General features: G+C 72.7%; 14 protein-coding genes and 1 pseudogene (2 of these 15 cut by a window edge). 12 read left to right on the top strand and 3 right to left on the bottom strand.

Translation table 11 applies throughout. From position 1 onward, the window contains the following. From NQU55_RS15560 to NQU55_RS15550, 3 genes and pseudogenes are all read right to left on the bottom strand, one after another. A pseudogene (locus NQU55_RS15560) lies at positions 1 to 389 on the bottom strand (type I polyketide synthase); its annotated part reaches 5,176 nt to the left of the window's first position; the annotation flags it as partial. Between the two features lie 32 nt (positions 390 to 421). Further along, on the bottom strand, positions 422 to 11,293 hold the full coding sequence (locus NQU55_RS15555; RefSeq protein ID WP_256790731.1) for a type I polyketide synthase: 10,872 nt from the start codon (positions 11,291 to 11,293) through the stop codon (positions 422 to 424). A 77-nt stretch (positions 11,294 to 11,370) separates the two neighbouring features. Beyond that, positions 11,371 to 34,800: a type I polyketide synthase gene (locus NQU55_RS15550; protein ID WP_256790730.1), complete on the bottom strand. Its 23,430-nt coding sequence runs from the start codon at positions 34,798 to 34,800 to the stop codon at positions 11,371 to 11,373. 351 nt (positions 34,801 to 35,151) lie between these two features. Between NQU55_RS15550 and NQU55_RS15545 the strand changes: the two genes are divergently transcribed. The 12 genes from NQU55_RS15545 to NQU55_RS15490 all read left to right on the top strand — a co-directional run. Then, positions 35,152 to 36,339: a cytochrome P450 gene (locus NQU55_RS15545; RefSeq protein ID WP_256790729.1), complete on the top strand. Its 1,188-nt coding sequence runs from the start codon at positions 35,152 to 35,154 to the stop codon at positions 36,337 to 36,339. Between the two features lie 13 nt (positions 36,340 to 36,352). Next, positions 36,353 to 36,544: a ferredoxin gene (locus NQU55_RS15540; protein ID WP_168097162.1), complete on the top strand. Its 192-nt coding sequence runs from the start codon at positions 36,353 to 36,355 to the stop codon at positions 36,542 to 36,544. A 339-nt stretch (positions 36,545 to 36,883) separates the two neighbouring features. Continuing rightward, positions 36,884 to 38,176: an MFS transporter gene (locus NQU55_RS15535; RefSeq protein ID WP_256790728.1), complete on the top strand. Its 1,293-nt coding sequence runs from the start codon at positions 36,884 to 36,886 to the stop codon at positions 38,174 to 38,176. 143 nt (positions 38,177 to 38,319) lie between these two features. Continuing rightward, positions 38,320 to 39,357 (top strand): TauD/TfdA family dioxygenase, encoded by a 1,038-nt coding sequence (locus tag NQU55_RS15530; protein WP_168095516.1) that lies wholly within the window; start codon positions 38,320 to 38,322, stop codon positions 39,355 to 39,357. Then, complete coding sequence (locus tag NQU55_RS15525) at positions 39,354 to 41,141, top strand: non-ribosomal peptide synthetase (RefSeq protein WP_168095517.1); 1,788 nt, start codon at positions 39,354 to 39,356, stop codon at positions 41,139 to 41,141. Before NQU55_RS15530 ends, NQU55_RS15525 begins: the two co-directional genes overlap by 4 nt. 106 nt (positions 41,142 to 41,247) lie before the next feature. Beyond that, positions 41,248 to 42,021, top strand: a complete 774-nt coding sequence (locus tag NQU55_RS15520; protein WP_168095518.1) for a thioesterase II family protein — start codon at positions 41,248 to 41,250, stop codon at positions 42,019 to 42,021. Continuing rightward, complete coding sequence (locus NQU55_RS15515; RefSeq protein WP_206329929.1) at positions 42,018 to 42,527, top strand: response regulator; 510 nt, start codon at positions 42,018 to 42,020, stop codon at positions 42,525 to 42,527. The genes NQU55_RS15520 and NQU55_RS15515 overlap by 4 nt, the downstream gene beginning before the upstream one ends. An 11-nt stretch (positions 42,528 to 42,538) precedes the next feature. Beyond that, on the top strand, positions 42,539 to 43,879 hold the full coding sequence (locus NQU55_RS15510) for a methylaspartate mutase (protein WP_256790727.1): 1,341 nt from the start codon (positions 42,539 to 42,541) through the stop codon (positions 43,877 to 43,879). 18 nt (positions 43,880 to 43,897) lie between these two features. Then, positions 43,898 to 44,896, top strand: a complete 999-nt coding sequence (locus NQU55_RS15505) for an asparagine synthetase A (protein WP_240976958.1) — start codon at positions 43,898 to 43,900, stop codon at positions 44,894 to 44,896. Next, complete coding sequence (locus tag NQU55_RS15500; protein WP_256790726.1) at positions 44,893 to 46,206, top strand: glutamate synthase-related protein; 1,314 nt, start codon at positions 44,893 to 44,895, stop codon at positions 46,204 to 46,206. Before NQU55_RS15505 ends, NQU55_RS15500 begins: the two co-directional genes overlap by 4 nt. Positions 46,207 to 46,270: 64 nt before the next feature. Next, positions 46,271 to 46,471, top strand: coding sequence for an MbtH family protein (locus NQU55_RS15495; protein WP_168096164.1), 201 nt, complete (start codon positions 46,271 to 46,273; stop codon positions 46,469 to 46,471). Positions 46,472 to 46,588: 117 nt separating this feature from the next. After that, positions 46,589 to 57,671 carry the 5' portion of a non-ribosomal peptide synthase/polyketide synthase gene (locus NQU55_RS15490; RefSeq protein WP_256790725.1) on the top strand. 7,871 nt of this gene lie beyond the right edge of the window, so the window shows 11,083 of its 18,954 coding nt (coding positions 1-11,083); the start codon lies at positions 46,589 to 46,591; its stop codon lies off the right edge, out of view.

Genomic DNA, 57,671 nt, shown 5'->3' with positions numbered 1-57,671 from the left:
GTCTCCAGCAGCAGCCGCTGCTGCGGGTCCATCGCGAGCGCCTCGCGCGGCGAGATCCCGAAGAAGTCCGCGTCGAAGTCCGCCGCGTCCTGGAGGAATCCGCCCTGCCGGGTGTAGACCTTGCCCGGCTGCTCGGGGTCGGGGTCGTAGAGGGAGTCGACGTCCCAGCCCCGGTCCTCGGGGAAGTGGGAGATCGCGTCGCCGCCTTCGGCCAGCAGCCGCCACAGCGCCTCGGGCGAGTCGACGCCGCCGGGGAACCGGCAGCTCATGCCCACGACGGCGATCGGCTCCTGGTCGCGGGACTCCAGCTCGCGCACGCGCCGCCGGGCCTGGCGCAGGTCGGTGGTGGCCCGCTTGAGGTAGTCCCGGAGCTTGTCTTCGTTCATCATCGGTGTTGCCCGCCCCTTTTGGCCTGCGCAGTTCAGGAGATGCCGAGTTCGTCGTCGAGGAGCTCGTACAGCTCCTCGTCGCTCGCCGAGCTGAGGTCGTCTTCGTCCTCGGCTCCGCCGGCGCCTCCCGGATCGGCCGGCTCGTTCCCGTTCCAGCGGGCGAGCAGTGCCTGGAGACGCATGTTGATCTTGGTTCGGGTGACGTTGTCGACGCCGTCCGCTCCGGCGCCGTCGAGGGCCGCGGCGAGGCGGTCGATCTCGTCGAGCACCGACATGCTCCCGCCCGTGCCACCGGGCAGGTCCTTCAGGACCCGCTGGGCGAGCACCGCCGGCGTCGGGTAGTCGAAGACCAGCGTCGCGGGCAGTCGCAGCCCGGTGGCCTTGTTCATCCGGTTGCGGAGCTCCACGGCGGTCAGCGAGTCGAAGCCCAGGTCGCCGAAGGCCTGGTCGGGCTGGACGGCCTTGGCCGAGCCGTGTCCGAGGACGGCGGCGACCTCGGACCTGACCAGGTCCAGCACCAGCTCTTCGCGCTCGCTCTCGGGCAGGTCCGCGACGCGCTGCGCCAGCGGTACGGCGGCTGCCCGGTCCGTACGCCGCGGCCTGCCGCCGACGAGCGTCCTGAGCAGCGGCGGCACCGGGGCGGCCGCGTTCCGCAGGGCGGCGAGGTCCAGCCGTGCCGCCACCACCAGGGGCTCGTCCAGGGCGAGCGCGGCGTCGAGGAGTTCCAGGCCGTCCTCGTCGGACAGCGGCAGCACGCCGCCGCGGGCGAGCCGGGTCCGGTCGGCGCCGCCGAGGTCCTCGGTCATGGCGCCGGTCCGCTGCCACAGGCCCCACGGCAGCGACACCGCGGGGAGTCCCTGCGCCCGGCGGCGCCTTGCGAAGGCGTCCAGGAAGGCGTTGGCGGCGGCGTAGTTCGCCTGGCCGGGGGTGCCGAGCGTGCCCGCGAGCGAGGAGAAGAGGACGAACGCCGACACGTCGCCCGCCAGTTCGTGCAGGTTCAGCACCGCGTCGGCCTTGGGGCGCAGCACCGCGTCCAGGCGCTCCGGGGTGAGCGAGCCGATGACGCCGTCGTCGAGGACACCGGCCGTGTGCACCACGGCCGTCACCGGCGTCCTTGCCAGTACCCCGGCAAGGGCGTCCCGGTCGGCCACGTCGCAGGCGGCCCAGTGCACCTCGGCGCCCGAGGCGGTGAGGTCCGCCTGGAGCTCCGCCGCGCCGTCGGCGTCCGCGCCGCGCCGGCTCATCAGCAGCAGGCTGCGCACGCCGTGGGCGGCGACCAGGTGCCGGGCGACGAGTCCGCCCAGGGCGCCGGACGCGCCGGTCAGGAGCACCGTCCCGGTTCCGAAGTCCGGGTTCCCGGACTTCGGGGCGTCGGCGCCGGCCCTGGCGAGCCGGGGCAGCAGGAGCGCGTCGCCGCGCAGCGCCGCCTGGGGCTCCTCGGAGGCGACGAGCCGGGGGACGGCCGTCGCCGCAGTCTGCTGCCAGTCGCCGTCCTGGCCGGTGTCGAGGAGGACGATGCGGTCCGGGTTCTCGGACTGGGCCGACCGCACCAGGCCCCAGGCAGCTGCCTGTACCGGATCGTTCTGAGCCGGATCCTTCTGAGCCGAGTCGGCCTGTGCCGCGTCGTCACCGGCGGCGACCGCGCCCCGGGTCACGAGGACGAGGCGGGTGGTCCGCTCCTCGGCCAGCCACCACTGCACCAGCCCGAGCACCTCGGCCAGGACCTCCCGGACCCGCTCGGCGTCGGTGCCCGAACCGGCCGGGCAGGGGACGACGACGGCATCCGCATCCACCTCCGCCCCGGCCCCGGTCTCCGCCTCGATGGCGGAGCGGAGGGCGGCGATGTCGTCGTAGGCGCGTACGGCCGGGACGTTCGCCTCGGAGGGTGCGGCGAGCGGTGCCCACTCCACGGTGAACAGGGAGTCCCGGGAGTTCGTACGGAGCTGGTCGGCCGACACCGGGCGCAGCGTCAGCGATTCCACCGAGACGACGGGCCGGCCGGTGCCGTCGGCGGCCTCCAGCCGTACCGCGTCCCCGCCTGCCTGCGAGAGCCGTACCCGCAGGGCGGCCGCTCCGGTTCCGTGCACCGTGACGCGGGACCAGGCGAAGGGCAGCAGGGGCCCGTCGGCGGCCGGTACGAGCCCGCCCGCGCCCAGTGCGTGCAGGGCGGAGTCGAGCAGGGCCGGGTGCACGCCGAACGCGTCCACCTCGGCGTGCGCTTCGTCGGGGACGGCCAGTTCGGCGTAGACGGCGTCGTTGGCGCGCCAGGCGGCGCGCAGCCCCTGGAAGAGCGGGCCGTAGCTCAGGCCGAGGTCCGCCAGGCGGTCGTAGAAGCCGTCGAGGTCCACGGGCTGCGCGTCGGCCGGGGGCCAGCTGCTCAGGTCGGTGGCGGAGGGGGCTCCGCCGGTGGCGAGGGCGCCGGTGGCGTTGCGGATCCAGGGGCCTTCCCCGGCGCGCGAGTGCACGCTCAGCGGGCGGCGGCCGGATTCGTCCTGCGCGCCCACGAGGACCTGGATCGCGACGCCGCCGTGCTCGGGCAGCACCAGCGGTGCCTGCAGGGTCAGCTCCTCGACCTGGTCGCAGCCGGTCTCGGCCGCGGCGTGGGCGGCCAGTTCCACGAAGGCCGTGCCCGGCAGGATCACCGTGCCCAGCACCGCGTGGTCGGCCAGCCAGGGCTGGGCCTGCAGCGACAGCAGCCCGGTCAGCAGGTGGCCGCCGGCGTCGGGGAGTTCGACGGCCGCGCCCAGGAACGGGTGGTGGGCGGAGTCCAGCCCGGCCGCCCGTACGTCACCGGTCGGCGCGCCCGCTTCCAGCCAGTACCGCTCGTGCTGGAACGCGTACGTTGGCAGGTCGACGCGGCGGGCTCCCGGCAGGACGGCGTCCCAGTCGACGGCGACGCCGTGCACGTGGGCCTGTGCCAGGGACAGCAGCAGCCGGTGCCGTCCGCCGTCGCCGCGGCGCAGCGTCGGTACGACCACGGCTTCGGCCTCGGCGGCCTCGATGGCGTCCTGGATGCCGGCCAGCTGCACGGGGTGCGGACTGACCTCGACGAACACGTCGTGCCCGTCGGCCAGGGCGGACCGGATCGCGTCGTGGAACCGCACCGTCCGCCGCATGTTGCGGTACCAGTAGCCGGAGCCGAGCTCGCCCGCGTCCAGCTTCCCGCCCGTCACCGTGGAGTAGAAGGGCACGGTGCCCGGGAGGGTGCTGATGCCGGCGAATCCCTCGGCGGCCTGCTCCTCGACCCGTTCGATCTGCGGCGAGTGCGCGGCGTAGTCGACGGCGACCTTGCGGGCCTGGATCCCCTCCGTCGCGCAGTGCGCGAGGAGTTCGTCCAGGGCGTCGGTGTCTCCGGAGACCACGACGGTCCCGGGCCCGTTCACGGCGCCGATGCCCAGGCGCCCGGCCCAGCGGCCGATCAGCTCCTGTGCTTCCTCGTCGGGGAGGGTCACCGAGGCCATGCCGCCGCGGCCCTGCAGCTCGCGCACCGCGAGGCTGCGCTGCGCCACGATGCGCGCGCCGTCCTCCAGCGAGACCGCTCCGGCGATGACGGCCGCGGAGACCTCGCCCTGGGAGTGTCCGACGACCGCGTCGGGGGTCACTCCGAAGGAGCGCCACACCTCGGCGAGCGCGATCGTCATCGCCCACAGGACGGGCTGCAGCACGTCGACCCGGTCCTGCTCGGCATCGGAGGTGCCGCGCAGCACCGCGGTCAGGGACCAGTCCACGTGCGGCGCGAGGGCGCGCTCGCAGGCGTCGATCCGCTCGCGGAAGACCGGGGAGGTCTCCAGCAGTTCGGCGGCCATGCCCACCCACTGCGACCCCTGTCCGGGGAAGACGAAGACGGTCTTGCCGCCGGCGCGTGCGGTGCCGGTCACGACGCCGGGCGGCGTGGAGCCGTCCGCTACGGCGGCCAGCCCCTGCCGGAGCTCCTCGGCGGTGTCCGCGACCACCACGGCGCGGTGTTCGAAGGCCTGCCTGGTCGTGGCCAGCGAGTACGCCGTGTCGGCCGCCGGGACCGAGGCGTCGCCGTCGGTGTCGCCGTCGGTGTCCTCCAAGAAGGCTGCGAGACGGGTGGCCTGTGCCCGCAGGGCCGCTTCGGTCCTGCCGGACAGCACCCACGGCACGGCCGTGCCGGAGTCGGGCGCCGGGGGCAGCTCGGCTGCCGCGGGGGCCTGCTCGATGATGGTGTGCGCGTTGGTACCACTGACGCCGAACGACGACACGGCGGCGCGGCGCGGGCGGTCCGACTCCGGCCACTCGACGGCCTCGGTCAGCAGCCGTACGTCACCGGCGGTCCAGTCCACGTGCGGGGTCGGCTCGTCGACATGCAGGGTCGGCGGCAGCACACCGTGGCGCATCGCCATGACCATCTTGATGACACCGGCCACGCCCGCCGCGGCCTGCGTGTGGCCGATGTTGGACTTCAGCGACCCCAGCCACAGCGGCCGGTCGCCGTCCCGCTCCTGGCCGTACGTGGCGAGCAGCGCCTGCGCCTCGATCGGGTCGCCCAGCTTGGTGCCCGTGCCGTGCGCCTCGACTGCGTCGACGTCGGCGGGTGCGAGTCCGGCGGAGGCCAGGGCCTGCCGGATGACCCGCTGCTGCGAGGGACCGTTGGGGGCGGTCAGACCGTTGGACGCACCGTCCTGGTTGACGGCGCTGCCACGGACGACCGCCAGCACCTGGTGGCCGTTGCGCTCGGCGTCGCTGAGCCGCTCCACGAGCAGCATGCCGACGCCTTCGCCCCAGCCGGTGCCGTCCGCACCGGCCGCGAACGCCTTGCAGCGGCCGTCGGGCGACAGACCGCGCTGACGGCTGAACTCCACGAAGACCGTCGGACTGGCCATGACCGTAACGCCGCCGGCCAGGGCCATCGTGCACTCACCGCTCCGCAGCGACTGAACGGCCAGGTGCAGGGCGACCAGCGACGACGAGCACGCCGTGTCGACCGTGACGGCCGGGCCTTCCAGGCCGAAGGTGTAGGACACACGCCCGGAGGCGACGCTGCCGGAGCCTCCGGTGGTGAGCAGGCCCTCGACGCCCTCGGGCAGTTCGCGCGGGCCCTGACCGTAGTCGTGGTACATCAGGCCCGTGAAGACCCCGGTCTTGCTACCCCGCATCGTCGCCGGGTCGATCCCGGCGCGTTCGAAGGCCTCCCAGGACGCCTCCAGCAGCAGCCGCTGCTGCGGGTCCATCGCCAGCGCCTCGCGGGGGCTGATGCCGAAGAAGCCGGCGTCGAACTCGGCCGCCTCGTGCAGGAAGCCGCCGTCACGCGCGTAGGTCTTGCCCAGGCGCTCCGGGTCCGGGTCGTACAGCCCGTCGACGTCCCAGCCGCGGTTGTCCGGGAACCGGGAGATGCCGTCCCGGCCCGAGGCCACCAGCCGCCACAGGTCCTCCGGCGAGCGCACCCCGCCCGGGAGCCGGCAGCTCATGCCGACGATGGCGATCGGTTCGTCGATTGCGACGGCGGACTGCCGCGTCGTGGCGGTGGCCGTGGCCGTGGCCGCCGGGGCTTCGCCGACCAGTTCGGTGCCGATGTGGCGGGCCAGGGCGGCGGGCGTGGGGTGGTCGAAGACGAGGGTGGCGGGCAGGCGCAGGCCGGTGGCCGTGGACAGCCGGTTGCGCAGTTCGACGGCCGTCAGCGAATCGAAGCCCAGGTCCTGGAAGGCGTGCGCGGGCTGGACGGCCCGGGGCGAGGAGTGCCCGAGCACGGCGGCGACCTCGGACCGGACCAGTTCCAGGACGGCCTCGTCGCGCTCGTCGCCGGTCAGCCCGGCGAGACGGTCGGCCAGTGATCCGGTGGTGGCGCGCCGGGCGGTGCCGCGCGTGGTGACGCGGACGAGTCCGCGCAGCAGTGCCGGTACGGATCCGGCCGCCTGGTTGCGCAGGGCCACGGTGTCGAGGCGGACCGGTACGAGCACGGGCTCGTCCGAGGTGAGCGCCGCGTCGAACAGGCGCAGGCCGTCCTCGGTGGAGAGCGGCAGCACGCCCGAGCGCGCCATCCGCGACCGGCCCGCCTCGTCGAGGCCGTCGGCCATGGCGCCTTCCTGCTCCCACAGGCCCCACGCCAGCGAGATCGTGGGCCTGCCCTGGGCGCGGCGGTGCCGGGCGAAGGCGTCGAGGAAGGCGTTGGCAGCGGCGTAGTTGCCCTGGCCGGGGTTGCCGAAGACGCCCGCGGCGGAGGAGAACAGGACGAACGTCGTGTCCTCGCCGGCGAGCTCGTGCAGGTTGAGCACGGCGTCGGCCTTGGGCTTCAGGACGGCGTCCAGGCGCTCCGGGGTCAGGGCGGCGAGCACGCCGTCGTCGAGCACGCCGGCGGTGTGCACGACGGAGTCGACCGGAGTTCCGTCCAGCAGCCGGGCGAGGGCGTCGCGGTCGGCGATGTCACAGGCGGCCCACGTCGCCTCGGCGCCGAGAGCGGTGAGCTCGGCTTCCAGCTCCGCGGCGCCCGGGGCGTCCGCACCGCGGCGGCTGACCAGCAGCAGCCTGCGCACGCCGTGACCGGTCACGAGGTGCCGGGCGAGGGTTCCGCCGAGCGCGCCGGAGGCGCCGGTGAGCAGCACGGTGCCGAGGCCGGCCGGGGCGGTGCCCCGGGGAGAGGCGGAGGCCGTGTCCTCGGCGAGGCCGGAGGCGGCGTCTTCCGTTGCCGGGGAGGCGGCGCCTTCCGTTGCCGGAGATGCCAGGTCCTTCCCCGCCTGAGCGGCGGCGTCCGCGCTCGGCGACGCATGGTTCTCCCCTGCCGGGGACGCCGAATTCTGCGTCGCGTTGGACGCGGCGCGAACCAAGCGCGGTGCGCTCGTCTCACCGTCGCGGACGACGACGTGCGGTTCGCCGGAGTGCAGAACACCGGGCACGAGCCCGTCGGCGTCCGCCGGGCGGTCGGCTTCGAGGAGCACGATCCGGCCGGGGTTCTCCGCCTGCGCCGAGCGCACCAGTCCGCCCGCGGCGGCGTGGGCGAGGTCGTCGCAGCGCGCCACCAGCACGAGGCGAGGCGTGCGCTCCTCGGCGAACCAGCGCTGGAGCAGTTGCAGCACCTCGGCGGTGACCGCGCGGACCCGCTCGGCCTCGGAGGCCCCTTCCGGGCCGTCGGGGCACGGAACCACGACCGCGTCCGGCTGCGTCGACGCGTCGGCGCCGTCCAGTGCGGCGGCGGTGTCCGGGGCGTACGTGACGGTCGTCCCGTCCGTTTCCTCGGACGGCAGGGTCAGCGGTGCCCACTGGACCGCGAACATCGCGTCGCCGTCGCCGGAGCGCTTGCGGAGCTGCTCGGCGGACACCGCGCGCAGCGTCAGCGCCTCCACGGATGCCACGGGCTCGCCGGCGGCGTCGGCCACGAGCAGGGACACCGTGTCCGGACCGGCCGGCGACAGCCGCACCCGTACGGTGGACGCGCCCGTGGCGCGAACGGACACCCCGGACCAGGCGAACGGCAGGAGCGGTCCGTCCGCTTCGTCCACCAGGGAGCCGTCCGCACCGCCCGCGCCGATCGCGTGCAGCGCCGCGTCCAGGAGTGCGGGGTGCAGGAGGAAGGAGCCGGTGTCCGTGCCGTCGGGGAGGGCGACCTCGGCGAAGACCCCGTCACCCGCGCGCCAGGCGCTCCGCAGGCCGCGGAACGCCGCGCCGTAGGCCAGGCCGAGACCGGCCAGCCGGTCGTAGAAGCCGTCGAGATCGACCGGCTCGGAATCCGTCGGCGGCCACGCCGTGAGGGCCTGTCCGGCTGCCGGGGCGGTCGCCTCTTCGGTGACGAAGCCGGTGGCGTGCCGTACCCACGGCAGGTCGGTGTCGTCCTCGGGGCGCGAGTGCACGGTCAGCGGCCTGCGGCCGGAGTCGTCGGCCGCGCCGACCCAGACCTGGACGGCGACGCCGCCCCGCTCGGGCAGCACCAGCGGCGCTTCGAGGGTGAGCTCCTCCAGCAGTTCGCAGCCCGCTTCGTCGGCGGCGCGCACGGCCAGTTCGACGAACGCGGTGCCCGGCAGCAGGACGCTTCCGAGGACGGCGTGGTCGCTCAGCCACGGGTGCGTACGCAGGGACAGCCGGCCGGTCAGCAGCCGCTCGTCACCGCCGGCCAGGGAGACGGCGGCGCCCAGCAGCGGGTGGTCGGCGGAGCCCAGGCCGACGGCGCGCACGTCGCCGGGCGCGGACGGGGAGGCGTCGAGCCAGTAGCGCTCGTACTGGAAGGCGTAGGTGGGCAGTTCCACGCGCCGGGCGCCGGGGAAGAAGGCGTGCCAGTCCGGCGAGACGCCGTGCGCGTGCAGTTCGGAGACCGCGGCGACGAGTGCGGCCCGCTCGGGGCGCTCGGCGCGGAGGACGGGCACGGTGACGATCTCGTCGTCCAGGCAGCCCTGGGCGAGGGCGCTGAGGACGCCGCCGGGGCCGATCTCCACGAAGGTGGTCACGCCCAGCTCGTGCAGGGCCCGGACACCGTCGGCGAAACGGACCGCTTCACGGACGTGCCGGACCCAGTACTCGGGGGTGTACGGCTCGGCCAGGCGGCCGGTCAGGTTGGACACGACCGGGATCTGCGGCTGCTCGAAGGTCAGCCCACGCACGACCTGCGCGAACTCCTCCAGCATGGGGTCCATGAGAGGCGAGTGGAAGGCGTGGCTGACCTTCAGGCGGGAGGTCTTACGACCCTGCTGCTTGAAGACCTCGGCGATTGCGATGACCGCGTCCTCCGCACCGGAGACCACGACCGACTGCGGCCCGTTGATCGCCGCAATGCCGACCCCGTCGGTCAGATGCGGAAGGATTTCATCCTCGGTCGCCTGAACAGCCACCATCGCACCGCCCGCAGGCAGCGCCTGCATCAACGCAGCACGCGCCGACACCAGCTTCGCCGCATCGGCGAGGGACAGCACACCCGCCACATGAGCCGCAGCAATCTCACCAACAGAGTGACCGGCCACGTAATCCGGCCGGATCCCCCACGACTCCAGCAGGCGGAACAGCGCCACCTCGATCGCGAAAAGGGCGGGCTGGGCGGCGCCCGTGCGGTGCAGTTCCTCCGAGTCGACGTCGATCGGGGCGTCGAGGTGCGCGCAGACTTCGTCGTACGCGGCGGCGAACGCCGGGTAGGACGCGTACAGTTCGCGCCCCATGCCCGGGCGCTGCGAGCCCTGGCCGGAGAAGAGGAATCCGACGCGCCCGCCGGTTCCCGACTGACCGCGCGCCACGCCCGGTGCCGGGGCGCCGGAGGCCACGGCCCGCAGCCCCTCGGCGAGCTCCGCCGGGGTCTCGCCCTGCACCACCGCGCGGTGCTCCAGGGCCGTGCGCGTCGTGGCGAGCGAGAAGGCCACGTCCAGCACGGAGACCTCGGCGTCGTCCGCGCGGGACAGCAGGCGTTCTGCCTGGGCACGCAGGGCCTCTTCGGTCTTGCCGGAGATCACCCACGGCACCGGCCCGCCCTCGGCCGGGAGCACGGCCTCGGCGGCGACGGCCTCCGTGACGGTCTCCGTGGCGGACTCCGTGTTCTCGGCGCCGTCCTCCGGGGCTTCGGTTTCCTCGGTGAACGCTGTGGCCGACGGGGCTTCCTCGATGATCGTGTGCGCGTTGGTGCCGCTGATCCCGAAGGAGGAGATCCCGGCCCGGCGCGGCTGGTCCGACACGGGCCAGGGCGTGGTCTCGGTCAGCAGCCGTACGGCGCCCGCCGACCAGTCGACGTGCGGGGACGGCGCGTCGACGTGCAGCGTGCGCGGGAGTTCGCCGTGGCGCATGGCCATGACCATTTTGATGATGCCGGCCACGCCGGCCGCGGCCTGGGTGTGGCCGATGTTGGACTTGATCGAGCCCAGCCACAGCGGCTTGTCGTCGGTACGGCCCTGCCCGTACGTCGCGAGCAGCGCCTGGGCCTCGATCGGGTCGCCGAGGCGCGTGCCCGTGCCGTGCGCCTCCACGGCGTCGACCTGGGCGGTGGTCAGCTGTGCGGCGGCCAGGGCCTGGCGGATCACCCGCTGCTGCGAGGGGCCGTTGGGGGCGGTCAGGCCGTTGGAGGCGCCGTCCTGGTTGACGGCGGAGCCGCGCACGACGGCGAGCACCTCGTGCCCGTTGCGGCGGGCGTCCGAGAGGCGCTCCACCAGCAGCAGGCCGGCGCCCTCGCCCCAGCCCGTGCCGTCGGCGCCGGCGGCGAAGGCCTTGCAGCGGCCGTCCGGTGCCAGTCCGCGCTGGCGGCTGAAACCGACGAAGGTGGCGGGGCCGACCATCGCGGTGACGCCGCCCGCCACGGCCAGCGAGCACTCGCCGTTGCGCAGTGACTGAACGGCCAGGTGCAGGGCGACCAGTGACGACGAGCAGGCCGTGTCGACCGTGACGGCCGGTCCTTCGAGGCCGAACGTGTAGGCCACACGGCCGGAGGCGACGCTGCCCGAGGTGCCGGTGCCCAGATAGCCCTCAAGGTCTTCCGGGGAGTTCTGCAGGGCGGCGAGGAACTCGTGGTTCATCACTCCGGCGAACACGCCGGTCCGGCTCCCTGCCAGCGAGGCGGCGTCGATGCCGGCCCGCTCGAAGAGTTCCCAGGACGTCTCCAGCAGCAGCCGCTGCTGGGGGTCCATGGCGAGCGCCTCACGGGGCGAGATCCCGAAGAGTCCGGCGTCGAACTGCGCCAGGTCCCGCAGGAACGCGCCCTCGCGGGCGTAGCTGGTCCCGCGGTTCTCCGGGTCCGGGTCGTAGAGCGCGTCCAGGTCCCAGCCGCGGTCGGCGGGGAACTCGGAGACGGTGTCCTGTCCGCCGGCGACCAATTCCCACAGGTCCTCGGGCGAGTTGACGCCTCCCGGGTAGCGGCAGCTCATCCCGATGATGGCCACCGGCTCCCCGGCGGCGTCCTCGTAGTCACGAAGGCGCCGCCGGGTCTCCTGGAGATCTGCGGTGACTCGCTTCAGGAAATAGCGGAGCTTGTCCTCGTTCGCCACCGAAATCGTCCCTCACCCTTGCGGAGAATTACCGGAATTCGGCAAGGGGTCACTGGGACGCACCGGAACCGGAACGGTCAGGAGATCCCGAATTCCTTGCCGAGCAGATCGAATACTTCGTCGTCCGTGGCCGATTCCAGATCGCTGCCCGTTCCAGGGCCTTCCGGTACCGGCGCCTTGCCGGATTCACCGGCAATCGCCAATACGGCCTGGAGCTTTGACAGGATCCGGTCGCGAGCTTCACTCTCTGACAACTTCGTGACCAATTCTTGTTCGACCCTGTCCAGGTCAGCAAGTAGGGAATCCACTAGGGCTGGTTCGGCCGCCCCGGCCGTCTCCGTGAGCACGTGACGGGCCAGGAGAGCGGGCGTCGGATAGTCGAAGACCAGCGTCGCGGGGAGCTTCAGCCCGGTCGCCTTGTTCAGCCGGTTACGCAGTTCCACGGCCGTGAGGGAGTCGAATCCCAGGTCCTGGAAGGCGTGTTCCGGCCGGACGGCGTGGGCCGACGCGTGGCCCAGGACCGCGGCCACCTCCGCCCGGACCAGGTCCTCGACCGCCTTGCCCCGCTCGGCCTCCGGCAGCACCTCCAGGCGGTCGGCCAGCGAGGACACGGACTGCGAGGCAGCGGCCTGGGCCGCCCCCCTCCGGGCCGTGGCCGGCACGAGCGCGCGCAGCACCGCCGGCGCTTCACCGGCGCGCAGCGCACCGGTGTCGATGCGCACCGGTGCGAGCACCGCCGTATCCGAAGCCAGTGCCGCGTCGAACAGCCGCAGCCCCTCCTCCGGCGGCAGCGGCAACACGCCGCTGCGCGCCATCCGCGCCCGGTCGGCCCCGGCGAGGCCGTCCGTCATCGCACCGGACTGCTCCCACACGCCCCAGGCCAGCGAAATGGCGGGCAGACCCTGGGCGTGACGGTACGCGGAGAAGGCGTCGAGGAAGGAATTCGCCGCCGCGTAGCTCGCCTGACCGGCGCTGCCGACCATTCCGGCGACGGACGAGAACACCACGAACGCGGCCAGGTCCATTTCCCGGGTGCAGTCGTGCAGATTCAGCACGGCGTCCACCTTGGGCCGGAACACCTCCCGCAGCCTCTCCGGTGTGACCGAGGCGACGACTCCGTCGTCGAGAACACCCGCGGTGTGCACGACCGCCGACAGCGGATCGCCACCGAGCCCGTCCAGCATTCCGGAAACGGCTTCCCGGTCGGCCACGTCGCAGGCCGCCCAGGTGACTTCGGCGCCCCATGCGGCCAGCTCGGCCTCCAGCTCGGCCGCTCCCGGCGCCTCCGCGCCCCGGCGGCTCGCCAGCAGGAGCCGGCGCACCTTGTGCTCCGACACCAGGTGCCGGGCGACCAGCGCGCCCAGCGACCCGGAGGCACCGGTCACGAGGACGGTGCCGTCGGCGAGGTCCGGCACGTCTCCGCCGTCGGCGGCGGCCCCCGCGGCCTTCGTCAGGCGCGGTACGAACACGTCCTGACCGCGCACCGCGAACTGCGGCTCACCGGAAGCGACCGCGGCAGGCAGCACGCCCATAGCCGCCTCCACGTCCTCGGCCTCCACCAGCACGATCCGGTCCGGGTTCTCCGACTGCGCGGACCGCACCAGACCCCACACCGCAGCGTGAGCCAGATCCCCGGGACGGGTCACCAGCGCCAGCCGCCCCGGACGCTCCTCCGCCAGCCACCACTGCACCAGCTCCAGGACCTCGCTCGCGATGGCGTGCACCCGCTCGGCGGTGTGCGCACCGGAGCCGGACCCGGCCTCGGACCCTGCCGGGCACGGCACGACCGCGACATCAGGAAGGGCCGGTTCGGCGGACAGAGCGGTCAGGTCGGCGTAAGCCCGTACGGCACTCGGCGCGTCGAGCCCGGCAGCAGCCTCAGTGAGAGCCACCGGCTGCCACGCGAGGCCGAACAGCGAGTCGTCGGCACGCCCGCCGGCGCCGCCCGCCTTGAGCAGCTGCTCCCGCGACACCGGGCGCAGCGACAGCGAGCCGACCGTGGCCACCAGGCCACCGGCGGCATCGGCCACGGTCAGCGACACCGCGTCGGTGCCCGTCCGCGAGATGCCGACCCGCAGCGTCGTCGCTCCGGCGGCCCGGACACTCACATCGGACCAGGCGAAGGGCAGCAGCGGCCCGTCGCCGACGGGAACGAGCCCGCCCGCGCCGATCGCGTGGAGCGCCGCGTCCAGCAGCGCCGGGTGCAGAGCGAACGCGCCCGCTTCCGTGCCCTCGGGCAGGGCGACCTCGGCGAGGACGTCGTCCCCGCTGCGCCACACCGACCGCAGCCCCTGGAAGACCGGGCCGTAGCCCAGGCCGAGTTCGGCCAGGCCCTCGTAGAACCCCGCCAGATCGACGGCCTCCGCGCCCGCCGGCGGCCACGCGCCGACGTCCGCACCGTGCGACGGCTCGGACGGCACATCCGTGAGGAAGCCGACCGCGTGCCGCACCCACGGCGCCTCGTCCGGAGCGTCCTCCAGCCGCGAGTGCACGCTCAGCGCGCGCCGGCCCGGCTCCTCCTCTGCACCGACCCACACCTGCACGGCCACACCGCCGCGCTCCGGGACGACCAGCGGCGCTTCCAGCGTCAGGTCCTCGATCTGCGCACAACCGGCCTCGTCGCCCGCACGCACCGCCAGCTCCACGAGCGCGGTACCCGGCAGCAGCACCGTGCCCATGACCGTGTGGTCGGCGAGCCAGGGGTGGGTCTTGAGCGAGAGCCGCCCGGTGACCAGGTACCCGCCGGCGCCCGGCAGCGCGACCGCCGCACCCGCCAACGGGTGCTCGGCCGCACCCAGCCCGAGCCCGGTGGCAGCAGCACTGCCCGTGAACTCCTCGGGCACCTCCAGCCAGAACCGCTCGTACTGGAAGGCGTACGTCGGCAGGTCGACGCGACGGGCACCCGGGAAGAGCGCCTGCCAATCCGGGGACACGCCGTGCGTGTGCAGTTCGGCGAGCGCGGTGACGACGGCCTGCGGCTCGGGACGATCGGCCCGTACGACCGGGACGGTGACCACGTCGCCGTCCAGGCAGCCCTGGGTGAGGGCGCTGAGGACGCCGCCGGGGCCGATCTCGACGAAGGTCGTGACGCCCAGGTCGTGCAGGGTCTGCACGCCGTCGGCGAAACGGACCGCCTCTCGGACGTGGCGGACCCAGTACTCCGGGGTGTAGGGCTCGGCGAGACGGCCGGTGAGGTTGGAGACCACCGGGATCCGCGGCTCGCTGAAGGACAGACCGCTCACGACCTCGGCGAAGTCGGCCAGCATGGGGTCCATCAGCGGCGAGTGGAAGGCGTGGCTGACCTTCAGGCGGGACGTCTTACGACCCTGCTGCTTGAAGAGCTCACCGATCGCGACAGCAGCGTCCTCCGCGCCGGAGACCACGACAGACTGCGGGCCGTTGATCGCCGCAATGCCGACCTCGTCGGTGAGGTTCGGCAGGACCTCGTCCTCGGTGGCCTGGATCGCTACCATCGCACCGCCCGCAGGCAGCGCCTGCATCAACGCAGCACGCGCGGACACCAGCTTCGCCGCATCGGCGAGGGACAGCACACCCGCCACATGAGCCGCGGCGATTTCGCCAACGGAGTGACCAGCCACGTAATCCGGCCGGATCCCCCACGACTCAAGCAGCCGGAACAGCGCCACCTCGATCGCGAAAAGGGCGGGCTGGGTGCACCCGGTCTGGTGAAGCGTTTCCGCATCCACATCCACCGGGGCGTCCAGCAGGCCGCACACCTCGTCGTAAGCCGCAGCGAACACCGGATAGGCCGCGTACAGCTCACGCCCCATCCCGATCCGCTGCGAACCCTGACCCGAGAACAAGAACCCGACCTTGCCCCCGGCACCCGTCTCGCCCTCGACGACCCGGGCGGACGGGGACCCTGCGGCCAGCGCACGGAGCCCTTCCAGGAGTTCGTCCCGGCTCTCCCCCACGACGGCGGCTCGGTGTTCCATGGCCGAGCGCGTGGTGGCGAGCGAGAAGCCGACGTCGGCCGGCTGCAGATCCGTCGCCGCGTCGGAGAGGGACAGCAGGCGTTCCGCCTGTGCCCGCAGCGCCGCCTCGGTCCTGCCCGACAGCACCCACGGCACGACCACGTCAGACACCGGAGACGGCGACTTTTCGGCGGCAACAGGCGCCTGCTCGACGATCACGTGGGCGTTGGTGCCGCTGATGCCGAAGGACGACACCGCTGCTCGCCGCGGCAGGTCGCCCGCGGGCCACTCCACCGCCTCGGTGAGCAGGCGCACCGCACCCGCGGACCAGTCGACGTGCGGCGTCGGCTCGTCGACGTGCAGCGTCCGCGGCAGCACACCGTGCCGCATCGCCATCACCATCTTGATCACACCGCCGACGCCCGCAGCCGCCTGCGAGTGGCCGATGTTGGACTTCAGCGAGCCCAGCCACAGCGGCCGGTCGCCGTCCCGCTCTTGGCCGTACGTGGCGAGCAGCGCCTGCGCCTCGATCGGGTCACCCAGCTTCGTACCCGTGCCGTGCGCTTCGACCGCGTCGACCTGATCCGAGGACAGGCCCGCGTTCGCGAGCGCCTGCCGGATCACGCGCTGCTGGGAAGGACCGTTGGGCGCGGTCAGACCGTTGGACGCACCGTCCTGGTTCACCGCGGTACCGCGGACCACCGCCAGCACCTGGTGCCCGTTGCGCCGGGCATCGGAGAGCCGCTCCACGAGCAGCATGCCCGCGCCCTCGGCCCAGCCCGTACCGTCCGCACCCGCGGCGAACGCCTTGCATCGCCCGTCGGCTGACAGGCCGCGCTGACGGCTGAACTCTACGAACGTCGAGGGAGTCGCCATGACCGTGACGCCGCCGACGAGGGCCATCGAGCACTCGCCGGTGCGCAGGGCCTGAGTTGCCAGGTGCAGGGCCACCAGGGACGACGAGCAGGCCGTGTCGACCGTGACCGCCGGGCCTTCGAGGCCGAAGGTGTACGAGACGCGGCCCGACGCGATGCTGCCCGCGCTGCCGCTGCCCAGGTAGGCGTCCATGCCCTCCGGAGCCGTCTTCACCCGCCCGCCGTAGTCGTGGTACATCACGCCGGCGAAGACACCGGTCCTGCTGCCCCGCACCGAGGCCGGGTCGATGCCGGCCCGCTCGAACGCCTCCCACGACGTCTCCAGCAGCAGCCGCTGCTGCGGGTCCATCGCCAGCGCCTCACGCGGCGAGATCCCGAAGAAGGCGGGGTCGAACTCGGCCGCCTCGTGGAGGAAGCCGCCGTGGCGCACGGAGGACTTGCCGGAGCGGTCGGGGTCGGGGTCGTAGAGGTTCTCGACGTCCCAGCCGCGGTCCTCGGGGAAGCCGGTGATCGCGTCGCCGCCGGAGGCGACGAGGCGCCACAGGTCTTCGGGCGACCGCACGTCACCGGGGAAGCGGCAGGCCATGCCCACGATCGCGATCGGCTCGTCCGTCCCGGCGACCGCGGCGACCGCGGCCTCGGTCTGCTCCTGGACGCCCAGCGTCTCGGCCAGCAGGAAGCGGGCGAGCGCGGCGGGTGTCGGGTGGTCGAAGACCATGGTCGCGGGGAGCCGCAGCCCGGTCGCCGTGTTCAGGCGGTTGCGCAGTTCCACCGAGGTGAGGGAGTCGAAACCGGCGTCCTGGAAGGCGTGTTCCGGCTGGACGGCCTGGACCGAGGCGTGCCCGAGAACGGCTGCGACCTCGGTACGGACCAGGTCCAGCACCACCTGCTCGCGCTCGGCCTCCGGCAGCCCGGCCAGCCGCTCACCCAGCGATCCCTTCGGCCCGGTCTGCGCCGCGCGCCGCGCGGTGCCCCGCACGGGGCCGCGCAGCCCTCGCAGCACCGCGGGCGCCGTGCCCTGCAGGCCGCCGAGGTCCAGCCGCAGCGGAGCGACGGTCGCCCGGTCCAGGGCCAGTGCCGCGTCGAACAGCCGCAGGCCCTCGTCGACGGCTATCGGGGCCAGGCCCACGCGCTTGAGCCGGGTGAGGTCCGCCTGGTCGAGCCGGTCGGCCATGCCGCTGCCCTGCTCCCACAGGCCCCACGCCAGCGAGGTCGCGGGGAGGCCCTGGGTACGGCGAGCCTCGGCGAAGGCGTCGAGGAAGGTGTTCGCCGCCGCGTAGTTGCCCTGCCCGGCGCTGCCCAGGATTCCGGACACCGAGGAGAAGACCACGAACGCCGACAGGTCGCTCGTCAGCTCGTGGAGGTTCAGCACGGCGTCGACCTTGGGGCGCAGCACCGCGTCCATGCGCTCCGGGGTCAGGGCGGCGATCACGCCGTCGTCGAGGACGCCGGCCGTGTGCACCACGGCCGTCACCGGTGTGGCGGCCAGCACGCCGGCGAGGGCGTCGCGGTCGGCCGCATCGCAGGCTGCCCAGCGCACCTCGGCGCCCCAAGCGGCCAGCTCGGCCTCCAGCTCGACCGCGCCGGGGGCGGCCGCGCCGCGCCGGCTGAGCAGCAGCAGGCTGCGGACACCGTGGGCGGCGACCAGGTGGCGGGCGACGAGCCCGCCCAGTGCACCGGACGCACCGGTCAGCAGGACAGGGCCGGCACCGAAGTCCGGCGTGCCGGCGTCCGTGCCGGTGGTCCCGGTGGCCTTCGCCAGGCGCGGTACGAACACGTCCTGGCCGCGCACCGCGAACTGCGGCTCACCGGAAGCGACCGCGGAAGGCAGCACACGCATCGCCGCCTCCACGTCCTCGGCCTCCACCAGCACGATCCGGTCCGGGTTCTCCGACTGCGCGGACCGCACCAGACCCCACACCGCAGCGTGAGCCAGGTCCCCGGGACGGGTCACCAGCGCCAGCCGCGCCGGACGCTCCTCCGCCAGCCACCACTGCACCAGCTCCAGCACGGCATGGGTGACTTCGCGGACCCGGGCGGCCGTGTCCTCGCCGGCCCCGGTCGGGCACGGGACGGCAACGACGTCCGGTGCCTGTGCCCCATCCGTTTCTGTTTCCGGTTCCGGTTTCGGTTCCGGCTCCCGCAGTGCGTCGAAGTCCGTGAAGGACTCGATCACCAGCGCGTCGGAGTCGGATGCGGCGGGCAGCGTGAACGGCGTCCACTCCAGCCCGAACAACCGGTCACCGTCACCGGCACCGCGCAGCTGCTCCGCCGATACGGCACGCAGCGACAGCGACTCGACCGAGGCCACCGGATCACCGGCGCCGTCGGCCACAGCCAGCGTCACCGAACCGTTGCCCGTCCGCGACAGCTTCACCCGCACCATGGCCGCACCGGCCGCCTGAAGAGCGACACCGGACCATGCGAACGGCAGGACCGGCCCGTCGTCCAGCGAGACCAGCCCACCGGCGGCCAGGGCGTGCAGAGCAGCGTCCAGCAGCGCCGGATGCAGAGCAAACGTGCCCGCTTCCGTGCCCTCGGGCAGGGCGACCTCGGCGAGGACGTCGTCCCCGCTGCGCCACACCGACCGCAGCCCCTGGAAGACCGGCCCGTACTCCAGACCCGCGGCAGCCACGTCCGCGTAGAACGAGGTCAGATCAACGGCCTCCGCGTGTACGGGCGGCCAGGCGCCGACGTCCACGGCGGGCGGCGCCTCGGCCGAGGACAGCACACCCGTCGCGTGCCGCACCCAGGAACCGTCCGCGACGCGCGAGTGCACGCTCAGCTGCCGCCGGCCGGACTCGTCCTCCGAGCCGAGCGCCACCTGAAGGGTGACGCCGCCGCGCTCGGGCACGACCAGGGGCAGTTCCAGCGTGAGGTCTTCGATCCATCCGCAGCCGGCCTCGTCGCCCGCCCGGACCGCCAGCTCGACGAACGCGGTGCCGGGCAGCAGAACGGTCCCGTTCACGGCGTGGTCGGAGAGCCACGGGTGGCTTTCGAGGGAGAGCAGCCCGGTGAGCAGGAACCCGTCGCTGTCGGCGGTCGCGATCGCGGCACCGAGCAGCGGGTGGTCCGCCGCCCCCAGACCGGCCGCCCGGACGTCACCGGGGGCCTGGGGTACGTCAAGCCAGTAGCGCTCGCGCTGGAACGCGTACGTGGGCAGGTCGACGCGACGGGCACCCGGGAAGAGCGCCTGCCAGTCCGGGGAGACCCCGTGGGTGTGCAGCCGGCCGACAGCGGTGACGATGGCGTGCGGCTCGGGGCGGTCGGCACGCAGGGCGGGGACGGTGACGACGTCGTCGTCCAGGCAGCCCTGGGCGAGGGCGCTGAGGACGCCGCCGGGGCCGATCTCCACGAACGTCGTGACGCCCAGGTCGTGCAGGGTCTGCACACCGTCGGCGAAACGGACCGCCTCGCGGACGTGGCGGACCCAGTACTCGGCGGTGTACGACTCGGCCAGGCTGCCCGTGAGGTTGGAGACCACCGGGATCTGCGGCTCGCTGAAGGTCAGACCGCGGACGACCTCGGCGAAGTCCTCCAGCATCGGGTCCATCAGCGGCGAATGGAAGGCATGGCTGACCTTCAGTCGCGATGTCTTACGACCTTGACCGGCAAAGATCTCACCAATCGCGGTGACCGCGTCCTCGGCACCGGAGACCACGACAGACTGCGGGCCGTTGATCGCCGCAATGCCGACCCCGTCGGTCAGATGCGGCAGCACCTCGTCCTCGGTCGCCTGAACCGCCACCATCGCACCACCCGCAGGCAGCGCCTGCATCAACGCAGCACGCGCCGACACCAACTTCGCCGCGTCCGCGAGCGACAGCACCCCAGCCACATGAGCAGCCGCAATCTCACCAACAGAGTGACCGGCCACATAATCCGGCCGTACACCCCACGACTCCAGCAGCCGGAACAGCGCCACCTCAACAGCAAACAACGCAGGCTGCGTCGAACCCGTCTGGTGAAGCGTTTCCGTATCGACATCCACCGGGGCGTCCAGCAGCGCACACACCTCGTCGTAAGCGGCAGCGAACACCGGGTACGCCGCGTACAGCTCACGCCCCATCCCCAGCCGCTGCGAACCCTGACCCGAGAACAAGAACCCGACCTTGCCCCCGGCAGGACCACTCACCGCGTCAGCACCGGAAGCAACCGCCTCCAGCCCCCGCCGGAGCTCCACGAGGTCACTGCCCACGACCACCGCACGGTGCTCCAGCGCCGCGCGCGACGTGGCCAGTGAGAAGCCCACATCTCCCGGCCGGGCCGCCCCGGCGCCCTCAGCGTCCATGAACGCCAGCAGCCGGTCCGCCTGGTCCCGCAGCGCGGCCTCGCTCTTCGCCGACAGCACCCACGGCACCACCGCATCCGAGGCCGCGTCCGAAACCGGAGTCGGCGACGGCGTGACCGTGGCCGTGGCCGTGGCCGTGGCAGGCGCCTGCTCGACGATCACGTGCGCATTCGTTCCGCTCACACCGAACGAGGACACTGCCGCTCGCCGCGGCGCGTCGCCCTCAGGCCACTCCATCGCCTCGGTCAGCAGCCGCACCTCACCCGCCGACCAGTCGACGTGCGGCGTCGGCTCGTCCGCGTGCAGCGTCCGCGGCAGCACACCGTGCCGCATCGCCATCACCATCTTGATCACACCGCCGACGCCCGCAGCCGCCTGCGCGTGACCGATGTTGGACTTCAGCGAGCCCAGCCACAGCGGCCGGTCACTGTCCCGCTCTTGGCCGTACGTGGCGAGCAGCGCCTGCGCCTCGATCGGGTCACCCAGCTTGGTGCCCGTTCCGTGCGCTTCGACCGCGTCGACCTGGTCCGAGGACACGCCGGCGTTCGCGAGCGCCTGCCGGATCACCCGCTGCTGTGCCGGACCGTTCGGGGCGGTCAGACCGTTGGACGCACCGTCCTGGTTCACCGCGGTGCCGCGAACGACGGCCAGCACCTGGTGCCCGTTGCGCCGGGCATCGGAGAGCCGCTCCACGAGCAGCATGCCCGCGCCCTCGGCCCAGCCCGTACCGTCCGCGCCGGCCCCGAAGGCCTTGCAGCGGCCGTCGGCCGACAGGCCGCGCTGGCGGCTGAACTCCACGAACACGGACGGTCCGGCCATCACCGTGACGCCGCCGACGAGGGCCATCGAGCACTCGCCGCTCCTCAGGGCCTGGGTCGCCAGGTGCAGCGCCACCAGGGACGACGAGCAGGCCGTGTCGACCGTGACCGCCGGGCCTTCGAGGCCGAAGGTGTACGAGACGCGCCCCGAAGCGACGCTGCCCGCGCTGCCGTTGACGAGGTAGCCCTCGAGGCCGGCCGGCGAGGTGTGCACGCGGCCGCCGTAGTCGTGGTACATCACGCCGGCGAAGACGCCGGTCCTGCTGCCCCGCACCGAGGCCGGGTCGATGCCGGCCCGCTCGAACGCCTCCCACGACGTCTCCAGCAGCAGCCGCTGCTGCGGGTCCATCGCCAGCGCCTCACGCGGCGAGATCCCGAAGAACTCGGCGTCGAAGTCCGCCGCGTCGTGCAGGAAGCCGCCTTCTCGGGTGTAGCTGGTGCCCCACTGATCGGGGTTCGGGTCGTAGAGCTTCTCCACGTCCCAGCCGCGGTCCTCGGGGAAGCCCGACACCGCGTCGCGCCCGGAGAACACCAGCTGCCACAGGTCTTCGGGCGACTGCACGCCGCCGGGGTAGCGGCAGGCCATGCCCACGATGGCGATCGGCTCGTCCGCCGCGCCGGTGGCAGTGGCGACGGCCGCCGGTGCGGCCGCCACCTCGCCGGAGCCGGCGGCTTCGGCGGTGAGGAAGCGGGCGAGGGTGAGCGGGTTCGGGTAGTCGAAGATCAGTGTGGCGGGCAGGCGCATGCCGACGGCCGCGTTGAGACGGTTGCGCAGTTCGACGGCGGTCAGCGAATCGAACCCGATGTCCTTGAACGAGTCGTCCGCGCCGACCGCCTGTGCGCCGGCGTGCCCGAGCACGGTGGCGACCTCGGTACGCACCAGGTCCAGCACCACCTGCTCGCGCTCGGCCTCCGGCAGCCCGGCCAGCCGCTGACCCAGCGACCCCTTCGGTGCGGCCTGCGCCGCCGATGCCGTGCGCCGGACCGGCGCGACCCTGACCAGGCCGCGGAGGACCGCCGGTACCGGCTGCCCCTGTCCGTCGCGGAAGGCGGAGGTGTCGAGCCGGATCGGAACGACGGCCGCCCGCCCGGAGGCCAGGGCCGCGTCGAACATCCGCAGGCCGTCCGCCGACGGGATCGCGGCGAGGCCCATGCGCTTGATGCGCGTGAGATCGGTGTGGTCGAGGCTGCCGGTCATCGCGCTCTCGCTGTCCTGCGCCCACAGGCCCCAAGCCAGCGAGGTGGCGGGCAGGCCCTGGGCACGGCGGTGCTCGGCGAGGGCGTCGAGGAAGGTGTTGGCGGCGGCGTAGTTCCCCTGGCCCGGCGTGCCGAGGGTGCCCGCCACGGAGGAGAAGAGCACGAACGCGGACAGGTCGCCGGACAGCTCGCCGGCCAGTTCGTGCAGGTTCAGCGCCGCGTCCACCTTGGGGCGGAACACGCCGTCCAGCCGCTCGGGCGTCAGCGAACCGACGATCCCGTCGTCCAGGACGCCGGCGGTGTGGATGATCGCGGACAGGCTCCGCCCGGCCAGGAGTTCGCGGACGGCGTCGCGGTCGGCCACGTCGCAGGCGGCCCAGGTGACCTCGGCGCCCTGCGCGGTCAGGTCGGCGGCGAGTTCGGCCGCACCAGGTGCGTCCCCACCGCGGCGGCTGACGAGCAGCAGACTGCGGACACCGTGCTCGGCGACCAGGTGCCGGGCGAACAGTCCGCCCAGCCCGCCCGACGCGCCGGTCAGCAGGACGGTGCCGGAACCGAGATCGGGGAGCTCCGTCTTCGTCTCCGTGTCCGTCTCTGTGCCCGTCTCCGTGGCCGAAGCGGCGACGCGTACCAGCCTCGGCACCAGGACCTCGCCCGCGCGCACCGCGGCCTGCGGCTCGCCGGAGGCGATCAGGCCGGGCATCACCCGGGCAAGACCGGCGTCGTCGTCACCGCTGTCGGCGTCAGTTTCCACGACCACGATGCGGTCGGGGTTCTCGCTCTGCGCCGAGCGCACCAGCCCGCGGACCGCCGACTGGGCGAGGTCTCCCGTACGCATCACGAGCACCAGCCGCGACGGGCGTTCCTCGGCCAGCCACCACTGCACCAGCTCCAGCACGGCGTACGTGACCTCGCGGACCCGGGTGGCGGTGTCCGTACCGGCCCCCGTCGGGCACGGCACGACCACGACATCGGCATCGGCATCGGCATCAGCGTCGGCGGCCCGCAGCGCGGCGAGGTCCTCGTACGTCTCGATCCTCATGCCGTCCGGCGCGGCCGGCAGGCCGACCGGTGTCCACTCCAGGCCGAAGACCGAGTCGTCGCCACCGGAACCGGCGCGCAGCTGGTCGGCAGCGACCGGGCGCAGCGTCAGGGAGTCGATCTGTGCGACCGGCTCGCCGGTGCCGTCGGCCAGCACCAGCGACACCGTGGAGGTGCCGGTGCCGGTGCCGGTGCCGGCGCGGGAGACCTTCACCCGCAGGGCGGAGGCTCCGGCGGCCGCCAGGCGCACGCCGCTCCAGGCGAACGGCAGCAGGCCGTTCCCCGTTCCGGCCTCGGGCTCGACCGCTCCCAGCCAGACGGTGTGCAGGGCGGCGTCGAAAAGGGCTGGATGCAGGCCGTACGCGCTCGCGCCCGTCCGCTCGGCGCCGGGCAGTTCCACCTCGGCGAAGAAGTCGTCCCCGCTCCGCCACGCGGCGCGCAGCCCCTGGAAGACGGGGCCGTAGTCCAGCGCCATGCCCGCGAGGCGGTCGTAGAAGCCGTCGACGTCGATCGGTTCGGCGCCCGCGGGCGGCCATGCGGCGAGCGAACCCTGCACCGGGCCCGGGGCGACGGCCAGGAAGCCGGACGCGTGCCGGACCCACGTCCGCTCGGACTCGTCCTCGTGGGCGTACGCGTCCCCGTCGTCGATCCGCGAGTGCACGGTCAGCGGCCTGCGGCCGGAGCCGTCGTCGGCGCCGACGCGCACCTGCAGGGCGACGCCGCCGCGCCCGGGCACGAGCAGCGGGGTCTCCAGCGTCAGCTCTTCCAGCAGGTCGCAGCCCACGGCGTCGGCAGCGGTGATCGCCAGCTCGACGAACGCGGTTCCCGGCAGCAGGGCGACCCCGTTCACGGCGTGGTCCACCAGCCACGGGTGCGTGTGCGCCGAGAGCCGTCCGGTGAGCAGGTGCCCGTCGCCGTCGGCCAGCGGCACGGCGGCGCCGAGCAGCGGGTGGCCGGCCTCGCCCTGGCCCACCGCGCGCATGTCACCGGCGGAGGCCGGAGCGTCGAGCCAGTAGCGCTCGCGCTGGAAGGCGTACGTGGGCAGGGCGGTGCGCCGGGCGCCGGGGAAGAAGGCGTGCCAGTCCACCTCGACGCCGCAGACGTGCAGCTGGGCGTACGCAGTGGTGATCGCCTGGGGCTCGGGGCGGTCGGCGCGGAGGACGGGGACGGTGACGACGTCGTCACCTTCGCCGTCGAGGCAGCCCTGGGCGAGGGCGCTCAGAACGCCGCCGGGGCCGATCTCCACGAACGTCGTCACGCCCAGCTCGTGCAGGGTCCGGACGCCGTCGGCGAAGCGCACGGCCTCGCGGACGTGGCGGACCCAGTACTCGGCGGTGTACGGCTCGGCGAGTCGGCCCGTGAGGTTGGAGACCACCGGAATCCGCGGCTCGCTGAACGACAGACCCCGGACGACCTCGGCGAAGTCCTCCAGCATCGGATCCATCAACGGCGAATGGAAAGCGTGGCTCACCTTCAACCGGGACGTCTTACGACCCTGCTGCTTGAAGAGCTCACCGATCGCGACAGCAGCGTCCTCCGCACCGGAAACCACGACAGACTGCGGGCCGTTGATCGCCGCAATACCGACCCCGTCGGTCAGGTGCGGCAGGACCTCGTCCTCGGTCGCCTGAACGGCCACCATCGCACCACCCGCAGGCAGCGCCTGCATCAACGCAGCACGCGCCGACACCAGCTTCGCCGCGTCCGCGAGCGACAGCACACCCGCCACATGAGCAGCCGCAATCTCACCAACAGAGTGACCGGCCACGTAATCCGGCCGCACACCCCACGACTCAAGCAGCCGGAACAGCGCCACCTCGACAGCGAACAACGCAGGCTGAGTGCACCCGGTCTGATGAAGCGTTTCCGCATCCACATCCACCGGTGCGTCCAGCAGCCCGCACACCTCGTCGTACGCCGCAGCAAACACCGGATAGGCCGCGTACAGCTCACGCCCCATCCCCAGCCGCTGCGACCCCTGCCCCGAGAACAAGAACCCGACCTTGTCCGCCGGGTGCGCGCGCCCCGCAACGACGTTGGCCGCCGCTTCTCCCGCTGCCAGGGCCTCCAGCCCCGCCCGCAGTTCGGCCGCGTCGGTGCCGATCACCGCGGCCCGGTGGTCGAGCGCCGATCGCGTCGTGGCCGACGAGAATCCGGCGTCGACCGGCGAGACGTCGTCGGCGGCGTAGGCCAGCAGACGCTCGGCCTGGGCCCGCAGCGCCGCCTCGCTCTTCGCCGACAGCACCCACGGCACGGGCACGGGTCGGTGTTCCCCGGCCGGCTCGGCCGCGGCCTCCGCGGGCGCCTCCTCGATGATCGTGTGCGCGTTGGTGCCGCCGATGCCGAAGGACGACACCGCGGCCCGGCGCGGCAGGTCGCCCGCGGGCCACTCCACCGCCTTGGTGAGCAGGCGCACCGCGCCCGCCGACCAGTCCACGTGCGCGGTCGGCTCGTCCACGTGCAGCGTCTGCGGCAGCATGCCGTGCTGCATCGCCAGCACCATCTTGATCACGCCGGCGACACCCGCCGCGGCTTGCGTGTGGCCGATGTTGGACTTGACCGAGCCCAGCCACACCGGCCGGTCGTCGGAGTGCTCCTGGCCGTACGTGGCGAGGAGCGCCTGCGCCTCGATCGGGTCACCCAGCTTGGTGCCCGTGCCATGCGCCTCGACGGCGCCGACGTCGGCGGGCGTGAGTCCGGCGGAGGCCAGGGCCTGCCGGATGACGCGCTGCTGCGAGGGACCGTTGGGCGCGGTGAGGCCGTTGGATGCGCCGTCCTGGTTGACGGCGGAGCCCCGTACGACGGCCAGCACCTGGTGTCCGTGGCGCTGGGCGTCGGACAACCGCTCCACCAGCAGCAGGCCGACGCCTTCGCCCCAGCCGGTGCCGTCGGCCCCGGCCGCGAACGCTTTGCAGCGGCCGTCCGCCGACAGGCCGCGCTGACGGCTGAACTCCACGAAGAGGTCCGGCGTGGTCATGACGGTGACGCCGCCGACCAGGGCCATGGTGCACTCGCCGCTCCGCAGTGCCTGCGCGGCGAGGTGGAGGGCCACGAGCGAGGACGAGCAGGCCGTGTCGACCGTGACCGCCGGGCCCTCGAGGCCGAACGTGTAGGAGATGCGGCCGGAGACGACCGACGCCGCCTTGCCGGTGAGCGCGTACCCCTCGATCTCCTCGGGCGCGTTGCGCAGCCCGTTGGCGTAGTCCTGGCCGTTGGTGCCGATGAAGACGCCGGTGCGGCTGGCACGGACGGACGCCGGGGCGATGCCGGCGCGCTCGAAGGCCTCCCACGCGGTCTCCAGCAGCAGCCGCTGCTGCGGGTCCATGGCCAGCGCCTCGCGCGGCGAGATCCCGAAGAGGCCGGCGTCGAAGCGGTCGGCGCCCTGGATGAAGCCGCCCTCACGCGCATAGGTCCTGCCGGACCGGTCGGGGTCGGGGTCGTAGAGCGAGTCGATGTCCCAGCCGCGGTCGGTGGGGAAGCCGGTCACCGCGTCCCGGCCGGAGCTCAGGAGCTCCCAGAGGTCCTCCGGTGACTGGACGCCGCCCGGGAAGCGGCAGCTCATGCTGACGATCGCGAGGGGCTCGTCGGTCGCTGCTGCGGCCGTCGCCTGCGCGGCTTCCGCGTCCAGCCCGTGCCGGCCGAGGAGTTCCTCGCGCAGGTGGCGGGCGAGTGCGGTGGGGGTCGGGTGGTCGAAGACCAGGGTGGTGGGCAGCTTGAGGCCGGTGGCCGTGTTGAGCCTGTGGCGCAGCTCGACGGCGGTGAGTGAGTCGAAGCCGGTCTCGCGGAACGTCCGGTCGGCCTCGAAGGCGCCCTTGCCCGTGTGGCCGAGCACCGCGGCGGCCTGTTCGCGGACCAGGTCCAGCAGGATGCGGTCCTGCTCCCCCGGCGTACCGCCCAGGAGGCGCCGGCCCAGCGCGGACGCGGGCACATCGGTGCCCTGCGCGGCCCGGGCACGTGCTTCGAGGGCCTTTCGGGCCTCGGGCACGCCCTGCAGCAGCGGGCAGGGGCGGGTGCCGGCGAAGGCCGGGACGAAGCGGTCCCAGTCCACGTCCGCGACGGTCACGGAGGTCTCGCCGTGGGTCAGCGCGCCGTGCAGCACGGAGATCGCGGGAAGGGCCGCGATCGCCCGGACGCCGCGCCGCCGCAGGTGGTCGCCTGCGGCGCCGTCGGCCATGCCTCCGTCCGCCCAGGATCCCCACGCGACGGCGAGCGCGGGCAGGCCCTGCGCGCGGCGCTGCTCGGCGAGGGCGTCGAGGAAGGCGTTCGCGGCACCGTAGGCGCCCTGGCCGCCGTTGCCCCAGACGCCGGTCATCGAGGAGAACATCACGAAGGCGTCGAGGTCGTGACGGTGGTCCTGCGTGAGCTCGTGCAGGTGGAGCGCGGCGTCCACCTTGGGACGCAGCACGTGCTCCAGGCGCTCGGGCGTGAGCGATTCGACCAGGCCGTCGTCGAGGACGCCCGCGGTGTGCACCACGGCGTTCACGGTGTGCCGGCCGAGCAGCTCGGCGAGCGCGGTCCGGTCGGCCGCGTCGCACGCGGCGACGGTGACCCGGGCGCCCAGTTCCTCCAGCTCCGCCTTGAGTTCGGCGGCGCCCGGAGCGTCGGGGCCCCGGCGGCTGGTGAGCAGCAGGTGTTCGGCTCCGGCGGCGGCGAGCCAGCGGGCCACGTGCCCGCCGAGCGCACCGGTGCCACCGGTCACGAGCACGGTGCCGCGCGGCGACCAGGGGGCGTCCACCGGTGCGGCGCTCTGAGGCGCGCGGACGAGACGGCGGCCGGACACGCCGGAGGCGCGCACGGCGAGCTGGTCCTCGTCGGCCTGGGTCAGCAGGCCGGCCAGCCGCTCCAGCGAGCGGGAGTCGAGTGCGGCGGGCAGGTCGACGAGCCCGCCCCAGCGCTGCGGCTGCTCCAGGGCGACGACGCGGCCCAGGCCCCAGATCCGGGCGGAGGCGGGGTCGGTGAGCGGGTCGGAGGTGCCGGTCGACACCGCGCCGCTGGTCAGACACCACAGAGGGGCCTCGATCCCGGCGTCGCCGAGGGCCTGGACGAGGAGAACGAGGCTCTGAAGGTCGTCCGCTCCCGCCTCGGCCCGTGCTTCAGCCCCTGCCGCGGCGAACACGATGCCTGCGGCTTCCCCGTGCCCGGCGTCGGCCAGGGAGCGGGCCAGCGAGTCGCGGTCGGCGTCCTCGTCCACGACGAACGGGACGAGGTCGACGCCGAGTTCCGTCAGTCCGGCGTGGATCGCCGCGGTCCATGCGGTCTCTTCGGGGACCACGTAGAGCCAGGTGCCCGACGGAGCGGCGCCTCCGATGTCACCGAGCGGCTGCCAGGTGATCCGGTAACGCCAGCCGTCGGCGGCGGACTGCTCGCGGCGCTGGCGACGCCAGGCCGACAGCTTGGGCGCGACAACATCCAACTCGTCGGGGGCCAGCCCCAGGAGCGCACCGAGAGAGGCGCGGTCCTCGCTCTCGACGGAGTCCCAGAATTCGGCGTCCATCGCCTCCGGGGCGCCTGCGACGGCCGCCTGAGGCGCATCGAGCCAGTAGCGCTCGCGCTGGAAGGCGTACGTGGGCAGGTCGACGCGGCGGGCGCCGGGGAACAGCGCCTGCCAGTCCGGGGAGATGCCGTGGGTGTGCAGCTGTCCGAGGGCGAGGGTGATCGCCTCCGGCTCGGGACGGTCGGCGCGGAGTGCGGGGACCGTGACAACGGCTTCGTCGTCCAGGCAGCCCTGCGTGAGGGCGCTCAGCACGCCGCCCGGGCCGATCTCCACGAAGGTGGTCACGCCCAGGTCGTGCAGGGTCTGCACACCGTCGGCGAAACGGACCGCCTCGCGGACGTGCCGGACCCAGTACTCCGGGGTGTACGACTCGGCCAGGCGGCCGGTCAGGTTGGACACCACCGGGATCCGCGGCTCGCTGAAGGACAGACCGCTCACGACCTCGGCGAAGTCGGCCAGCATCGGGTCCATCAGCGGCGAGTGGAAGGCGTGGCTCACCTTCAGGCGGGACGTCTTGCGGCCCTGCTGCTTGAAGACCTCGGTGATCGCCGTGACCGCGTCCTCGGCACCGGAGACCACAACGGACTGCGGGCCATTGATCGCCGCAATGCCGACCCCGTCGGTGAGGTGCGGCAGGACTTCCTCCTCGGTGGCCTGGATGGCCACCATCGCACCGCCCGCAGGCAGCGCCTGCATCAGCGCAGCACGCGCCGACACCAGCTTCGCTGCATCGGCCAGCGACAGCACCCCCGCCACATGAGCAGCCGCAATCTCGCCTACGGAGTGACCGGCAACGTAATCCGGCCGTACGCCCCACGACTCAAGGAGCCGGAACAGCGCCACCTCGACAGCGAACAACGCAGGCTGCGTCGAACCCGTCTGGTGCAGCTCCTCCGACTCGACGTCCACGGGGGCGTCCAGCAGCCCACACACCTCGTCGTACGCCGCAGCAAAGACGGGGTACGTCGCGTACAGCTCACGCCCCATCCCGATCCGCTGCGAACCCTGACCCGAGAACAGGAACCCGGTCTTGCCCCCGAGGGCTCCGCCCACCGGAGCAGCGCCCGAGGCCACCGCCTCCAGGCCCCGCCGGAAGTCGGCAAGGTCTTCACCCACGACCACCGCGCGACGCTCCAGCGCCGCACGCGACGTGGCCAGTGAGAAGCCCACATCGACCGGGTCCCCCCCGGTGCCGTCGGCGCCCTCCGCGTCCAGGAAGGACAGCAGGCGGCCCGCCTGGTCCCGCAGCGCCGCATCGTTCTTCGCCGACAGCACCCACGGGAGCGGCCCTGCCACGGTCGTCTCGCGGGCGGGCTCGTCGCTCGTCGTGGCCTGCTCGACGATGACGTGCGCGTTGGTGCCGCTGATGCCGAACGAGGACACCGCGGCCCGGCGCGGCAGGTCGCCCGCGGGCCACTCCACCGCCTCGGTCAGCAGCCGTACGCCGCTCGTCGACCAGTCGACGTGCGGGGTCGGCTCGTCGACGTGCAGGGTCTGCGGCAGCATGCCGTGCTGCATCGCCATGACCATCTTGATGACGCCGGCCACGCCCGCCGCGGCCTGGGTGTGGCCGATGTTCGACTTCAGCGAGCCCAGCCACAGCGGCCGGTCGCCGTCCCGCTCCTGGCCGTAGGCGGCGATGAGCGCCTCGGCCTCGATGGGGTCGCCCAGCCGCGTGCCCGTGCCGTGCGCCTCCACCGCGTCGACGTCGCCCGGCGCGAGTCCGGCCGAGGCCAGGGCCTGCCGGATCACCCGCTGCTGCGAGGGGCCGTTCGGTGCCGTGAGTCCGTTCGAGGCGCCGTCCTGGTTGACCGCGCTGCCGCGGACGACCGCCAGCACCTGGTGGCCGTTGCGCTCGGCGTCGCTGAGCCGCTCCACGAGCAGCATGCCGACGCCCTCGGCCCAGCCGGTGCCGTCCGCGCCGGCCGCGAACGCCTTGCAGCGGCCGTCCGCCGACAGACCCCGCTGGCGGCTGAACTCCACGAACATGCCGGGCGTGGACATCACGGTGACGCCGCCGGCCAGGGCCATCGTGCATTCGCCGCTGCGCAGCGACTGGATGGCCAGGTGCAGGGCGACCAAGGAGGAGGAGCACGCGGTGTCCACCGTGACCGCCGGGCCCTCAAGGCCGAACGAGTAGGCCACGCGGCCCGAGGCGACGCTGGTCGTCGTGCCGGTGAGCAGGTAGCCCTCGATGCCGTCGACCGGCTCGTGCAGCCGGGGGCCGTAGTCCTGTGCCGTCGCGCCGATGAACACGCCCGCCCGGCTTCCGCGGAGCGTGGCCGGGTCGATGCCGGCGCGTTCGAAGGCTTCCCACGCGGTTTCCAGGACCAGGCGCTGCTGCGGGTCGATCGCGGCGGCCTCGCGGGGGCTGATGCCGAAGAAGCCCGCGTCGAACTCGGCCGCCTCGTGGAGGAAGCCGCCCTGCCGCGTCGAGGACTTGCCGGGGGTGCCGGGCTCGGGGTCGTAGAGCGCTTCGACGTCCCAGCCGCGGTCCGTCGGGAATCCGGAGACGGCGTCGCCGCCGGAGGCGACGAGCCGCCACAGCTCCTCGGGGGAGCGCACTCCGCCGGGGAGCCGGCAGCTCATGGCCACGATGGCGATGGGCTCGTCCGGGTCGGCGACGGTGCCGGGCAGGGCGACGGCCGCGCCCTCGCCCAGGGATTCCGCGCCGAGGTGGCGGGCGAGGGCGGCAGGGGTCGGGTGGTCGAAGAGGAGTCCGCTGGGCAGGCGCAGCCCCGTGGCCTCGCTGAGCTGGTTGCGCAGTTCCACCGAGCTGAGCGAGTCGAAGCCGAGGTCCTTGAAGGTCCACTCGGTCTGGACCCGGCCGGCTTCGGCGTGTCCGAGGACGGCGGCGATGTGGGCGCGGACCAGGTCGAGCACCGCTTCGTCACGCTCGGACTCGGGCAGGCCGGCGAGCCGCCGGGCCAGGGCTCCCACCGGCTCGCCGGCGGTGGCGGCGGTCGCTTCCTGCTGCGGGGCGGCAGGTGCCCAGGAGGTGTCGGCGGAGGCGGAGGGCGTGGTGGCGCCGTCCAGCCAGTACCGCTGCCGTTCGAACGCGTAGGTGGGGAGCGCGACCTTACGTCGAGAGCCCCGCCCGTCGAACAGGGCGGTCCAGTCCGGTTCCACGCCATGGACGTGCAGTGAGGCGACCGCCGCCAGCAGGGCGTGCGCCTCGGGACGGCGGGCGCGCAGGGCGGGCACGAACAGGGCGTCGCCGTCGGCACCGGTGCGGGCCATGGAGGTCAGCACACCGCCGGGGCCGAGCTCCAGGTAGGTGCGGACGCCCTGCTCGTCGAGACGGGCGACGCCGTCGGCGAACCGGACCGCGTCACGGACGTGGCGGACCCAGTACTCGGCCGTGCTCCCCTCGTACTCCCCCTCGGCGGACAGCCGGCCCGTCACGTTGGACACGATCGGGATGCGCGGGGCGTGGAAGGACAGCTCTTCGGCCACGCGGCGGAACTCCGCCAGCATGGGTTCCATGTGCGGGGAGTGGAAGGCGTGGCTGACCCGCAGCCGGCTGGTCTTGCGGCCCAGGGCCGCGAAGGCGTCGGCGATCTCGGTGACGAGGTCCTCGTCGCCGGAGACGACGACGGAGTCCGGGCCGTTCAGGGCGGCGATGCTCACGCGGTCCGTGCGGTCGCCGATGCGGGCGCGGACCTCGTCCTCCGCGGCCTGGACCGCGATCATGGCTCCGCCGGCGGGAAGCGCCTGCATCAGGCGGCCGCGCGCGGCGACCAGGGCGCAGGCGTCGGCGAGCGAGAGGACGCCGGCCACGTGTGCGGCGGCGAGTTCGCCGACGGAGTGGCCCATGAGCACGTCGGGGGTGATGCCCCAGTGCTCCAGGAGCCGGAACAGGGCGACCTCGACGGCGAACAGCGAGGTCTGGGTGTAGAGGGTCCGGTCGAGCTCGGCCGCTTCTTCGGAGCCCTCGGGTGCGAACATCACCTCGCGCAGCGGGCGCGGCAGCCGGTGGTCGAGGTGTGCGCACACCTCGACCAGCGCGGCGGCGAACTCCGGGAAGGTCTCGGCCAGTTCGCGGCCCATGGCGGCGCGCTGGCTGCCCTGGCCGGAGAAGAGGAAGGCGAGCTTGCCGCGCGGGCGGGTGCGGCCCGTGGTCAGGGCGGCGTCGATGCCGCCGGTGGACAGCTCGCGCAGGGCGCGCAGGAAGTCGTCGCGGTCCTCGCCCACGACGACGGCCCGGTGCTCGAAGGCGGTGCGGCCGGTGGCCAGTGATCGGCCGACGTCGGGCAGGGCGAGGCCGGGGTGCTCCTCGGTGTGCGAGAGCAGGGCGGCGGCCTGGGCGCGCAGTCCGGAGGCGGTCTTGGCGGACAGCGGCCACAGCGTCGGAGTCGGCGCCGTTCCTGTGCTCGCCTCCGGTCCCGTGCCCGCCTCCGGTCCCGTGCCCGCCTCCGTTCCCGTGCCCGCTTCCGTTCCTGCGCCCGCTTCCGCATCGGCCCCGGCTTCCGTGCCGGCACCGGCCTCCGCACCCGTACGGTGTTCCGCCAGCACGATGTGGCAGTTGGTGCCGCCCATGCCGAACGAGCTGACTCCGGCGAGCAGCGGGCGGTCGTCCTGGGCGTCGTCCCACGCGGCGTGCTCGGTCTGCACCCGGAGGTTCAGCCGGGTCAGCGGGATCGCCCGGTTGGGGGTCTCGAAGTTGAGGCTGGCGGGGAGTTCGCGGTGGTGGAGCGCCAGGGCGGCCTTGAGCAGGCCGGTGATGCCGGCGGCGCCCTCCAGGTGGCCGACGTTGGTCTTGGCCGAGCCGACCCGCAGCGGCCGCTCGGGGTCGCGTCCGGCGCCGGTGCCGAGCACCGCGCCGAGCGCGGCCGCCTCGATGGGGTCGCCGACCTTGGTGCCGGTGCCGTGCAGTTCCACGTAGCCGACGTGGGCGGGGTCGACTCCGGCCCGCTCGTAGGCGAGGCGGAGCACCTGTTCCTGTCCGGACTGCAGGGGCACGGTCAGGCCGTCGCCGCCGCCGTCGTTGTTGACGGCACTGCCGCGGATCACGCAGTAGACCGGGTCGCCGTCCGCGACGGCCTGGGCCAGCGGCTTGAGGACGACGATGCCGCCGCCCTCGCCGCGGACGTAGCCGTTCGCGCGGGCGTCGAAGGTGAAGCAGCGGCCGTCCGGGGACAGGCCGCCGAACTTGGCGGCGCCCAGGGTGCTTTCGGGGACGATGTTGAGGTTCACGCCGCCCGCGAGGGCGATCGTCGACTCGCCCTTGCGGAGGCTCTCGCAGGCCAGGTGGACGGAGACCAGGGAGGATGACTGGCCGGAGTCCACGGTCATGCTCGGGCCGTTCAGGCCGAGGAAGTACGAGACCCGGTTGGCGATGATGCTGCGGTGCAGGCCGGTGACGGTGTGCGGGGAGATGGCGGTGAGCCCGGAGCGGTGGTGCAGGGTCGCGTAGTCGTCCCAGATGGCGCCGACGAAGACGCCGGTCCGGGTGGAGCGCAGCGTCCCGGCGCGCACGTGCGCGTCCTCCAGCGCTTCCCAGGCCAGTTCGAGCACGAGCCGCTGCTGCGGGTCCATGGCGGCGGCTTCCTTGGGGGAAAGCCCGAAGAACCCGGCGTCGAAGTGGCCGATGCGGTCGAGGAATCCGCCGCGGCGGATGTCGGTCCTGCCCGGTAGGGCCGGGTCGGCGTCGGCCACCGCGGCCCCGTCCCACCGGTCCGGGGGGACATCGGTGATCGCGTCCGCTCCCTCGCTGAGCAGCCGCCAGAAGGCGGCCGGATCGGCGGCTCCGGGCAGCCGGCAGGCAAGACCGATGACAGCTATGTCATCGGCCCTGACCGCCGAACCGGCGCGATTCCCCGATCCGCCCGATCCGTTGAGCCCGGACTCGACCATATTGCGCTCCACCCACCCACACAGAGAACGAAAAGGCACCACCCCGGCCCGCGATGCGTGCGACCGGCCGGCGGTCGATGGCACGACGGCTCGACGGCACGACCGGCCGCAGCATGGGGCGGGGGTGACCCCAGTTTCGTTCCCGCGGCCGCCTTCCGGAGCTGCAGCCGATGAGGTCTAGGGGAATCCCAAGCGGACGGCACGGGTGAAGGCCGGCGGCGGAGGCGCATCACTAAGGAGAACCCTAGGGACAGCCGTGGGAGGCTTATCGGCCGTATAGATTCCCTCGCATTTTCCTCTGACGAAGAGGTCTCTTCGCTCATGACGCAATCAAGAGATGCCGAAAATCGCTTGGCCCGGTCCTTTCCCACGGAGCGTCCCTCGGGCTGCCCCTTCGACCCGCCCGCGCCCTTCACCGAAGCGCGCGCGGAATGCCCGGTCACCCCGCTGCGCTATCCCGACGGGCACGTCGGCCGCCTGGTCACCGGTCTGCAGGCCGCGCGGAGCGTGCTGGGCGACACCCGGTTCAGCTCCTTGCCGGCCGGGAAGCGCTCCCCGGTGATGGCGCCGGGCTCCGAGCTGAGCACCGACGCCCTCCCTCCGGGCATGTTCGTCAACATGGACCCGCCGGAGCACACCCGTTACCGCCGTCTGCTGAGCAAGCACTTCACCATCCGGCGGGTGCGGGAACTCCGGCCGCGGATCCAGGAGATGACGGACCGCCTGCTGGACGAGATGGAGAGCGCGGGCGGGCCCGTCGACCTGGTGCAGGCCTTCGCCAAGCCGCTGCCCACCCTGGTGACGTCGGAGCTGCTCGGGCTGCCGGAGGAGGACCGGTCGGAGTTCGGGCGTCATGTCGACGTCCTCTTCAGCCTCTCCAGCAGTGGAGAGGAGATGCAGCAGTCGATGATGGGGCTCGGCGGCATGCTGAACGCCCTCATCGCGGCCGCGCGCAAGGACCCGGGCCCGGACATCCTCGGCAGGCTCACCGTCGAGACCGACCTGACCGACGAGGAACTGCTCGGCATCACGATCGTCCTGCTCATCGCGGGGCTGGAGACCACCACCAACATGCTGGCGCTGGGCACGTACGCCCTGCTGCGCCACCCCGAGCAGCTGGCCGCCCTGCGCGCCGACTGGTCCCTGATGGACGACGCCGTCGAAGAGCTGCTGCGCTACCTCAGCGTGGTGCAGATCGGCCCGATCCGTGTCGCCGCCGAGGATTTCGAGTTCGAGGGGCAGTCGATCCGCAAGGGCGAGGTCGTCACGGTCTCGCTCCCCGCCGCCAACCGTGACCCGCTCGGCTTCGACGACCCCGACAGCCTCGACATCCGTCGGGGCGTGACCCGGCACGTCGCCTTCGGCAGCGGTCCGCACCAGTGCATGGGTCATCACCTGGCCCGCCTCGAACTCGGCATCGGCTACGAATCGCTGCTGCGCCGCTTCCCCCGCCTGGAGCTCGCCGTCCCGGCGGAGGAGGTCGGCACCCGGGAGATGATGGTCACCTACGGCGTCCTCGAACTGCCGGTGCGCTGGTGAGGGGGCGGCCGTGATGAGGATCGAGATCGACGAGGACCTGTGCTGCGGGGCAGGCACCTGTGTGCTCCTCGCCCCCGATGTGTTCGACCAGAGCGACGAGGACGGCACGGTGATCCTTCTCGATGCCGCCCCGGGCGAAGAGCAGCGCGCAGCGGTGGAGGAGGCCGTCGTGCGGTGCCCGACGGCGGTCATCAGAATCGCCTGAAACGGAATACGTTCCTCAACCATCCGTCGGCCCTCTGACTCCTGGGGGCCGGGTGGACCGGACGGCCGGCCGCGTCCGGTCACGGCATTTCGTCGTGACCGGACGCGGCCGGCTTTTTGCCGGGCCCGAATACGGTCCGGCACCCGCCGGGATACGGGCCGTCCGCGAAATACGGAAGGCCATTCGTCACCCGGCGCATACACTGTGTGCCGGAAAGTGAATTGTCGTCCGTAGGCGCGATGTTGATCCGCTGTTGACCGCTCCCGTGCAGCATTGGCCGTGCCGATTCGGGCCGTGATCGTCCTCGGCCCGTGGCCTTGCTCAAGGAGCTTCCGTCGCATGACTGACGATTCCCAGTCCCCCGACCGGCAGAAGGATCCCCCTACAGCCGGTCTCCTGCGCCGCCACCCCGATTTCCGCCGGCTGTGGGCCGGCGAGACCGTGCGGGCGTTCGGCGCCTCCGTCACCGCATTGGTACTGCCGCTCGTCGCCGTGTCCACCCTGCACGCCGGCACCTTCGCCGTCAGTCTCCTCGGCGCGGCGACCTGGGTGCCCTGGCTGGTCATCGGCCTGCCGGTCGGCGCCTGGGTGGACCGGATGCGCCGAAGACCGATCATGCTGGCTTGCGACGCGGTGTGCTGCGTGCTCTTCGCGAGCATTCCCGTCGCCGCCTGGGCCGGGCTGCTGAGCATGGCCCAGCTGATGGCCGTCGCCCTGCTCACCGGCGCCGCTGCGGTCTTCTTCGAGACCGCGTACGTCGCCTATCTCCCCACTCTGCTGGCGCCGGAGGACCGCGCCGAGGGCAACGCCAAGCTCCACGGCAGCGACTCGGCCGCGCGTCTCGTCGGGATCGGCTCGGGCGGCCTCCTCGCCCAGGTCCTGGGCATCGCCAACGGCCTGCTGGCCAACACGGCGACGTTCCTCGTGTCGTTCGTGTGCATCGCGCGGATCAGACGGCGCGAGCCGCCGCCCGAGCGGGCCGAGCGCACCCGCGGCGCACTGGCCCGGGAGATCCGCGAAGGGCTCTCCACCGTCGCCGGAGACCCGTACCTGCGCAGCTTCACCCTGTTCGGCGCCACCGCCAACTTCGTGCTGACCGCCTACCAGTCGATAGCCGTCGTCTTCCTCTTCCGGGAGGTCGGCCTGTCCTCCGGGCTGATCGGGGTGGTGGGCACGATCGGCGGACTCGGCAGCGTCCTGGGCTCGCTCGTGGTGCGCCGGGCCTCCGACCGCTTCGGATCCGCCCGCGCGCTCCTCCTCTTCGAGACGGGTCTACTCTCCTTCGCCCCCCTCATCGCCCTCACCGGGCCGGGAGCCGGTCTCCTTCTGTACGTCGTCGGAAGCGCGGCCGTGGGCACCGGCGTGGTGGCGGGAAACATCATCAAGGCCGGGTTCCTGCAGCATTACTGTCCCTCCGGCGTCCTGGGCCGGGTCTCGGCGAGTTCGGCGTTCCTCAACTACGGGGCCATGCCCGTCGGAGCCCTGGTCGGCGGTGCCCTGGGAACCGCCGCCGGGCTCCGCCCGGCGCTCCTGGTCCTCACCGTCCTGCTGCCGCTGAGCACGCTCATCCTCTTCTTCTCCCCCGTCCGGTCCCGGCGCGAGCTGCCCGAGAAGGCCCTTCAAACCGTCTGACGGTCCACGGACCGCAGAAACCCGCGCGCCCCGCAACGGCAGAGCGCGCCACCCCGCACGCGCCCGCACCGGGCCGGGGACCGCCCCGGGCCCGTGCCCGCGCACAGCCGACAACCGTCGCCCCTCGAGGAAGGCGTTGATCGATGACCACTTCACCCGCCCCCACCGGCACCGCATGGCCGGACTGGGAACTCTCCGAAGGAAAACCCGCGACCACGGTCGTCCCCCGCTTCGGCACCGTCGCCGACGCCTGCACCTGGCTGGCCTCGGTCGCCGCCGACCTGCGGGCCAGGCTCCACGAGCACGGTGCGCTCTACCTCAGGGGCCTGCCCCTGGCCGGCGTCGAGGACTTCGCCAGGGTGCGGGACGTCCTGCTGCCCCGGCGGACGCCCTACCGCGAGAAGGCCACGCCGCGCAGCGACTTCGGCGACGACGTCTACTCCTCCACGGACCTCCCGCCGGCCCAGGCGATCCGCATGCACAACGAGAACAGCTACACCCTGACCTTCCCCGGGCTGCTGATGTTCGCCTGCCTGACCGCACCGGAGGAGGGCGGCGCCACCCCGGTCGCCGACGTCCGCGAGGTGCTGCGCCGCATGCCCGCCGGTCTCGTCGCACGGATGCGCGGCGCCGGCTGGGTGCTGAACCGCCACTATTCGGAGCACATCTCGGCGAGCTGGCAGAGCGCCTTCGCCACCGAGGACCGCGCCGACGTCGAGAAGTACTGCACCGACAACCTCATCGGATGGGAGTGGGGCGACGACGACGGCCTGAGGACCGGCCAGCTGCGCCCCGGCATCGTCCGGCACCCCGCCACGGGCGACGAAGTGTGGTTCAACCACCTCGCGTTCTGGAGCTCGTGGTCGCTGGACGACGAGCTCCGCGAGACCCTCCTGGACGAGTTCGGGGCCTCCGGGCTGCCCTTCGAGACCGGCTTCGGTGACGGCCTGCCGTTCACGCGCCGGGAGCTCGAAGAGATCAACGCCGCCTACGAGGCCGCGACGGTCCGCCGGACCTGGCAGGCGGGCGACCTCATGCTGGTGGACAACATCCTCACCAGCCACGGCCGGGACCCCTTCCGCGGCGACCGGAAGATCGTCGTCGCCATGGGCGAGCCGGTCGAACTGGCCGCCTGCTCGCCGACGGTGGCCCCCGCGGCCCGGACGGAGCGGCCGGCATGACCGTCTCCGCCCGCCTCCCCGGCACCGCGCAGCAGCAGCTCGACCCGATCGCCCGCTTCCACCACGTGGTCGCGACCGCACCGGACCGCGTCGCCGTCGTGGACGAGGACCTGCACCTGACCTTCGCCGAACTCGACCGCCTCACCGCCCGGGCGGCCGCCCGGCTCGCCGCCCTCGGCGTCGGGCGCGGCACCCGCGTCGGCGTCGGCCTTCCCCGGGGCGCGGACCTCCTGGTGGCGCTCCTCGCGGTCTGGCGGGCGGGCGCGGCGTACGTTCCGCTCGACCCTGCCCATCCCCTGGACCGGCTCGTCCGCATGGTGCGGGACGCGGACGTGACCACGGTGGTGGCGGAGCCCGGCAGCGGCGTCGCCTGGCCCGCCGGCGTCCACGTCGCCCCGGTCCACGAGGCGGGCGGCGACGCCCGGGCGGAGGAGGTCACGGCCGCGCCCCTCGACCCGGCCTACGTCATCTTCACGTCCGGCTCGACGGGGGTCCCCAAGGGCGTCCAGGCCACCCGCGGCGGCGTGGCCGCCCTGATCGGCGGCCTGGAAGAGACCGGCATCTACGCCGACCGGCCCCGCGTCGTCGGCTGGAACGCCAGCATCTCCTTCGACGCGTCGGTCCAGCAGTGGGTGCGGGTCTGCCGCGGCGACACCGTCGTCGTCATCGGCGAGGCCCGGCGCACGGACCCCGTGAAGCTGCGGGAGCTGCTCGACGCCCACCGGGTGGACGACCTGGACCTGACCCCCTCGCACTGGGAGCTGCTGCGCGAGACCCTGCTCGCGCCGGCCGCGGAGAAGCGCACGCTCCGCCTGTTCATGGGCGGCGAGCCCGTGCCCGACGCCACCTGGCGGGAGCTGGGCGAGGCGCGTGCCCGCGGCGGCCTCGAAGCGGTCAATCTCTACGGTCCGACGGAGTGCACCGTGGACGCCACGGCCGCCTGGATCGGCGGACCGGGCCCGCACATCGGCCGGCCCCTGCCGGGCTTCACCGCCCGCGTCCTCGACGAGGCCCTCACGCCCGTGCCGGACGGGGTGGCGGGCGAGCTCTACCTGGCGGGCCCGCAGCTGGCCCACGGCTACGTCGGCAGGCCGGGGCTGACGGCGCAGCGCTTCGTCGCCGACCCCTTCGCCGCGGGACAGCGGATGTACCGCACCGGCGACAGGGTGCGCGCGCTCGCCGACGGCACGTTCGCCTACCTCGGCCGCGCGGACCGCCAGATCAAGATCCGCGGTTACCGGGTGGAGCTCGGCGAGATCGAGGCGGCCCTGGCCGGCCACCCCGGCGTCCGGGCCGCCGCCGTCACCGTCCACCACGCCCCCGAGGCCGGCGACCGCCTGGTCGCCTACTACGTACCGGCCCGGGAGGCGGCGTCCGGCGCGGACGGGCTGCGCGAGCACCTGGCCGGCCTCCTGCCGTCCTACATGCTCCCGTCGGCCTGGATCGAACTCGACGCCATGCCGCTCACCGTGAACGGCAAGACCGACACCCGGGCCCTCCCGGACCCCGCCGCGGCCCTGGCCGCCGAGGCCCCGCAGGACGGCGGAGCCGCTCCGGAAGGCGAGCTCGAAACCCTCATCGCCGGAGTCTGGGGCGAGGTCCTCGGGCGCGAACGCATCCGCGCCGACGACGACTTCTTCGCCCTCGGCGGGCACTCGCTCCTCGCCCTGCGGCTCGTCGCCCGGCTGAAGAAGCAACTCGGCGTCGTCATGCCCGTCAAGGAGGTCTACCGGCACCCCCGGCTGCGCCACCTGGCCGAGCACATCTCGGCCCTGAGCGGCTGACGCCCGGACCCCGCGGGCCCGCCACGGCCCCGACTCCCCCGTCCACCCCCCGCACAGCTCACTGCACTGCGCGACAACCGCACCAAGTGTGCCGAAAGGGCCACCCGTGAACGGCAACCAAGACACCAAAGTCATCCGCATCCACAGCCCGCAGGACGCCACCCGGACCCTCGTCTGCCTCGGCTTCTGCGGCGGCGGAACGGCCGCGTACCACCAGTGGAGCAACTCCCTCCCACCGCGTACCGCACTGGCCGCCGTCTGCTACCCGGGCCGCGAAGGCCGCTTCCTGGAGGACTGCGCCACCCACTGGGACGAACTCGCCGAGGACGCCACCGCCACCGTCCTGTCCGCCGCCGCCGACCGGCCGTACGTGCTCTTCGGCCACAGCATGGGCGGCTGGATGGCCTTCGAAGCGGCCACGAGGATCGAGCGCGGCGGAGGGCGGGCGCCCGAGACACTGGTCGTCTCCTCCTGCAACGCCCCCGACCGCGGCCTCACCCCCCGGGACATGTTCCCGGCGCAGCATCAGACCGACGCCGAGCTGATGACGTGGATGAAGACCCACGGGCTGATGCCGGAGCACGTCGTGGGCAACCCCGACCTGGAGGAGATGGCCGTGGAGCTGATGCGCGCGGACATCAAGGTCCGCGACACGTTCCACTACACGCCCGGCGCCAAGGTCCGGGCCTCCCTCCAGGTGCTCTCCGGCGCCGACGACAGCGTCATCGAGAGCGACGCCGGCGACCAGTGGCGCGGTGTGGCCCTGGGCGGCTTCCGCCACGACGTCCTGCCCGGCGGCCACTTCTACACCCCCGCGACGTGGAGCCGGCTGCCCGACCGCATCCCGGCCCTCAGCGCGCCCGCGGGGGTGGCGGCATGACCGCGGGCAGCGCCCTCGACATCGTCGTCAGCGGCACCGAATCCGACTCCCACACCTGGAACCTGGTCTATCTCCAGCTGCTCCTGGAGGACTGGGGCCACCGCGTGGAGAACGCCGGCCCCTGCATCGGGGGCGCGGACCTGGTGTCGCGGTACGCCTACCGGGCCCCCGACCTCCTCGTGCTGAGCAGCGTCAACGGCCACGGCGAGAGCGACGGGCTGCGGGCCGTCGGCGCCCTGCGCGCGGCCCCGGAACTCGCCGGAACGCCCATCGTCATCGGCGGCAAACTGGGCACGCGCGGCGTCACCGCGGGCGACGTCCACGGCGGCGCCGGTGAGGTCACGCGGCGGCTCCTGAGCGCCGGATTCTCCGCCGTCTTCCTCGACCCCGTCGACCTCGGCGCGTTCCGGGACTTCGTCGACTCGGTCGCCCACGACCGTGACCGCGGCGGCCGCGGCGTCCCGGCGGCGAGCCGCGGCGTCCTGGCGACGAGCCCGGCACCGTGACCGCCCCGGGGGTGGCTCCGCGCAGCCTGTTCGGCGACTTCGTCGCCCGGTCCCGGGCGGCCGGAAGGCTGGTGGTCCAGCCGCGGATGGGCTTCGGCGACCCCCGGGCCATGCGCGCGGGCCTGACCGCGGTCCGCCGCGCCGACGCCACCGCCATCGGCACCATCACCCTGGACAGCTACACCCGCGTCGGCGACCTCGCCGCCGCCCGCCAGGCCCTGGCCGAGGGCGCCGACCTCAACGGCTACCCGATCGTCGTGCACGGCCGGGAGACCAACGAGGGGGTCGTCGACGGCCTGCTGGGCCGCGACTTCCCCATCCAGGTCCGGCACGGTTCGGCCCGCCCGCAGGACATCATCGCCTCGTCGCTGCGGGCCGGCCTCGACGCCACCGAGGGCGGCCCAGTCTCCTACTGCCTGCCCTACGGGCGCGTCTCGCTGCGCGACTCGGTGCGCAACTGGGAGGAGTCCTGCCGGATCATGGCCGCCTCCCGCCGGTACGGGTGCGAGCCCCACGTGGAGACCTTCGGCGGGTGCATGCTCGGCCAGCTGTGCCCGCCGGGCCTGCTGGTGGCCATCAGCCTCCTGGAAGGCCTGTTCTTCCGGTGGCACGGGGTCCGCAGCATCTCGCTCAGCTACGCGCAGCAGACCAGCGCCGACCAGGACTGCGGGGCGGTACGGGCCCTGCGCCGCCTCGCCGGGCTGTTCATGCCGGACGTCGAGTGGCACGTCGTCATCTACACCTACATGGGCGTCTACCCGCGCACGGCGTCCGGCGCGCGGCTGCTGCTGGAGCAGTCCGTGGACATCGCCGTGCGGACCGGCGCGGAGCGGCTCATCGTGAAGACCGCCGCCGAGGCGCACCGCATCGCCTCGGTCGCCGACAACATCGAGGCGCTGGAGGCCGCGGCGGCCGCGGACCTGCGGGCCCGCGCGGCGGGGCTCGCGCCCGCCGGGGACGGGGAGACGGATCCCGCGGGAGACCCCGACACCGCGGAGGTGTTCGAAGAAGCCCTGAGCATCGTGACCACCGTCCTCGACCTCAACGAGGACCCGGGGGCCGCCCTCCTGGAGGCGTTCGCGCGCGGCCTGCTGGACGTGCCGTACTGCCTCCACGCCGACAACACCGGGCGCACCAGGAGCTACATCGCCCCCGACGGGAGGCTGCGCTGGTCCGACACCGGCGCGCTCCCCGTCCGGATCACCGGACGCACCGCGGCGTCCACCCGTATGACGGCCGCGGACCTTCTCGGCGCGCTGTCCTGCGTCCAGCGCTCGTTCGACCACGCGGCAGACGACCACGCCACGGCCCGCCTGCCGCGGCCGGGCCGTCGCGTCCACCTCATTCTGTGAAACCAGGGGAAGAGAAGCATGACTGACACCACCGCCGTGCCGCCCGCCGCACTGCCCGCCCACCTCCGGAACCCCGTGACCCAGGCCATGGTGCGCGTGCAGAACCGCATCGTCCGGGCGGCCCGCGACCACCTCACCGAGCAGGGCTTCACCGAGCTGATGCCCCCGATCATCGGCCCGGTCACCGACCCGGGCGGCCGCGGCTCCAAGCAGATCGACATCGACTTCTACGGCCACCGCTACAAGCTGATGACCAGCGCCATCCTCTACAAGCAGGCGTCGCTGCTGGCCTTCGACAAAATCTTCTGCGTGGCCCCGAACGTCCGCCTGGAGCCGCTGGAGACCGCCAACACCAGCCGCCACCTGGTCGAGTTCCACCAGCTCGACGTGGAGATCGCCGGCGCCTCCCGGCACGAGGCCATGGGCGTCGCCCAGGACGTCGTCGTCCGGGCCGTCGCCGAGGTCGCCGGGGAGATGTCGGACGAGCTCGGCCTGCTCGGCCGGGACCCCCGGGCGTTCGCCGCCCTCCTGAAGAACGACGCCCCCTTCGACCGCACGACCCACGCGGACGCCGTCGCCCACCTGGCGCGCCTCGGGCACGACCAGGACCCCGGCGCCGAGATCGACTGGGAGGGCGAGGCCCTGCTCTCCGCCCAGGCCGACCGGCCGTTCTTCATCACCGACTACCCGAAGGGGTCCCGGGGCTTCTACGACCGCGAGGACACCGACCGGCCCGGGGTGCTCTGCAACTACGACCTCATCGCCCCCGAGGGCTACGGCGAGCTGATGAGCGGCAGCGAGCGCGAGCACGACTACGCGCGGATCATCGCCCGCATGCGCGAGACGGGGGAGAACCCGGCCAAGTACGCCTGGTACCTCGACATGGTCCGGGACGGCATCCCGGCCAGCGCGGGCTTCGGCATCGGCCTGGAGCGCCTGACCCGCTACGTCGCCGGACTCGACGCCGTGTGGCAGGCCACCCCCTTCCCCAAGACCCCCGGGGTGGTGTCGGCGTGACGCACAGCCTGACGGCCGCCGGCTTCGCGGAGGACGACGTCCGCACCCGCGCCCGGGACGGCGCCGCCGCGGTCTTCCCCCCGCACGAGGGCTACGGCCGGCAGCTCTTCGGCGCGGACGCCGCCGCGGACGGCGGGCGCGGCGCGGACCCCTTGGACGCGCTGCGCCTGGTGCCCCCGGTCTTCGTCCCCCGGCGGCTGGAGAAGATGATCGAGCTGGCCCGGGAGCCCTACTACAGCGACGTCGACCTGTCGACCGGCTTGGGCGGCTTCCGGTCCACCGCACCGCTCTACGTCTCCGCGTTCGGCTCCACCCAGGTCGCCGCCTCCGGGCTGGGCGCCGCCGTCAGCCGCCAGGCCGGCCGCCTGGGCATCCCCATGGTGGTCGGCGAGAACATCGTCCCCACGTCCGGCCACCACGGCTCCGGCGCGGAGAACGGCGCGCTGGCCCGGCTGGGCGCGTACGAGAGCGAGCTGCCGGACGGAGTCGGCGGAGTCGCGTTCCAGCAGAGCACCGAGGACGCGGACGCCGAGGTGTGGAACCTGATCTACAGCGCGCCCGCGGCCCAGCGGCTCCTGGAATCCGGACGGCTCGCCTTCGAGCTCAAAGTGGGGCAGGGCGCGAAGCCCGGCCTGGGCGGCATGACCGTCGTCGACACGGCTTCCGCCGCCCGGCTCGCCGAGCACTACGCGACCGACGACCTCTACGGCGACGGCCGGCACGTGCTGCGCTCCAGCAGCCCCGGGACCTTCACCGAGGAGATCCTGCGGCAGCAGATCCGCTTCATGCGCAACAACTACCCGCGGGCCCGGGTGTGGGTGAAGCTCCCGCCCGGCCGGGACGTGCGCCACGCGGCGGCCACCGCCTGGGAGGCCGGCGCCGACGCGGTCACCGTCGACGGGGCGGAGGGCGGGAGCGGCTGGGCACCCCTGTCCTTCCTCGGCCACGTGGGCCTCCCGCTGGGCGAGTGCCTCCGACGGATGCGCGCCTGGGACCAGCAGCACTGCCTGCTGGTGTCCGGCCGGATGTGGGAAGGCACCCGGGTGGCCAAGTGCCTCGCGCTCGGCGCCCGTGCCGCCGGCCTCGGGCGAGCGGCGCTCCTGGCCGTCGACGAGAACCCCGATGACGGCCTCGGCCGGCTCGTGTCGAGCCTGCTCCTCGAACTGCGGCTGATCATCAGTGCGCTGGGCAAGTACGCGCCCGCCGACCTCGGGCCCGAGGACGTGTGGGACGGCCGCGGCCCCTTCTCCGCCTCGCCCTCGCCGTCGCTTTCACCCTCCCCCGCGCACTCCACAACCCGTGACCCGTAAACCCGTAAGCCGTAACCCGCAATCCGTAATCCGCAATCCGCAATCCGTGAAAGGACGTTCCGTCATGACCAACCCCTTCGAAGACTCCGAGGCCGCCTACGTCGTCCTGGTCAACGGCGAGAACCAGCACTCCCTGTGGCCGGCGCGGATCGCCGTGCCCGACGGCTGGACCGTCGCCCACCCCGAGGACACCCGGGAAGCCTGCCTCGCCTTCGTCGACCGGAACTGGACGGACCTGATGCCGAGGTCCGCCACGACCGGCTGACCGGGCAGGCGCGCCCGCCTCCCACCACTCACGGCTCACGGCTCCACGGCTCACCGCCACCTCCAGGAAGACCCCGGCCAGTTGTACGACCCATCGCGAACGGCACAGAGGAGCGTCATGAACCACCCGGACGACAAGACGAGCGAGGCCGCGGCGGCCGCCGCCCCGGACCGGCGGGTCGGCGGGCCCGGCACCCTGACGCCCGCCGAGCGGGAGCGGCTCACGCGCTGGTCCCACGGCCCCGTACGCGAACCGGCCGGGCTCTCCCTGCCGGAGCTGTTCGCGGCGCAGGCGGCCAGGACGCCCGACGCGCCCGCGGTCGTGTGCGAGGACGGCACGCTGTCGTACGCGGAACTCGACGCACGGGCGAACGGCCTGGCCCACCTGCTGGTGGAGCGCGGAGCGGGCCCGGGCCGCTTCGTCGGCATCCTGCTGCCCCGCACGACCCACCTGATGGTGGCGCTGCTCGCGGTGATGAAGTCCGGCGCGGCGTACGTGCCGGTCGACCCGGAATACCCGGCGGAGCGGATCGCCTACATCCTCGGCGACGCCGACCCGGCACTCGTCGTCACGCACAGCGACGTGGCAGCAGCCCTGCCCGCCCTCCCCGTGCTCCCCGTGCTCGTCCTGGACGAGACGGCGGACCGCCGCGCGGCGGCCCCGCCGGCGGTCACCGACCGGCTCCGGCAACCGGCGTACGCGATCTACACCTCGGGGTCGACCGGGCGCCCCAAGGGCGTCCTCGTCGGCCAGGCGGCGCTGGTCAACTTCCTCACCTCGATGGCCGAGTGGTTCCGGCTGGAGGAGGGCGACCGCTGGGCCGCGATGGCGTCGGTGGCGTTCGACATGGCCGGGCTGGACCTCTACCTGCCGATGATCTCCGGGGCCGCCGTGGTCCTCGTCGAGCGGGATACCGCGCGGGACCCGCGGGCCCTGGCCGCCCTCCTGGCCCGCCGACAGGTCACGATCGCGGAAGCCACCCCCAGCCTGTGGCGCGGGCTGGTGACGCAGGCCCCCGAGGCCCTGCGCGGCCTGCGGGTCGTCGTGGGCGGCGAAGCGCTGCCGGCGGACCTGGCCGCGCTCCTGCGGGAGTCGGCCGCCGACGTGACCAACCTCTACGGGCCGACCGAGACGACGATCTACTCGACGCGGGCGAAGGTCGGGGACCGGGTCGTCATCGGCCGTCCGATCGCCAACACCCTTGTGCGGGTGCTCGACGGCGGCCTGCAGCCGGTCCCGCCCGGAGTGACCGGAGAGCTGTACATCGCCGGCGACGGCCTCGCGCACGGGTACCGGAACAAGCACGCCATGACCGCCGAACGCTTCGTCGCGGACCCGTTCGGCGGCCCGGGCACCCGCATGTACCGCACAGGCGACCTCGCACGGTGGAACCATGACGGAGACCTGGAATACCTCGGCCGGACCGACGACCAGGTGAAGCTGCGCGGCTTCCGGATCGAGCTCGGCGAGATCGAGGCGGCGCTCCTAGGATCCCCTGCCGTCGCCCAGGCGGCGGTCGTGCTCCGCGAGGACGAGCCGGGCGACCAGCGCCTGGTCGGCTACGTCGTACCGGCCGGCACCGGCCTGCCGGACCCGGCGGAGCTGCGCGAGCAGGTGTCCGCCGTCCTCCCCGCGTACATGGTGCCGTCGGCGGTCGTGACGCTCCCCGCCCTCCCGCTCACCCCCAACGGCAAACTCGACCGCCGCGCCCTGCCGGCGCCGGAGTACCGGGCGTCCGCCGGCGGGCGCGCCCCGCGGACCGCGCAGGAGCAGGCCCTCGCCGGCCTGTTCGCGGACGTGCTGGGCGTCGGCGAGGTCACGATCGACGACGGCTTCTTCGACCTCGGCGGCCACTCCCTCCTGGCGACGCGGCTCGTCAGCAGGGCCAGGGCGGCCCTCGGCGTCGAGATCCCGGTCGGGATGGTGTTCGAGGCACCGACGGTGGCGGAGCTCGCCGGACGGCTCTCCGGTGCGGAGCGGGCGCGCCCGGCGCCGACCGCGCGGGTGCGCCCGGACGTACTGCCGCTGTCCTCGGCGCAGCACCGGCTGTGGTTCCTGGAACGCTTCGCGCAGCCTGCGGCCTACAACCTTCCTCTGGCGTTCCGGCTCCGGGGCCGGGTCGACGTCGGCGCCCTGCGGGCCGCGGTGGCGGACGTGGTGGGCCGCCACGAGGCGCTGCGGACGGTGTTCCCGGGGGCCGCCGGCGAGCCGCGCCAGCACATACTGCCCCCGCAGGATGCGCGCGTGGACGTCACCGTGGTGGAGTCGACGGAGGAGCAGCTGGCGGAGCATGTCGCCGAGGCGGCGTTCACCGGGTTCGACCTGGAACGGGACCTGCCGCTGCGGGTCACCCTGTTCAGCGTGGGCGACGCGGAGGGCGCGGAAGGCACGGAAGGCACTGAGGGCGCGGAAGGCACTGAGGGCGCGGAAGGCACTGAGTACGCCGAGTACGTGCTGCTGTTGACCCTGCACCACATTGCGAGCGACGGGTGGTCCGAGCGGCCGCTGTTCGAGGACCTGTCGGTGGCGTACCGGGCGCGGTGTGCGGGCGAGGCTCCGGCCTGGGAGCCGTTGCCGGTGCAGTACGCCGACTACACCCTCTGGCACCAGGAGCACCTGGAGCAAGTGCTGGGCGGCCAGCTCGCGTACTGGACGGGCACGCTCTCCGGCGCCCCGGAAGAGCTCGGCCTTCCCACCGACCGGCCCCGTCCGGCCGTCGCCGGTCACCGGGGCGGTGTGATCCGCTTCAGCCTGGACGCCGAGCTGCACGCGCAGTTGGACGACCTGGCCCGTCGGCACGGCGTGACCCTCTTCATGGTGCTGCAGGCGGGCCTCGCCGCGCTCCTGTCCCGGCTCGGCGCCGGCACCGTCATTCCCGTCGGCACCGTCGTCGCCGGACGGTCGGACGAGGCCCTGGACGACCTCGTCGGTTTCTTCGTCAACACGCTCGTGCTCCGCACGGACCTGGCGGGAGATCCGACGTTCGGCGAGCTGCTGGCGCGGGTCCGGGAGACCGACCTCGCAGCGTTCGCCCACCAGGACGTGCCGTTCGAGCGACTGGTCGAGGAGATCAACCCCGACCGGTCAGCGGCACGGCACCCCCTCTTCCAGACCATGCTCGTCCTCCAGAACAACTCGGAAGGCCGGCTCGATCTTCCGGAGCTGACCGCGGCCCGGGAGACCATCGAGGCGGCACCGGCGAAGTTCGACCTGAACTTCGCCTTCACCGAGGAGCGGGACAGCGCCGGCGCCCCGGGTGGCATCGACGGGGAGCTGGTGTTCGCGAGGGATCTCTTCGACCGGTCGTCGGCGCAGGCGATGGCCGATCGGCTGGTGCGCCTGCTGACCGGTGCTGCCGCTGACCCCGAGGCGACCGTGGGATCGGTCGAACTGCTCGCCGCCGACGAGCGGAACACGCTCGTGTCGGTGTGGAACGACACGGACAGGGTGGCGCCGGGAGTCCTGGATCGGACGCTCCACGAGGTCTTCGAGGAGCAGGCGCAGCAGGCTCCCGAGGGCGTTGCGCTGGTCTTCGGAGACGAGCACGTGACGTACGCCGAGCTCAACGAGCGGGCGGACCGACTCGTGCCGTGGCTGATGGACGCCGGCGCGGTGGTGGGTGTCCGCCTGGAGCGCGGGGTGGACATGGTGGTCGTCCTGCTGGCCGTGCTGAAGGCCGGTGCGGGATACACCCTGCTGGACCCGGAGTTCCCGGCCGAACGGGTGACAGGCGTCCTCACCGAAGCTGACGTGCACACAGTGGTCACCCGCACCGGTCTCTCCGATGTGCTCACTCGCCTGGACGTGTCGGCGGTGTGTCTCGACGCCCTGGCGGATGCCCCCAGTGCGGTCATGAGTCGGGTGCGTGACGTGCGGGCGGATGATGTGGCGTGTGTGATGTTCACGTCGGGCTCGACGGGACGCCCCAAGGGCGTCGCAGCGTCACACCGCGCTCTGCTGGGCACCTACCTTGGCCAGGACTACGCTGGCTTCGGTCCCAGTGAAGTGTTCCTGCAATGCTCACCCGTGTCCTGGGACGGCTTCGCACTGGAGCTGTTCGGCGCACTGCTGCACGGCGCAACGTGCGTCCTCCAGCCCGGACAGAGCCCCGAACCCGCCGCCATCGAGCACCTGGTGGCCGAGCACGGCGTCACCATGCTCCAGCTCTCCGCAAGCCTCTTCAACCACCTCGTCGACGAATACCCCAACGCCTTCCACGGCGTGCACGTCGCCTTCACCGGCGGAGAGGTGGGATCAGTCGCCCACGTCGCAAAGATCCTGGAACTCTTCCCCGGCCTCCGCGTGGGCAACGGCTACGGACCCGTCGAAAGCATGGGCTTCACCACCTGCCACACCATCACCCGCGACGACCTGACAGGGACGCAACTGCCCATTGGCCGCCCCATCGGCAACAAGCGCGCGTACGTAGTCGACGACAACCTGCGTCTCGTACCCGCCGGTGTCGTAGGTGAGCTCTACGTCGCCGGCGCGGGACTGGCGCGCGGGTACGTAAGCCGTCCGGGTCTGACGGCGGAGCGCTTCATCGCCTGCCCCTTCGGCGCCCCGGGCGAGCGCATGTACCGCACCGGAGACCTCGCCCGCTGGACCACCGACGGAACACTCGAATACATCGGCCGCGCCGACGACCAAATCAAGATCCGCGGCTTCCGCATCGAACCCGGCGAAATCGCCGCCACCCTCACCAACCACGAAACCATCGTCCAAGCCGCCGTCATCGCCCGCGAAGACCAGCCCGGCGACATCCGCCTCGTCGCCTACGCCGTCCCCGCCGAACACCACACACCCGACCCGGCGGAGCTACGCCGCTACGTGGCAGAACTCCTCCCCCGGCACATGGTCCCCGCTGCCGTCGTGTTCCTCGACGCCCTGCCGCTCACCGCGAACGGCAAGCTCGACCGCCGCGCCCTCCCCGCACCCCACTACACGGCATCGGCCGAAGGACGCCGGCCGCAAACCGAACAGGAACAGACCCTGGCCGGACTGTTCACCGAAATCCTCGGCATCGAGAACATCACCCTCGACGACAGCTTCTTCGACCTCGGCGGACACTCCCTCCTCGCCACCCGCCTCATCAGCCGCATCCGCACCACACTCGGCGCAGAACTCGGCATTCACGACCTCTTCCGGTATCCGACGGTCGCCGGAATCGCCGACCGGTTGCCTGCCGCACCGGGCGAGGTCCGCAGGGCACTGACAGCCCGGGCGCGTCCGGAGACGCTGAGGCTGTCGTCCGCGCAACAGCGGCTGTGGTACCTGGAGCGCTTCGAGAAGCAGGGCACGTACCAGGTTCCGCTCGCCTTCCGGCTGCGGGGCCGGGTGCATGTCGATGCTCTGCGGGCGGCGATCGGTGATCTGGTCGGCCGGCACGAGACGTTGCGTACGGTGTTCCCCGCCATCGACGGTCAGCCCTATCAGCGGATACTCGACGCCTGCGACGCCCACGTGGACTTCACGGTGCTGCAGTGCGCCGACGACGAGGAACTGACGCAGCGGCTCGGTGAGGCGGCGCTCGTCCCGTTCGCCCTGGAGCGGGAGATCCCGCTGAGAGTCACGCTGGCCACGGTGGGTGGCGCGGAGGACGCGGAGTCTGTGCTGCTCCTGACCCTGCACCACATTGCGAGCGACGGCTGGTCCGTGGAGCCGCTCCTCGACGACCTGGCGACCGCGTACCGGGCCCGGTGCGCAGGCGGCGCACCGCTCTGGGAGCCGCTGCCGGTGCAGTACGCCGACTACACCCTCTGGCACCAGGAACTCCTGGACGACGTCCTGGAAGACCAGCTCGCCTACTGGGCTGGGGCACTCTCCGGTGCGCCTCAGGAACTGGCACTCCCGACCGACCGCCCACGCCCTGCCGCAGCCAGTCACGCGGGCGGGCTGGTGGAGTTCGCGCTCGATGCCGACCTGCACACCCGTCTGGACGGCCTGGCCCGCCGCCACGGCACGACCCTGTTCATGGTGCTGCAAGCCGGCCTCGCCACCCTCCTGACCCGCCTCGGAGCCGGCACCGACATCCCTCTCGGCACCGTCGTCGCCGGACGCACCGACGAAGCACTCGACGGCCTCGTCGGCTTCTTCGTCAACACCCTCGTCCTCCGCACCGACACCTCCGGCAACCCGGCCTTCAGCGGCCTCCTCACACGGGTCCGCGACACCGATCTTGCCGCGTTCGCGCACCAGGACGCTCCGTTCGATCGCCTGGTGGAGGCAATCAACCCCGACCGCTCCAGCTCTCGCCACCCGCTCTTCCAGATCCTCCTCACCCTGCAGAACAATGCGGCCGGTGAACTGGAGTTGCCAGGCCTCGCGACGGCACGGGAACCGGTTCACGCGTCTCCGGCGAAGTTCGACCTGAACGTCGAGTTCGAAGAGAAGTGGGACTCCGAAGGACGGCCGGCGGGCATCCGCGGCGGTCTGGAGTTCGCCACGGACTTGTTCGACCAGTCGACCGTGCAGCTCCTCGCGGACCGGATGGTGCGCGTGTTGGAGGGGGTCGCCGACGCCCCGGAGACACCGATCGGGTCGTTGCGGGTATTCGAGTCGGTGGAGGCGGAGCAGGCCTGCCTGGCGCGAGCCGAACAGACACGGTCCGGGCTGGTGCAGGCGAAGACCGAGGATGCGGCGAGAGCCGAGCAGCCCGGTGTCCGTGGCCCGCGCTCGGCACAGGAAGAGATCCTCTGCGGTCTCTTCGCCGAGGTACTCGACACTCCTGTCGTCGGCATAGACGACAACTTCTTCGCCCTCGGCGGACACTCCCTCCTCGCCACACGTCTCATCAGTCGCGTCCGGTCGGTGCTGGGTGCCGAACTGGGCATCCGCGACCTCTTCCGCAACCCCACCGTGTCCGGAGTCGCCCAACGCCTCCAGGCAACGACGGGCAACGCCCGCACGGCACTCGTGGCACGAGTACGCCCCGAGGTGCTGCAGCCGTCCTCGGCCCAGCACCGTCTGTGGTTCCTCGAACGCTTCGAAAAGCAAGCCGCCGCCTACAATGCGCCCTTCGCCTACCGGCTCCACGGCCACATCGACGTGGAGGCCCTCCGAGCCGCAATAACAGATGTTGTCCACCGTCACGAAGCCCTCCGTACGACCTTCCCCGGCGTGGAAGGCGAGCCGCGCCAGCACGTACTGCCTCCGCAGGACGTGCGAGTGGACTTCACTGTGGAGCAGTGCACGGAGGAGCAGCTCCCGGAACGGGTGTCGGCAGCGGCCTTCGCCGGGTTCGACCTGGAGAAGTCGCTCCCGCTGCGGGTTGCGCTCTTCGTCACCGGCAAGGACGACTGCACCCTGCTGCTGACGCTGCACCACATCGCGAGCGACGGCTGGTCCCAGCGCCCCCTCATGGACGACCTGTCGGTGGCGTACCGGTCACGGTGTGCGGGCGAGGCTCCGGCGTGGGAGCCGTTGCCGGTGCAGTACGCCGACTACACCCTCTGGCACCGGGAACTCCTGGACGAGGTACTCGACGACCAGCTCGCGTACTGGACGGACACTCTCGCCGGCGCCCCGCAAGAGCTCGACCTTCCGACCGACCGCCCCCGGCCGGCCGTCGCCGGTCACCAGGGTGACGCGGTCCACTTCGACTTGGACGCCGAACTGCATGCGCGGCTGGACGACCTGGCCCGTCGGCACGGCGTGACCCTCTTCATGGTGCTGCAGGCGGGCCTCGCCGCACTCCTGTCCCGCCTTGGAGCCGGAACCGACATCCCCGTCGGCACCGTCGTCGCGGGCCGCTCGGACGAGGCCCTTGACGACCTCGTCGGCTTCTTCGTCAACACGCTCGTGCTCCGCACGGACGTGTCCGGCGACCCTGCGTTCGGTGAGCTGCTGACACGGGTCCGCGAGACGGACCTCGCAGCGTTCGCCCATCAGGACGTGCCCTTCGAGCGACTGGTCGAGGAGCTCAACCCCGACCGGTCAGCGGCACGACACCCCCTCTTCCAGACCATGCTGGTCATGGAGAACAACGCGGAAGGCCGGCTCGACCTGCCCGGAGCGTCGGCCGAGCCTCACCGGGTCGAGGAGACCCGGGCCAAGTTCGATCTGAACTTCACTTTTACGGAAGAGCGGAGCGGTGCCGGCCACCCGACGGGCATCCGCGGGGAGCTTGTTTTCGCGACGGAGCTCTTCGACCGGTCCTCGGCGCAGGCGATGGCCGATCGTCTGGCGCGCCTGCTGACGAGAGCGGCCGCGGATCCTGCGGCTCCCATCAGCTCCTTCGCATTGCTGAACGCCGGTGAGCAGCGTCGCATCGTGTCGGTGTGGAACGACACGGACCGGGTGGCGCCGGGAGCCCTGGACCGGACGCTCCATGAGGTCTTCGAGGAGCAGGCACAGCAGGCGCCGGACGCCACAGCGCTGGTCTTCGAAGGCATACGTGTCACCTACGCGGAACTGAACGAGCGGGCCGACCGGCTCGTGCCGCGGCTGGTGGGTGGCGGCGCGATCATCGGCATCCGCCTGGAGCGCGGAGTGGACATGGTGGTCGCCCTGCTGGCCGTACTGAAGGCCGGTGCGGGATATACCCTGCTGGACCCGGAGTTCCCGGCCGAACGGGTGGCAGGCGTCCTCACCGAAGCTGACGTGCGCACAGTGGTCACGCGTACTGGCCTCTCTGATGCGCTCACTCGCCTGGACGTCTCGGCGGTGTGTGTCGACGCCCTGGCTGATGCACCGAGCAACACCGTGGTCCGTGATGCGCGTGCGGATGATGTGGCGTGCGTGATGTTCACGTCGGGCTCGACGGGACGCCCCAAGGGCGTCGCAACGTCACACCGCGCTCTGCTGGGCACCTACCTCGGCCAGGACTACGCCGACTTCGGCCCCAGTGAAGTGTTCCTGCAATGCTCACCCGTCTCCTGGGACGGCTTCGCACTGGAACTCTTCGGTGCCCTTCTCCACGGCGCAACGTGCGTCCTCCAGCCCGGACAGAGCCCCGAACCCACCGCAATCGAGCACCTGGTGGCCAAGCACGGCGTCACCATGCTCCAGCTCTCCGCAAGCCTCTTCAACCACCTCGTCGACGAATACCCCAACGCCTTCCACGGCGTGCACGTCGCCTTCACCGGCGGAGAAATCGGATCAGTCGCCCACGTCGCAAAGATCCTGGAACTCTTCCCCGGCCTCCGCGTGGGCAACGGCTACGGACCCGTCGAAAGCATGGGCTTCACCACCTGCCACACCATCACCCGCGACGACCTGACAGGGACGCAACTGCCCATTGGCCGCCCCATCGGCAACAAACGCGCCTACGTCATGGACAGTGGTCTCCACCTGCTGCCGGCAGGCGTCGTAGGCGAGCTCTACGTCGCCGGCGCGGGACTGGCGCGCGGGTACGTAAGCCGTCCGGGCCTGACGGCAGAGCGCTTCGTCGCCTGCCCCTTCGGCGCCCCCGGTGAGCGCATGTACCGCACCGGAGACCTCGCCCGCTGGACCACCGACGGAACACTCGAATACATCGGCCGAGCCGACGACCAAATCAAAATACGCGGCTTCCGCATTGAACCCGGCGAAATCGCCGCCACCCTCACCGGCCACGAAGCCATCGTCCAAGCCGCCGTCATCGCCCACGAAGACCAGCCCGGCGACGTACGACTCATCGCCTACGCCGTCCCGGCGGAACAACACACACCCGACCCGGCGGAACTGCGCCGCCACCTCGCCGCCCTACTCCCCCGCCACATGGTCCCCGCCACCATCGTGTTCCTCGACGCCCTGCCCCTCACCCCGAACGGCAAACTCGACCGCCACGCCCTCCCCGCACCCCACTACACGGCATCGGCCGAAGGACGCCGGCCGCAAACCGAACAGGAACAGACCCTGGCCGGCCTGTTCACCGAAATCCTCGGCATCGAGAACATCACCCTCGACGACAGCTTCTTCGACCTCGGCGGACACTCCCTCCTCGCCACACGCCTTATCAGCCGCATCCGCACCACACTCGGTACAGAGCTGGGTATCCGCGACCTCTTCGACGCCCCGACCGTCGCCGGCCTGGTGCAACGACTCGACAGCGCGGCCGCCGCGCGCCCAGCCCTCCGCACAGCACAACGCCCCGAGCCCCTACCCCTGTCCTCAGCCCAGCACCGCCTCTGGTTCCTCGAACGCTTCGAAAAGCAGGCCACCTACAACGCGCCCTTCGCCTACCGACTCCATGGCCACATCAACATCCCGGCCCTCCAATCGGCCATCAACGACGTCATCACCCGCCACGAAGCGCTCCGCACCACCTTCCCCGCCACCAACGGCCAACCCCGGCAGCACATCCTCGACACGGATGCCGCCTACGTGAACCTCACCGTGACGGCGTGCACAGAGGAACAGCTCGCAGATCGGATATCGGCAACAGCATTCACCCCGTTCGACCTGGAAACGGAAATCCCCCTCCGAGCCACATTGTTCACCCTCGGCAACGAAGCCGAACCCGAGCTCGGACCCGCATCCGTGCTCGTCCTCGCCCTCCACCACATCGCCAGCGACGGCTGGTCCGAGCGACCACTCCTCAACGACCTCGCCACCGCATACCAAGCACGCTCCACAGGAAACCCCCCGCCCTGGGAACCACTGCCGGTCCAATACGCCGACTACACCCTCTGGCACCAGCAAATCCTGGACGACGTCCTGGAAGACCAGCTCGCCTACTGGGCGGAGACGCTCGCCGGCGCACCCCAGGAACTGGCACTCCCGGCCGACCGCCCACGCCCCGTCGTAGCCGACCATGCAGGCGGGCTGGTGGAGTTCACTCTCGATGCCGGCCTGCACACCCGCCTGGACGACCTGGCCCGCCGCCACGGCGCCACCCTCTTCATGGTCCTGCAGACCGCCTTGGCCGCCCTCCTCTCCCGTATGGGCGCGGGCAGTGACGTCCCGCTCGGCACTGTCGTCGCCGGACGGTCGGACGAGGCCCTGGACGACCTCGTCGGCTTCTTCGTCAACACCCTCGTCCTCCGCACGGACCTGTCCGGCGATCCGTCCTTCACCGAACTCCTCGCACGCGTCCGCGAAACCGACCTCGGCGCCTTCGCCCACCAGGACGTCCCCTTCGAGCGCCTCGTGGAAGCGATCAACCCCGACCGGACCAGCTCACGCCATCCGCTCTTCCAGACCATGCTCGTCCTCCAGAACAACACCGAAGGCGAGCTGGTTCTCCCCGGGCTCACGGTGGAAGCCGAGCCCTTCGGTT

It is taken from the genome of Streptomyces telluris (assembly GCF_024519335.1).
Taxonomy (GTDB): domain Bacteria; phylum Actinomycetota; class Actinomycetes; order Streptomycetales; family Streptomycetaceae; genus Streptomyces; species Streptomyces telluris.
This window is presented reverse-complemented; position numbering and strand designations above follow the sequence as displayed.

Coding starts and splice junctions, on each gene's coding strand:
- NQU55_RS15550 (WP_256790730.1), bottom strand. CDS start 34,800: ATGGTCGAGTCCGGGCTCAACGGATCGGGCGGATCGGGGAATCGCGCC.
- NQU55_RS15515 (WP_206329929.1), top strand. CDS start 42,018: ATGACCGCGGGCAGCGCCCTCGACATCGTCGTCAGCGGCACCGAATCC.
- NQU55_RS15495 (WP_168096164.1), top strand. CDS start 46,271: ATGACCAACCCCTTCGAAGACTCCGAGGCCGCCTACGTCGTCCTGGTC.
- NQU55_RS15505 (WP_240976958.1), top strand. CDS start 43,898: ATGACTGACACCACCGCCGTGCCGCCCGCCGCACTGCCCGCCCACCTC.
- NQU55_RS15535 (WP_256790728.1), top strand. CDS start 36,884: ATGACTGACGATTCCCAGTCCCCCGACCGGCAGAAGGATCCCCCTACA.
- NQU55_RS15525 (WP_168095517.1), top strand. CDS start 39,354: ATGACCGTCTCCGCCCGCCTCCCCGGCACCGCGCAGCAGCAGCTCGAC.
- NQU55_RS15530 (WP_168095516.1), top strand. CDS start 38,320: ATGACCACTTCACCCGCCCCCACCGGCACCGCATGGCCGGACTGGGAA.
- NQU55_RS15540 (WP_168097162.1), top strand. CDS start 36,353: ATGAGGATCGAGATCGACGAGGACCTGTGCTGCGGGGCAGGCACCTGT.